Source organism: Blastococcus tunisiensis (genome assembly GCF_900112815.1).
Taxonomy (GTDB): Bacteria; Actinomycetota; Actinomycetes; order Mycobacteriales; family Geodermatophilaceae; genus Blastococcus_B; species Blastococcus_B tunisiensis.
Window position 1 is genome coordinate 1 of the sequence record NZ_FOND01000002.1, and the last position, 57,671, is coordinate 57,671.

47 protein-coding genes, 2 tRNA genes and 1 pseudogene (1 of these 50 running past the window's edge) are annotated in these 57,671 nt (G+C 74.5%); 23 read left to right on the forward strand and 27 right to left on the reverse strand.

The window, feature by feature from the left end:
* Positions 1 to 689 (reverse strand): DUF308 domain-containing protein (locus tag BM142_RS02470; RefSeq protein ID WP_470277493.1); only part of this gene is annotated, 689 nt, incomplete at its 3' end.
* A gap of 299 nt (positions 690 to 988) precedes the next feature.
* On the opposite strand from BM142_RS02470, the gene BM142_RS02475 reads away from it, so the two are divergent.
* Positions 989 to 2,017 carry a glycosyltransferase family 2 protein gene (locus tag BM142_RS02475; protein WP_175527065.1) on the forward strand — a complete coding sequence of 343 codons (1,029 nt, stop codon included), beginning with the start codon at positions 989 to 991 and terminating at the stop codon, positions 2,015 to 2,017.
* Between the two features lie 45 nt (positions 2,018 to 2,062).
* Here BM142_RS02475 and BM142_RS02480 read toward each other — a convergent pair whose 3' ends face one another.
* Both BM142_RS02480 and BM142_RS02485 read right to left on the reverse strand, forming a co-directional pair.
* Positions 2,063 to 2,944 (reverse strand): glycosyltransferase family 2 protein, encoded by an 882-nt coding sequence (locus BM142_RS02480; RefSeq protein WP_092195220.1) that lies wholly within the window; start codon positions 2,942 to 2,944, stop codon positions 2,063 to 2,065.
* Positions 2,941 to 3,864 (reverse strand): glycosyltransferase family 2 protein, encoded by a 924-nt coding sequence (locus BM142_RS02485; RefSeq protein ID WP_092195221.1) that lies wholly within the window; start codon positions 3,862 to 3,864, stop codon positions 2,941 to 2,943. Before BM142_RS02485 ends, BM142_RS02480 begins: the two co-directional genes overlap by 4 nt.
* A 244-nt stretch (positions 3,865 to 4,108) precedes the next feature.
* On the opposite strand from BM142_RS02485, the gene BM142_RS02490 reads away from it, so the two are divergent.
* Positions 4,109 to 5,359 (forward strand): YveK family protein, encoded by a 1,251-nt coding sequence (locus tag BM142_RS02490; protein WP_092195222.1) that lies wholly within the window; start codon positions 4,109 to 4,111, stop codon positions 5,357 to 5,359.
* Positions 5,360 to 5,374: 15 nt separating this feature from the next.
* On the opposite strand, the gene BM142_RS02495 is transcribed toward BM142_RS02490, so the two are convergent.
* Positions 5,375 to 6,229: a hypothetical protein gene (locus BM142_RS02495; protein ID WP_139228742.1), complete on the reverse strand. Its 855-nt coding sequence runs from the start codon at positions 6,227 to 6,229 to the stop codon at positions 5,375 to 5,377.
* A gap of 809 nt (positions 6,230 to 7,038) precedes the next feature.
* Here BM142_RS02495 and BM142_RS02500 point away from each other — a divergent pair.
* The 4 genes from BM142_RS02500 (at position 7,039) to BM142_RS02515 (ending at position 12,739) form a co-directional block, all read left to right on the forward strand.
* Positions 7,039 to 8,520: a hypothetical protein gene (locus BM142_RS02500; RefSeq protein WP_139228743.1), complete on the forward strand. Its 1,482-nt coding sequence runs from the start codon at positions 7,039 to 7,041 to the stop codon at positions 8,518 to 8,520.
* Between the two features lie 39 nt (positions 8,521 to 8,559).
* Positions 8,560 to 9,885: an MATE family efflux transporter gene (locus tag BM142_RS02505; RefSeq protein ID WP_092195225.1), complete on the forward strand. Its 1,326-nt coding sequence runs from the start codon at positions 8,560 to 8,562 to the stop codon at positions 9,883 to 9,885.
* Between the two features lie 193 nt (positions 9,886 to 10,078).
* The gene (locus BM142_RS02510) at positions 10,079 to 11,551 is read left to right on the forward strand and encodes an exopolysaccharide biosynthesis polyprenyl glycosylphosphotransferase (protein ID WP_092195226.1); all 1,473 of its coding nucleotides are present in this window, start codon (positions 10,079 to 10,081) and stop codon (positions 11,549 to 11,551) included.
* Positions 11,552 to 11,677: 126 nt separating this feature from the next.
* The gene (locus tag BM142_RS02515; protein WP_139228744.1) at positions 11,678 to 12,739 is read left to right on the forward strand and encodes a hypothetical protein; all 1,062 of its coding nucleotides are present in this window, start codon (positions 11,678 to 11,680) and stop codon (positions 12,737 to 12,739) included.
* Here the strand turns inward: BM142_RS02515 and BM142_RS02520 are convergent.
* A complete protein-coding gene (locus tag BM142_RS02520) occupies positions 12,698 to 14,119 on the reverse strand; it encodes a hypothetical protein (RefSeq protein ID WP_092195228.1) in 1,422 nt (473 codons plus the stop codon). The two genes, BM142_RS02515 and BM142_RS02520, sit on opposite strands and share 42 nt — an antisense overlap.
* A gap of 104 nt (positions 14,120 to 14,223) precedes the next feature.
* Between BM142_RS02520 and BM142_RS02525 the strand changes: the two genes are divergently transcribed.
* Positions 14,224 to 15,690 carry a YveK family protein gene (locus BM142_RS02525; protein ID WP_092195229.1) on the forward strand — a complete coding sequence of 489 codons (1,467 nt, stop codon included), beginning with the start codon at positions 14,224 to 14,226 and terminating at the stop codon, positions 15,688 to 15,690.
* On the opposite strand, the gene BM142_RS02530 is transcribed toward BM142_RS02525, so the two are convergent.
* The 10 genes and pseudogenes from BM142_RS02530 to BM142_RS02570 all read right to left on the reverse strand — a co-directional run bounded on the left by BM142_RS02530 (position 15,584) and on the right by BM142_RS02570 (position 22,579).
* Complete coding sequence (locus BM142_RS02530; RefSeq protein ID WP_175527066.1) at positions 15,584 to 16,267, reverse strand: serine O-acetyltransferase; 684 nt, start codon at positions 16,265 to 16,267, stop codon at positions 15,584 to 15,586. The genes BM142_RS02525 and BM142_RS02530 overlap by 107 nt on opposite strands.
* A gap of 10 nt (positions 16,268 to 16,277) precedes the next feature.
* Positions 16,278 to 16,988 (reverse strand): SDR family NAD(P)-dependent oxidoreductase, encoded by a 711-nt coding sequence (locus BM142_RS02535; protein ID WP_092195231.1) that lies wholly within the window; start codon positions 16,986 to 16,988, stop codon positions 16,278 to 16,280.
* A complete protein-coding gene (locus BM142_RS02540) occupies positions 16,985 to 18,301 on the reverse strand; it encodes an AMP-binding protein (protein WP_092195232.1) in 1,317 nt (438 codons plus the stop codon). The genes BM142_RS02535 and BM142_RS02540 overlap by 4 nt, the downstream gene beginning before the upstream one ends.
* Positions 18,285 to 18,548 (reverse strand): acyl carrier protein, encoded by a 264-nt coding sequence (locus BM142_RS02545; RefSeq protein WP_092195233.1) that lies wholly within the window; start codon positions 18,546 to 18,548, stop codon positions 18,285 to 18,287. Before BM142_RS02545 ends, BM142_RS02540 begins: the two co-directional genes overlap by 17 nt.
* 200 nt (positions 18,549 to 18,748) lie before the next feature.
* Positions 18,749 to 19,813: a PHP domain-containing protein gene (locus BM142_RS02550; protein WP_092195234.1), complete on the reverse strand. Its 1,065-nt coding sequence runs from the start codon at positions 19,811 to 19,813 to the stop codon at positions 18,749 to 18,751.
* Complete coding sequence (locus BM142_RS02555) at positions 19,810 to 20,358, reverse strand: DoxX family protein (RefSeq protein ID WP_092195235.1); 549 nt, start codon at positions 20,356 to 20,358, stop codon at positions 19,810 to 19,812. Before BM142_RS02555 ends, BM142_RS02550 begins: the two co-directional genes overlap by 4 nt.
* 147 nt (positions 20,359 to 20,505) lie before the next feature.
* Positions 20,506 to 21,117 carry a nuclease-related domain-containing protein gene (locus tag BM142_RS02560; RefSeq protein ID WP_092195236.1) on the reverse strand — a complete coding sequence of 204 codons (612 nt, stop codon included), beginning with the start codon at positions 21,115 to 21,117 and terminating at the stop codon, positions 20,506 to 20,508.
* 88 nt (positions 21,118 to 21,205) lie between these two features.
* Positions 21,206 to 21,442, reverse strand: coding sequence for a hypothetical protein (locus tag BM142_RS25015; protein WP_254790483.1), 237 nt, complete (start codon positions 21,440 to 21,442; stop codon positions 21,206 to 21,208).
* 205 nt (positions 21,443 to 21,647) lie between these two features.
* Positions 21,648 to 21,818 (reverse strand): annotated as a pseudogene (locus BM142_RS25585) (phosphatase PAP2 family protein); the annotation flags it as partial.
* A 230-nt stretch (positions 21,819 to 22,048) separates the two neighbouring features.
* Entirely contained in the window at positions 22,049 to 22,579 is a 531-nt protein-coding gene (locus tag BM142_RS02570) for a CGNR zinc finger domain-containing protein (protein ID WP_092195238.1), read from the reverse strand.
* A 103-nt stretch (positions 22,580 to 22,682) separates the two neighbouring features.
* On the opposite strand from BM142_RS02570, the gene BM142_RS02575 reads away from it, so the two are divergent.
* The 4 genes from BM142_RS02575 to BM142_RS02590 all read left to right on the forward strand — a co-directional run bounded on the left by BM142_RS02575 (position 22,683) and on the right by BM142_RS02590 (position 26,102).
* A complete protein-coding gene (locus tag BM142_RS02575) occupies positions 22,683 to 23,888 on the forward strand; it encodes an MFS transporter (RefSeq protein ID WP_092195239.1) in 1,206 nt (401 codons plus the stop codon).
* 175 nt (positions 23,889 to 24,063) lie between these two features.
* Positions 24,064 to 24,152: transfer RNA gene (locus BM142_RS02580), tRNA-Ser, on the forward strand.
* Between the two features lie 171 nt (positions 24,153 to 24,323).
* Positions 24,324 to 25,949, forward strand: a complete 1,626-nt coding sequence (locus BM142_RS24340) for an AMIN-like domain-containing (lipo)protein (protein ID WP_175527067.1) — start codon at positions 24,324 to 24,326, stop codon at positions 25,947 to 25,949.
* 80 nt (positions 25,950 to 26,029) lie between these two features.
* A tRNA-Arg gene (locus tag BM142_RS02590) sits at positions 26,030 to 26,102 on the forward strand.
* 119 nt (positions 26,103 to 26,221) lie between these two features.
* Here the strand turns inward: BM142_RS02590 and BM142_RS02595 are convergent.
* Positions 26,222 to 27,070, reverse strand: coding sequence for a class I SAM-dependent methyltransferase (locus BM142_RS02595; RefSeq protein WP_175527068.1), 849 nt, complete (start codon positions 27,068 to 27,070; stop codon positions 26,222 to 26,224).
* Positions 27,071 to 27,344: 274 nt separating this feature from the next.
* Here BM142_RS02595 and BM142_RS02600 point away from each other — a divergent pair, with 274 nt between their 5' ends.
* Entirely contained in the window at positions 27,345 to 29,888 is a 2,544-nt protein-coding gene (locus tag BM142_RS02600; RefSeq protein ID WP_092195241.1) for an AMP-binding protein, read from the forward strand.
* A gap of 32 nt (positions 29,889 to 29,920) precedes the next feature.
* Here BM142_RS02600 and BM142_RS02605 read toward each other — a convergent pair whose 3' ends face one another.
* The gene (locus tag BM142_RS02605) at positions 29,921 to 32,170 is read right to left on the reverse strand and encodes an MMPL family transporter (RefSeq protein ID WP_092195242.1); all 2,250 of its coding nucleotides are present in this window, start codon (positions 32,168 to 32,170) and stop codon (positions 29,921 to 29,923) included.
* Between the two features lie 402 nt (positions 32,171 to 32,572).
* Here BM142_RS02605 and BM142_RS02610 point away from each other — a divergent pair, with 402 nt between their 5' ends.
* A complete protein-coding gene (locus BM142_RS02610) occupies positions 32,573 to 35,221 on the forward strand; it encodes a penicillin-binding protein (RefSeq protein ID WP_254790484.1) in 2,649 nt (882 codons plus the stop codon).
* Between the two features lie 280 nt (positions 35,222 to 35,501).
* Here the strand turns inward: BM142_RS02610 and BM142_RS02615 are convergent, their stop codons facing one another.
* The gene (locus BM142_RS02615; RefSeq protein WP_217640538.1) at positions 35,502 to 36,794 is read right to left on the reverse strand and encodes an alpha-hydroxy-acid oxidizing protein; all 1,293 of its coding nucleotides are present in this window, start codon (positions 36,792 to 36,794) and stop codon (positions 35,502 to 35,504) included.
* A 274-nt stretch (positions 36,795 to 37,068) separates the two neighbouring features.
* Here BM142_RS02615 and BM142_RS02620 point away from each other — a divergent pair, with 274 nt between their 5' ends.
* From BM142_RS02620 to BM142_RS02660, 9 genes are read left to right on the forward strand one after another with little or no spacing between them, the layout of a single operon-like run.
* Complete coding sequence (locus BM142_RS02620) at positions 37,069 to 38,004, forward strand: hypothetical protein (protein WP_092195243.1); 936 nt, start codon at positions 37,069 to 37,071, stop codon at positions 38,002 to 38,004.
* A gap of 25 nt (positions 38,005 to 38,029) precedes the next feature.
* Positions 38,030 to 38,530 (forward strand): MarR family winged helix-turn-helix transcriptional regulator, encoded by a 501-nt coding sequence (locus BM142_RS02625; protein ID WP_092195244.1) that lies wholly within the window; start codon positions 38,030 to 38,032, stop codon positions 38,528 to 38,530.
* A gap of 50 nt (positions 38,531 to 38,580) precedes the next feature.
* Entirely contained in the window at positions 38,581 to 40,101 is a 1,521-nt protein-coding gene (locus BM142_RS02630; protein WP_092195245.1) for an HAD-IIIA family hydrolase, read from the forward strand.
* Positions 40,098 to 41,171 carry a glycosyltransferase family 9 protein gene (locus tag BM142_RS02635; RefSeq protein ID WP_092195246.1) on the forward strand — a complete coding sequence of 358 codons (1,074 nt, stop codon included), beginning with the start codon at positions 40,098 to 40,100 and terminating at the stop codon, positions 41,169 to 41,171. Before BM142_RS02630 ends, BM142_RS02635 begins: the two co-directional genes overlap by 4 nt.
* Positions 41,168 to 42,148 (forward strand): glycosyltransferase, encoded by a 981-nt coding sequence (locus BM142_RS02640; RefSeq protein ID WP_092195247.1) that lies wholly within the window; start codon positions 41,168 to 41,170, stop codon positions 42,146 to 42,148. The genes BM142_RS02635 and BM142_RS02640 overlap by 4 nt, the downstream gene beginning before the upstream one ends.
* Positions 42,145 to 43,389 carry a glycosyltransferase gene (locus BM142_RS02645; protein WP_092195248.1) on the forward strand — a complete coding sequence of 415 codons (1,245 nt, stop codon included), beginning with the start codon at positions 42,145 to 42,147 and terminating at the stop codon, positions 43,387 to 43,389. Before BM142_RS02640 ends, BM142_RS02645 begins: the two co-directional genes overlap by 4 nt.
* Complete coding sequence (locus BM142_RS02650) at positions 43,386 to 44,063, forward strand: D-sedoheptulose-7-phosphate isomerase (protein WP_092195249.1); 678 nt, start codon at positions 43,386 to 43,388, stop codon at positions 44,061 to 44,063. Before BM142_RS02645 ends, BM142_RS02650 begins: the two co-directional genes overlap by 4 nt.
* Positions 44,060 to 45,457: a D-glycero-beta-D-manno-heptose 1-phosphate adenylyltransferase gene (gene rfaE2, locus BM142_RS02655; protein WP_092195250.1), complete on the forward strand. Its 1,398-nt coding sequence runs from the start codon at positions 44,060 to 44,062 to the stop codon at positions 45,455 to 45,457. The genes BM142_RS02650 and rfaE2 overlap by 4 nt, the downstream gene beginning before the upstream one ends.
* Entirely contained in the window at positions 45,454 to 46,476 is a 1,023-nt protein-coding gene (locus tag BM142_RS02660; protein ID WP_254790485.1) for a glycosyltransferase family 9 protein, read from the forward strand. Before rfaE2 ends, BM142_RS02660 begins: the two co-directional genes overlap by 4 nt.
* Positions 46,477 to 46,858: 382 nt before the next feature.
* Here BM142_RS02660 and BM142_RS02665 read toward each other — a convergent pair whose 3' ends face one another.
* From BM142_RS02665 to BM142_RS02695, 7 genes are all read right to left on the reverse strand, one after another.
* Entirely contained in the window at positions 46,859 to 48,493 is a 1,635-nt protein-coding gene (locus tag BM142_RS02665) for a vWA domain-containing protein (protein WP_092195251.1), read from the reverse strand.
* A 98-nt stretch (positions 48,494 to 48,591) separates the two neighbouring features.
* Positions 48,592 to 49,617 (reverse strand): UDP-glucuronic acid decarboxylase family protein, encoded by a 1,026-nt coding sequence (locus BM142_RS02670; RefSeq protein WP_092195252.1) that lies wholly within the window; start codon positions 49,615 to 49,617, stop codon positions 48,592 to 48,594.
* A 226-nt stretch (positions 49,618 to 49,843) separates the two neighbouring features.
* Positions 49,844 to 51,193 carry an ABC transporter substrate-binding protein gene (locus tag BM142_RS02675; protein ID WP_254790486.1) on the reverse strand — a complete coding sequence of 450 codons (1,350 nt, stop codon included), beginning with the start codon at positions 51,191 to 51,193 and terminating at the stop codon, positions 49,844 to 49,846.
* Between the two features lie 92 nt (positions 51,194 to 51,285).
* Entirely contained in the window at positions 51,286 to 52,488 is a 1,203-nt protein-coding gene (locus BM142_RS02680) for a branched-chain amino acid ABC transporter permease (RefSeq protein ID WP_092195254.1), read from the reverse strand.
* Positions 52,489 to 52,490: 2 nt separating this feature from the next.
* Positions 52,491 to 53,375, reverse strand: a complete 885-nt coding sequence (locus BM142_RS02685) for a branched-chain amino acid ABC transporter permease (protein ID WP_092195255.1) — start codon at positions 53,373 to 53,375, stop codon at positions 52,491 to 52,493.
* A 78-nt stretch (positions 53,376 to 53,453) separates the two neighbouring features.
* Positions 53,454 to 54,218 (reverse strand): ABC transporter ATP-binding protein, encoded by a 765-nt coding sequence (locus tag BM142_RS02690; protein ID WP_092195256.1) that lies wholly within the window; start codon positions 54,216 to 54,218, stop codon positions 53,454 to 53,456.
* On the reverse strand, positions 54,211 to 55,005 hold the full coding sequence (locus BM142_RS02695; RefSeq protein ID WP_175527069.1) for an ABC transporter ATP-binding protein: 795 nt from the start codon (positions 55,003 to 55,005) through the stop codon (positions 54,211 to 54,213). Before BM142_RS02695 ends, BM142_RS02690 begins: the two co-directional genes overlap by 8 nt.
* A gap of 256 nt (positions 55,006 to 55,261) precedes the next feature.
* Here BM142_RS02695 and BM142_RS02700 point away from each other — a divergent pair, with 256 nt between their 5' ends.
* A complete protein-coding gene (locus tag BM142_RS02700; protein ID WP_092195258.1) occupies positions 55,262 to 56,482 on the forward strand; it encodes a PucR family transcriptional regulator in 1,221 nt (406 codons plus the stop codon).
* 84 nt (positions 56,483 to 56,566) lie between these two features.
* Here BM142_RS02700 and BM142_RS02705 read toward each other — a convergent pair whose 3' ends face one another.
* Both BM142_RS02705 and BM142_RS02710 read right to left on the reverse strand, forming a co-directional pair.
* On the reverse strand, positions 56,567 to 56,800 hold the full coding sequence (locus BM142_RS02705; RefSeq protein WP_092195536.1) for a DUF2630 family protein: 234 nt from the start codon (positions 56,798 to 56,800) through the stop codon (positions 56,567 to 56,569).
* 44 nt (positions 56,801 to 56,844) lie between these two features.
* Positions 56,845 to 57,671, reverse strand: the 3' portion of a protein-coding gene (locus BM142_RS02710; RefSeq protein WP_092195259.1) for a prephenate dehydrogenase/arogenate dehydrogenase family protein. It continues 169 nt past the right edge of the window; the window shows 827 of its 996 coding nt (coding positions 170-996); its start codon lies beyond the right edge, outside the window; its stop codon occupies positions 56,845 to 56,847.

Genomic DNA, 57,671 nt, shown 5'->3' on the forward strand with positions numbered 1-57,671 from the left:
GGCGGCTCGGTCGGCGTCGGGTCGGCGGGCGGCTCGGTCGGCGTCGGGTCGGCGGGCGGCACCGTCGGCGTCGGGTCGACCGGCGGGAGCACCGTCGGCGTCGGGTCGGCGATCGTCGGGACGGGCCCGACGATCGGTCCCGGACCGCCGCTCTGACCGGCGGCGGTGGCGGTCGGGCTCCCCGCTGCGGGCCCGGTGGCGGCGTCCGCGGACCTGGTGGCGGCGTCCGCGGACCTGGTGGACCTCCCGACGCCCTCCTGGTCGCCGAGCCGGTCCTGCGTCGGGTCGGACCCCGCGGGCAGGGGTGCACCCTGGTCGACGGGCTGCGCCGCGTCGTCCACCGGCGCCGCCGGTGCCGGCTGCTGCGAGGTGGACGAGGTGAGCGGGGCGGAGGCGTCGGCGCGCGAGGGCCGCGCCGAGTCGCCGTCCGAGGCCAGCTGCGGGGTCACCCGCTTGCCGTCGTCGACCGCCGCCTGGGTCGTCCAGCCCACACCGGCGAGCACGAGACCGGCGAACGCCAGCTGGGCGATGACCGGCCGGTGGTCGACCGGCCGCCGGGCGGCCACCAGGACGGCCACGATCCCCGCGGCGAGAACGAGCCCGCCGACGCCCAGGACCATCAACGTGGTGGGGATCCCGAGGGTCGCGACCGAGAGGACGATCAGCGCGATGCCGAGCCCGAGCAGCACGTCACGCCATGGACCGGCCGAAGCCGCGTGCCGTCGTCTCGGCCGGGTGGGCGGTCGCTGCGCCACGGACGCTCCTGTCGGACGGGCAGAGCTGGGGTGCCGGGTGGTGCGCGGCACCGCTCGGCGGTGAGCATGGTGGAGCGGGCGGGCCCGCACAAGTCGTCCCGTCCCCGCAGTGGTGCAGGTCAGGAGGCGGAGCCACACGGAGGGGTCACGCCGATTGACCGCCTGCGATCCGGTCATGCACAGTCGGCGGAGCGCGGCGAGGGCCGTGGAGCGACGGAGGAGGACTCGTACAGGTGAACAGCACCCCGGCGGCGGTCGAGGACAGTGCGCAGGGACAGGGGGAGCCGCTGGTCACCGTGGTGATCCCGGCGCGGAACGAGCAGGCCGCGATCGGACCGTGCCTGGACTCTGTCCTCGCCCAGGACTGGACCAACCTGCAGGTGATCGTCGTGGACGGGGACTCCGACGACGACACCGCCGCGATCGTGGCCTCCTACACCGCGCGCGACCCGAGGGTGGAGCTGCTGCCCAACCCGCAGCGGGTCATCCCCGTGGGGCTCAACCTGGCGCTCGCCGAGGCCAAGGGCGAGTGGTTGGTGCGCATCGACGCGCACGCCGCGGTGCCGCCGGACTACGTGCGCCGCGCCGCCGAGCACCTGATGACCGGCCGCTACGGCGGCGTCGGCGGCCGGAAGGACGGCGTGGGCCGCACCCCGGCGGGCAAGGCCATCGCGGCCGTCATGGCCTCGCGGTTCGGCGTCGGCGGCTCCACCTACCACCACGGGACGACGGTCGCGGAGGTGGAGCACGTGCCCTTCGGCGCCTATCCGGTCGCCGTCGCCCGTGCACTCGGCGGGTGGGACGAGCAGCTGCGGGTCAACCAGGACTTCGAGTTCGACCACCGCGTGCGCGAGGCCGGCCACACCATCCTGTTCGACCCGGCCCTGCGCATCGACTGGGAGAGCCGGCAGTCGATCAGCGACTTCGCCAAGCAGTACCACCGCTACGGCGGTGGCAAGGTCAACGTCGCGATCAAGCACCCGGAGTCGCTCAAGCCGCGCCACCTCGCCGCCCCCGCGCTGGTCCTGCAGGTCGCCGTCGCCCTGGCCGCCCTCGTGAGTGGACGTCCGGGCAGGGCCGCCGTCGTCATCTCCCCGTACGCGGTGGCTCTCGCGGCCGGCTACGCCACCACGGCGCCGGGGCTGGAGCCGGGTGCGCGCCGGTTCGTCGTGCCTGCGTTCCTGGCGATGCACCTCGGCTGGGGCATCGGTTTCTGGCGGCAGGCCGGCCGCCGGGCTGCCGCCGCGCTGTCCCGCCGCTGACCCGTCCCGCGGCCGCCGTCCGGGGGACGACGGCCGCGGGCAGGTTTACCAGACCGGCGGGCGCCCGTACCGGGTCATCCGGGCGATGGTCCGCCACCGCAGCCGGCGGCGGGAGGTGGACATCGTCAGCCCCTCCCGCATGCCCTGCAAGTAGGGGAGCAGCGTCGCTGGGTCCCGCACGGAGCGCACCAGTTGCAGCCCTGCCCAGGACAGCACGTAGGCGACCCCGAACGGGAGCGGGAGGTTGCGCCGGGCGAGCAGCACCCGGTTGCGCCCGTTCATCCGGAAGGAGTTGGCGTGACGGGTGACGGCGGTCAGCGGGTGCTGGGCGACCATGTCGCCGGCGTAGTGCACGGTGTGCCCGGTGTCCCAGACCCGCCAGGCCAGCTCGGTGCCCTCGTGCGCGTACCAGAACGGGTCCGCCCAGCCGCCGGCGGCGTCGAAGACGTCCCGGCGCAGGACGAGCGCCCCCTCCATCACGTAGAAGGCCCGGCTGGAGCGGGTGCGGTCCCCGACGCGGGAGCGAGGCACCCACCGACGCGGCGGCTCGCCCTCGCCCAGCACGTCGATGCGGGGCTGGATCATCCCGAGCCGCGGGTCGTCCCGGAACCGACGGGTCGCCTCGGCGACGAAGCCGTCGTCCGGGATCAGCTCGTCGTCGTCCAGGAAGAGCAGCAGCTCGCCCGACACGTGCCCCACCCCGGCATTGCGCCCCGCGGGGATGCCGACGTTCTCGGGCAGCCCCACGCCGGCGACACCGGGCGGGAGGTCGACCGGCTCCCAGCCGTTGCCCACGACGACCACGTCCATGTCGACGTCGCGCTGGCGCAGCAGGGAGTCCAGTGCGGCCTTCAGCTCGACCGGCCGGCCGCCCATCGTGAGGACGACGGCGCCGCAGCGCACCCGGCCCGGGGTGGGCCCGGTCATCGGGTCACCACCCGGCCGGCCACGGTGGCCCGTGCGGTGACCGCGCCGACGGTGTAGGCCCAGTACTGCGCGGCCAGCGAGCGGTTCCGCCGGACCAGCTGCTGAGCCGTGCGGACGGCGTAGCCCAGCGCGACGGCGCCGCTGATGGCGCCCGCCCGCAGGGGGGAGTGGTGCTTGCGCACGTACCGGGTCAGGGACGCCCCGCGCAGGCGGGCCATCTCCAACGACGGGGCGCCCGATCCACCGCTGTCGCCGGTGATGGTCACGTCGGTCCGCAGGCGCACGGACAGACCGTGCTCGCGCGCCGCGCGCCCGTAGGCCACGTCCTCGCAGTAGACGTAGAAGGTCTCGTCGAAGCAGCCCAGGTCTAGGAACGTCTGCCGCCGGACGGCCATGCAGCCACCGCTCACCCAGTCGACGTGGAGGGGCACGCCCACCTGCGGGGTGGCGTACATGCCGGACATCGGGAGCAGCCGCTTGTGCGCGCCGGTCGCGTGCACGAGGGCGCGGCGCACGGAGAACTCCCACCCGCCGTTCATCTGCGGCCGGCCGGCGCCGTCCACGCGGGTGGCGGCGCTGGCGGCCAGCTCCCGGGAACCGGCGACGTCGGCCACCAGCGCGGCGAGAGCGACGTCCGTGGGGCGCACGTCCGGGTTCACGAAGGCGAGGAACTCCGCCTCGGAGGTCCGGGCCCCGAGGTTGGCCGCCCGGGCGAACCCGACCCCTCCGCCGGAGAGGTAGCGGCTGCCGGGCCGGGCGGCGATGAACTCCGCCAGCCCGTCGGAGCCGTCGGAGTTGTCCACGACGACGACCCGCACGTCTGCGGGAAGCCCGGCCAGCAGGCCCTCGACCTGTGGGCGGCTCCGGTACGCCACGATCACGAGTTCCACGTCGAGCGCCGTCAGTGATGCGGTGCCCATCGGTCAGCAGTCCCCTTTCGACGTCGCGCTCGAGCTGCGGCCGGCATCGGCTGCGGCTGTGCAGCCCCGGGCAACGTACCCGGCGGAGCCCCACCGGCCGCCGTCCTGCGGACCGTTCGGCAGGCCCCTCACCCGTTCGTGCGCTTCCGATACCCGCCGGGGGCACCCGGTGCCGCAGCAGGCACGCCCGCATCCCGCTGCGTGCCACGATGGCCCAGGTCGGACGGACACGAGGAGGGCAGCGGTGGGCACGACCTGGGCGGAGGTGCCCCCGGACGCGCGGTGGCCGGCAGCTGCCGCGGCGCTGTGGCGCGGCCGCTGGATCGTCGCGGCCACGACCGTGGCCGGCGCGTTGCTCGGCTCGCAGGCCGGGGCGCTGCTGGGGGAGACCTGGACCGCTCAGGTCCGGATGGTCCTCGCCGTCGACCAGGCCTTCACCCCCCTCGGCGGCTCCCGCCCCGATCCCGAGCGCTTCACCGCCACGCGCAGCGCCCTCGTCGTGTCCGGCCCGGTGTTGGAGCGCGCGGTGGACCTCCTCGACGACGGCACCGGGATCGGCGACCTCGTGCAGGCGGCGACGGCGACCCCGGACGAGGATCGCGACGTCGTCACCATCACCACCACGGGACCGACCGCGGGGACCGCCGCCGCCCGGGCCGACGCGATGGCGCAGGCCTACCGGGAGTTCAGCCTCGAGCAGGTGGAGCGGACCGCCGACGTCACCGCACGGGCCGTGGCGGGGAACACCGCCGCCGTCGCGGACATCCGTGCCCTCGCCGGCGTCTATGGCGACGGCGTGGAGCTGGTGGAGGCCGCCGTCGTGCCCGATGCGCCGACGTCACCCAGGCCGCTCCGGGACGCTGCGGCGCTCGGTTCCGTCGGCCTGCTGGTCGGCGCCGGGGTGGCGGTGGCCCGCGGTCCGCGGCGCCGCGGAACCGATGACGCGGCCGGGGCGCTCGGCGCGCCGATCCTCGCGGACGTCACGCTGCCGGAGCGGCGCGGGCGGTACGCGGCGCCGTCCCCGCAGGACGTCGCGCTGGCTGTGGTCGCCCTGGTGGAGTTCCTGGACGCCCGTCCCGGCCCCGTGATGATCATGGGCCTGGGGAGGCCGGCCGCGTCTGCGGCGGTCGTGGACGGCCTGGCCCGGGGCCTCGCGCCGCGGCGGGTCGCCGTCGTGGACGTTGTGCCCGGCTGCTCCTACCCGGAGCCGGTCGACGCCCCCGACGGCGCCGCATCCGTCGCCCGGATCGCCCTGGAGGCCGGAACCTCCCTGGCCGAGCTCGGCACCGAGCACGACGTGGTGCTCGTCTGCGCCGGTCCGGCCGGTCGCGACGCCGGCGCGCTCCGGCTGCTACCGGAGACCGCCGGCGTCGTGGTGGTGGCGGCTCCGGCCGGCGGGGGAACCACCGAGGTCGACGCGCTCCGCCGCGGACTGGCGCTGGCCGGCCGGCGGTGCGACGGCGTCATCGCCGTCCACCGCCGACCGGCCGGTTGAGCGGACGGACCCGGGTCAGATCCTGGCGCCGTCGACCAAGGGGATCATCCGGCTGGTCCCGGACAGGCGGATCGAGCACGTGATCATCGACGCGGCGGGGTTGCTCAGCTCCCACGTCGACATGATCCCGCGGCCGTAGCCGGGCGCCGTCAGGTTGTCCCGCAGGTCCACGTTGCGCGGAGCGCCCTTGGGGCCGTCGTGCACGTGGAAGGTGAAGGCCCCGCCGATCATCACGGAGCGGTTCACCGATGCCTTCGGGATGGGGGAGGCGTCCGGCTTGATCAGCGTCGCCGACGTGTTCGCGCCTGTCATGTCCACGTAGGAGCGGTCGAACGACGTGGCGCCGCCGATGGTCTGGATGCCGTCCTGGTGGTGGTTGCGCGGGTTGGCCGTCGCCCGCCCGTGGATGTAGACGTACTCGCCCGCGACCGACGAGGCGTAGGCGCGGATCCCGTCGTTGTGCCCGGTGATCTCCACACGCGAGACGGTGACGTCGGCCGAGCCGAGGGCGGTGAACACCCCGACGAGCGAGGTGTTGCCCTTGCCGTCGATCATGGCGTTCCGGACGGTGACCTGCCCGCCAGTGATCCGCAGCTCGGAGTTCTGCAGCACGAAGTCCTGCAGCGTGCAGGTGCAGGCGACGCTCAACCCGCTCGTGACGATCCGGCCGGTGAGCCGGTCGGCGTCCGCCTGGCTGCGGATGGTGCCCCCGGGAACGGTTCCGCTGACCGGGCGCGTGGGCCCGGTGTTGGCCTCGAACCACGACCGGATGTTCGTCGCGTCCGCGGTCGACCACGCCTGCGTCCAGGAGGCGTCCGGGTTGCCGGCGGGCGCGCTGGGAGCCGGTGCCTGCTCCGGGGCAGCGGCCACGGGGGGCTTCGCGGCAGCGGTCTCCTCGGCCTGCGGCGAGCGCGGTGCGGCGCCGGAGGCGCTCGGCGCGGTCGCGGCGGAGCTCGGAGCGGCTGAGGAGGGAACCTCCGGAGCCGGTGCGGGAGCCGGCTCCGGGGTGGTCGGGGTGCCGCCTCGCCAGGACGAATGGCGAGGCTCCGGATCCTCCTCGAGGGGCGCAGCCCGCGTGGCGTCGAGCGGCGTACGACCGCTGTCGCGGCCGGGGGCCGCGAGTCCCTGGTGCGTGGCAGGGGCGACCGATGCATCGGTCCCGGCCGCCGCGTCGGGGGAGGCCAGCATGGCCACGGACGAGGCCATCAAGGTCGTGGCGCAGAAGCCGATGAAGGCCCGGATGCGGGAGGAAGTCACGTGGTGCCTTTGCAGAGAAGTGCGGATCGGCCGCGGAGGAGGCGGCCGACATGGGAAGTCGCGCGATCTGTCAGCTTTGTGTGATCAGACAGTTGCGCGGTGTCGACATGTCGAGAATAAACAGCCATACGGCAACGGGGAAGTCACGGAGAGTCATCAGTAGGCTCATTCGTCACACCGGCCTCATCCGTCACGGGCGGTCGGTCCCGGCCGGTCGGGTGACCGCCTCCCTGTCACCCGGTCGGCTGGACCCGGGGCGGCGCCTCCCGGGGCCACCCGCTCCCGCCCTACCGTGGGACCGGCCTGTCGACGGTCGGTGGCGGGAATCCCAGGTCCGGCGCCGCCGCCGGCGAACGGCTGTTCCCGCCACGGCATCCTGTGAGTACATGGATGGCACGGTGTCCGGCGCCCGAGGAGACAGCATGAGCGGTTCCACCCCACAAGCCGGGCGGACGTCCCGGCGATCCACGGCATGGGCCTCGGTGTGGCGGGCGCGCTGGGTCGTGGTTGCCGCCGCCCTCGCTGCCGGAGCCGGGGGATACGCGGTCAGCCAGGGTCAGCCCGAGGAGTTCGTCGCGACCGGGCAGGTCGTGCTGTCCGCGAACCGGGACTTCGCCCCGGTGGGCGCGTCCAACTTCGTCGACTCGTCCCGCTACGTGGCCACGCAGGTCTCGATCATGACCGCCGAACCCGTTCTCGATGCCGCGGCCGCCGGGCTGGAGGGCACGACGACCGGCGAACTGGCCATGGCCGTCGAGGCCTCCGCGGCCGGCGAGGGCGACGTGATCGTCGTCCGGGTCACCGGCCCCGACCGCCAGGTGGCCGCGGCCCGGGCGAACGCCGTGATCGAGGCGTACCAGGAGCACGTGACCGAACGGGTGGCGGCTGCGGCCGACGCCGCCTTCGCGGCGACCGCCGATCCGCTCGTCCGCGACCAAATCCGCACGTCCCAGGCCGTGTACGGCGACGGGGTGGCGGTCGTGGAGCCTGCGGTCCCGCCGGGCGAGCCCGCCGCACCCCGTCCGTGGCGGGACGCGTTGCTCCTGGCCGCCGCCGCCGCCGTGCTGGGGGCACTGCTCTCCCTGGTGCGACGTCCGGGCCGCGCGCAGGACGGCGCGTCGGTGGCCGAGGTGGTCGGCGCACCGGTGCTCGGCACGGTTCCCGTCCCCCGGCCTGGACGGTCCGACCGAGGTGTTCAGGATCCCGCGGACCACGCACTCGCCCTCGTCGCGCTGGACTTCGTGGTCGGCCGTTCGGGAGGTCCGGTCCTCGTCGCGGGGACCGGACCGGGGGACGGCGCGGCATCGGCCGTCGCCGGGCTCGCCGCCGCAGCCGCGGCGCAGGGGCGCCGCGTGCTCCTTGTGGACGGCGTCCCGGGTGCCCGGCCGCTGTCCCTGCAGCTGGGCATCACCTCGCCTCCGCCGGCGCTGGACTCGGCGGCCGGAGCAGAGGATGGCGACTCCCTCACCGGCCCCCTCGAGGTCCCCGGCGCGAGCGAGCGCATCCAGCTCGCCGTCCTCGGTGGTGCCGTGGACATCGGTCTGGCGGACGAGGACACCGTCCGGCACGCGCTGGGCAAGTTCGTCGCGGCGTTCGACCTCGTCCTGGTCCAGGTCGGTCCGGTCACCGAGAGCCCGACCGCGCTGGCCATGCTGCGCCACGCCGGGGCAGTCGTCGTGGTGGTCGCGGAGAACGGCGACGTCGAGCAGCTGACCGCGGTGCGCGAGCGGGTCGAGGCGACCGGCCGGCACCCGGACGCCGCCCTGCTCACCAGCCCGCAGCGTCGGGGCCGCCGCAGCGCCCCGGGTCCGGCGCAGCCGCTCCGGGAGCCGGTGCGGTCGCCGTCAGCCCCCGCGGTCGCCACCCGCCCCGCTGTCACCCCGGACGGGGTCCGGGGTGGTTGACTGTCCAGCCCCGCCGGCGATCCGAGGCGAGGTGCAGCGGTGAGCTCGGCCCCTCCCGCCGCGGCCACGAGCGTCCCGCCGCCGTCCGATCCCGCCGTACGCCTGCCGCCGAAGCCGCGCAACGGCCGGGTGGCCGCCTGGACGCTGCTGGACCAGGGGCTGGCGAGCCTGGCCACGTTCGGACTCACGATCGCGGTCGCCCGCGCGGTCGATCCGCGGGTGGGCGGGATCTTCACCTACGTCTTCGTGATCTTCCAGCTCAGCCAGGGACTGGCGAAGGCGGTCGGGACCGATCCGCTGCTGATCCGCTTCAGCGCCGTCGACGCCGTGGCCCGAGCCCGGGCCACGGCGCAGGCGGCGGCCACCAGCGCGAACCTGGGCATGCTCGTCGGGGTGGTCTCCCTGGCGGTGGGGCTGGTGCTGGGCGACCAGCTGGGTCTGGCGCTGATCCTGCTGCTCGCCGTACTCCCCGGCCAGCTGCTGCAGGACGCGTGGCGCAGCGCGGCGTTCGCCGCCGCGCAGCCGCACAAGGCGGCCGCCAACGACGCCCTGCGGGTGGTCACGCTGGCCGGCGCCATCGGCGTCTGCATCGCCTCGGGCACCCAGCAGCTGGGCTGGTACCTCGCGGCCTGGGCGACCGGCGCGTGGGTGGGGGCGCTCCTCGGGATGGTCCAGTTCGGGCGTCCGGCCGGGCCGCGAGGCAGTTTCGGCTGGTTGCGCGGCCACCTGGGGCTGAACCTGCGGCTCGGCGCCGGATACGTGATCAACATGGGGGCGGTCGCCCTGACCACCTCCCTCCTCGTGGCGCTGCTGGGCTTCGCGGCGACCGGAGGGCTGCGGTTCGCGCAGACGCTGCTCGGCCCGATGCAGGTGCTGTTCAGCGCCACGACGGCCTTCATGCTCCCGCTGCTGGCCCGCCGCTTGGCGGCGCAGGGGCCCGGAGCCCTCCGCCGGCCGGCCGTCGTCATGAGCGCGCTCGCCACCACGGCGGCGGGCGTCGTCGTCGCCACGCTGCTGCTCCTCCCGGAAGAGGCCGGTCAGGAGCTCCTGGGCCGCTCGTGGGCGGCCGCCCGCGAGGTGCTGCCGGCGGTCGGCGCCGTGACCTGCCTGATGGCGGTCTCGTTGGGCGCCTCGGTCGCCCTCCTCGCCCTCGGGCGTGCCGACTCGCTGCTGCGGGTCACCCTGGTGCAGGCGCCGCTGCTGCTCGGTTGCGGGGTGGTCGGCGCCCTGTGGCTGGGGATCGAGGGTGCCGCCTGGGGGCTGGCGGTCGCACAGGTCGTGGGGGCGTGCGTCGTCTGGGCGTACGCCTGGCGGGGCGCACGCAAGAGTCCTGGCAAGGCGCCGCACGAAGTTGACGCTGAGTGACCAAGCCGGAACGGTTGGCACCCGGCGCCCCGCTGCAGTTCCCCGCCTACCCAGCGCAACCTAGCGCCCGGGCGCGCAACCCCCGCCGGAACGGAAAGGTCCACTATGGTCACCGCCGGTGACGGAATGCGTTCCGTCACCGGTGCATTGCCGCCTAGGTGACAACCACGCACAGGGGAAGGAGGGCGAGTCGATGAGCGACGCCGCTACGACGAACCTCGCGCTCGCCGAAGAGGGCCTCGATCCTGTCCGTCCGCCGCAGATCGACAGTCCACACCTCACCCTGTGGAACCGGATCAGCCAGTTCGGTGTCGCGCCGATGCTCGTCTTCCTGGACGGCCTCGCCGTCGTGCTGGGCATCGTGCTCGTCGACCTCGTCGGACGCGGCATCGGCGCCGACGTCCCGCTCAAGAAGACGGCCGCGTTCGGCGTCGTCCTGCTGGCGCTGTTCTGGCTCGCCGGCCTCTACCGCTCCCGGCTGTCGCTGTCGGTCCTCGACGACCTCCCGGTGATCGCCGGTCGGTGGCTGGCCGCCGTCGCGGTCGCCGTCCTGGGCCAGATCGTGTGGTCGAATGCGATCTGGCAGAACTACATCATCCACTGGCGGTTCATGTGGGGTGCCGTCGCCATCGGTGTCGGCGCGGTGCTGGTGCGCGCCCTCGGGTACGCCGTCGTCCGCCGGCTGCGCTCCGAGCGCTTGGTGACCCACCGGACGCTGATCCTCGGCGCCGGGCAGGTGGGCAACCAGGTCGCGGACATCTTGACCGCGCACCCGGAGTTCGGATTGCACCCGGTCGGCTTCCTGGACGCCGACCCGTGGCTGCGCGAGTCGACGTCGGGCCTGCCCGTGCTCGGCGGTCCGGAGTCGCTGTCCACGCTGTTGCTGCAGGGGAAGATCCGCAACGTCGTCGTGGCCTTCTCCTCGGTGAAGGAAGCCCAGATGGTGGGCCTCATCCGCACCTGTGACCGGCACGAGTGCGAGCTGTTCGTCGTCCCCCGCCTCTACGAGCTGCACCAGGTGGACGGCGACATGGACACCGCCTGGGGTATGCCCCTCGTGCGGTTGCGCCGGGCGCCCTACCGGAGCCCCGCGTGGCGGGTGAAGCGGCTGATCGACGTGCTGTTCTCCGGTGGTGCGCTGCTGTTTCTGGCGCCGCTGATGGCGCTGCTGGCGCTCGCGGTCCGCCTGGACGGTGGCCCAGGGATCATCTTCCGGCAGGAGCGGGTCGGTGTGGACGGGCGCACCTTCCAGGTGCTGAAGTTCCGGTCCCTGCGCCCGGTGGACGAGGGGGAGTCGGCCACCAACTGGAACATCGCCCACGACGATCGGCTGAGCACGTTCGGCCGGCTCCTGCGCAAGTCCTCCCTGGACGAGCTGCCCCAACTGTTCAACATCCTGCGCGGCGACATGAGCCTGGTCGGACCGCGACCGGAGCGGCCACACTTCGTCCACCAGTTCCGCAGCACCTACCCCAGCTACGAGGCGCGGCACCGGGTGCCGTCGGGGCTGACCGGCTGGGCCCAGGTGCACGGACTGCGCGGGGACACCTCCATCGCCGACCGCGCGCGATTCGACAACTACTACATCGAGAACTGGTCGCTCTGGCTGGACCTCAAGATCATTCTGCGGACGGTCAGTTCCGTCATCCGGGGGGCCGGAGGCTGATCATCTCCACGAGTGGCGCGGACCTGGGACCATGGAACGCATGATGCCCCTGTCCGACGTGCGTTGTTGCTGCCCGGCCCCGTGCCCGACCGCCCACGCGACCCCGCGCCGGTCAGGAGACTCCCGGTGACCCACCCGTCAGGTGTCGTGCCCGAGGGCGAGGTCCGGGAGGACGACGCCGTCACCGATCCCTCGCACCAGCCGCCGGCAGGGACGGGTGCCCGGCGCCGGAACGTGATCGTGCTGCTGGTCCTCGTCCTGCTGGGGCTGGTCGCCGTCGTGACGGCCCTGGTCGTCGGTGGGGACGAAGAGACGACGCCGGGGACGGACGCCCGCGAGTCCGCGCCGTCATCTCAGCCGGCCGAGACGCCACCGGGGGCCCTCGATCCGGCTGCCCAGCAGACCTGGCGGACGGCGTTCGACAACGGGGACCTCGCAGCCCTGCGCACCTGGTTCGACGCGAACACCGGCCCGACGGTCCCGATCTCCGGCGAGGTCCCGGGCCGCGAGGTGCGCAGCCAGGCCGACGCCGACAGTCTCGCCGGGCACGTCGTCACCTCGCGCATCACCGTGGACTGCGACTGCGTGCTGCGGGACTTCGTCCTCGTCGGAGCCGACCTGTGGATCGACGGCGGAGAGGTCCGGGTGCAGGACGCCGTCCTCGACGGGCAGAACACCGTCGACCTGACGGGGGCCGTGAACGTGCGCGGGGGCGCCGACGTGACCTTCTCGCGCACCGAGATCGTCCGGCACCACGACGGGATCCGCGCCTACGGCGAGAGCCTGACGGCGGAGTACGTGTACATCCACCAGGTCGCCGGCCCCAATCCCGAGCGGCACCACCAGGACGGGATCCAGACGATCGCGGGCGTCAGCATCGTCGAGCGGTCCTTCATCGACATGGCCGGGGCCAACACGTCGGCGATGCTGGTCAAGCCCGACGGTGGCCCGATCCCGCTCGCGCGGGTGAACGACACCCTGCTCATGGGCGGCCAGCACACGATCAGCGTGCACGACGGCCCGCGGGGGGCCCCGCAGCTCGTGGAGTTCGAGGGGATCCTGGTCGCGCCCGGTTACGGGCGGGCGCTCGCCTCGATCTGGGACTTCTCCGGCGAGATCAGTGCCGAACCGGCCCGCGTGGCCGGCTCAGGTGCGACCGTGGAGCTGGTCGACGGCGCCAGGCTCTGAGCCGCCGGCCAGGCCCGCGGGCGGTCGCCTGCGGACGGCGTCGCGGAGCCCGGCCCCGGACCGGCCGGGCGCGGGGCGCTGTCCGGCCCACACCACGGCCAGGATCCAGACGAGGAAGCTCGTGTTCGGCTGGAGCAGGGCCCCGGACAGCAGGAACGTCATGACGACGAGGCTGCCGGGCACGATCCGCCACGCGCCCCGCTCCAGCACGGCCACGAGGATGAACAGGACGAACACGCCGCCGGCGATGAGCCCGTACTCGAACAGGAGCTTGGGCACGATCGTGTAAACAACGGCCTGGCCCAATTCCTCCCCCCTCCCGCCGGACGCGAGCAACCGCTCCACCGATCCGGTGCCGGCGCCGAGCAGATAGCGCAGCGGAGCGTCCTGCAGCCCCTGGGCGACCTCCTGGTACGGCTGCACGAAGCGCAGGTAGCCGCTGCTGCCGACCTGGCCCGGCTCGTCGACGCGGGAGAGCAGCAGTGGCGCCACCGGGCTGAGGAGGACACCGACGGTCAGCGCGCCGAGGGCCACGATGTGCCGCGGCCGGACCAGGTGGGACGCGCGGAACAGCACGAGCAGCCCGCCGGCGAGCAGCAGCAGGATGCCGGTGCCCGAGACCGCCGAGAAGACCCCGCACAGCAGCAGGACGATCTGCCAGGCCGGTGCGCGGAGGACCACCGCCACGATCGCCGCCAGCGCCGCGAACTGGGACAGGTAGGAGGGCTCGAGGAATACGAACGCGTTGGCCTTGTGGATCGCCGAGCCGAAGACCAGGGGGACGTTCGTGTTGTAGGTGCCCGCGATGAAGTTCGGGGGGACGAACTCGCCGATGTAGTCCTGGTACTGCCACAGGCCGCTGAACTGCAACGTCAGCTGAGCGACACCGATCCCGGCCAGCACCAGCATGGCCCGCACGAAGCACCGGCCGACGTGGACCAGTGCGTCCCCGTGGCCCGGCGCGGCGCGCAGCACCCAGGCGAGGTAGACGGCGCAGAGCATCCCCAGCGACGTGACGGAGAGAGGAGTGGCTCCGCGCATCGCCGCGAGGACGGTCGCGGCGGTGCACAGTCCGAGGGCGATAACGAACAACTCCAGCCGGAGCCGGTCGATCACCAGGCGCCCGGCCACGAGGAGCAGCGCCACACCCACGTAGGCCACGGGCAGGACCAGCGGGATCGGCGTGGAACCGAGCGGCACGACGAACCGCTGGAGCACCAGGAGCAGTACGAGCAGGACCATCAGGCCCTGTCCCCGCCAGCGCGCGTCACCGGACGGGACGTCGGTCGCCACGGGGTCGGTGTGCGTGGCCGCCCCGCGGGCAGCAGGGGCGACGGAGGATCCGCCGGACGGCAGGGGCGCGTCGGACGTGCTGCTCACCAGGTCTCTCCTTGCGCTCGGCGGGTCACACGTACGGGTTCGTAGCCCCGAGTTGCGCCGGTGGGTGTGCCAAGATAGTTCCCCACTCGCCCGAGGGAGACCATGTGCTCGACACCACGGACGACTGGCGCGCGAACGGGCGCCGGTCGGTAGTCGCGTCCGCCCTGTGGCGCAGCCGTTGGCTGATCGCGGCGACCATGGTGCTGGCCGGGCTCGGAGGGTATCTGATCAGCTCCCTGCTGTCACCGGTGTACACCGCACAGGCCCGGCTGGTGCTGGCCACCACGCAGCCGTTCGACCCGCTGGCCCGGCCGCTGAACGGGGCACCCGACCGCTACGTGGCCAACCAGCTGGCAGTTCTCGAGTCCCGTCCCGTGCTGGAGCTGGCCCTGCAGGAGCTGGACGGGGACGACCGCATCTCGGTGGAGCAGCTGGCCGACGCGGTGACGGTGGCCGCTCCGGCGGACACCGACATCATCGAGGTCCGCGTGACCGGACCGGCTCCCGACGTGGCGGCCGCCCGGGCCATGGCCGTGGTCGACGGCTACCGGGCGTTCGTGCTGGAGCAGGTGCAGGACTCGGCCGACGCGGCCGCCGACGCCGTGGCCGCCAACCCGCAGACCGTTGCCGACATCCGCACACGGGCCGCGGTCTTCGGAGACGGCCTGGCCGTCGTGGAGGAGGCGGTCGTGCCGTCGTCGCCGACCTCGCCGCGGCCGGCCCGCGACGCGCTGCTCGCCGTGTGCCTGGCGGGCCTGGTCACGATGGCGATCGCCCTGGTCCGCCGGGACGACGCCGTCGAGCAGGAGGCCGCCGCCGTGGCCGACGGGACGGGCGTGCCGCTGCTGGGCACCGCCCCGCTGGCCTTCTCCCGCCGGCACGGCTTCCGCCCCGGCGCCGCGCCGCTCGACCTGCCGGTGGTCGCCCTGGACTACGTGGTGGCGGGGCGGCCCGGTGCCGTCCTGGTGGCCGGGCTGGACCCTGCGACCGGAGCCGGCGCTCTGGTGCTCGGACTGGCCGAGGAGGCCGCGCGCAACCGTGGGGTCGTCGTCGTGGACGCGGACCCCGAGCGTGCGTTGCTGCGGGTGAGCGGGGCCTCGGAGCCGCGGTCGCTGGACGAGCCGCTCCCTGACGACGACCACCGCCGCCTCGTCGCGCCGGGGCGCCCGCCGCCGGGCGGCGGCGCGCGGGTCGACGTCGCCGTCCTGGGTGAGGGGTTCCTGCACCGGCAGGGTGCCGCCGAGGTCACCCGCCGCAACCTCGGGCTGCTCGTCGAGCACTACGACCTGGTGCTCGTCCACGCGGCCCCGATCACCTCGGACGCACTCGCCTTCGCGCTGGTGCGCGAGGTGGGCGCCGTCGTCCTCGCGATCGGTGGGCGTGCCGGGTTGAGCACCGACGAGCTCGCGGCGGCGCAGGATCAGCTGGCGCTGGCCGGCCGGGAATGCGACGGCCTGCTGCTGGTCACCCGCCTGCGGGGCGGCCGCCGGCCGGCCGCGGCTCGACCGCCGGCGGCTCCGGCGTCGGGCCGGCCGACTGCGGTGCAGCAGCGGGTGCCGTCCCGGCGGTGACCCCTGTCGCCGCGTCCGGATCCGGCGATTCGGCGGGGCGCGGAGGGGCAGCGGGAAGGAGGCGCGCCGGGGGCACCATCGCGGTCGCTCCGGCCGGAACGTCCCGCAGCACCAGCGCGTGCGCGCCGATCCGGGCCCCGTCGCCGATCGTGATCCGTCCCACGATCGTGGCGCCGGGGCCGATGTCCACGCCGTTGCCGAGGGTCGGCTGGTCGAACGTCGACCCGCCCAGCTGTCCCAGAGTGACGTGCTGGCGGATCAGGCAGTCGTCCCCGATGGTGGTGTGCCGCCCGAGGATCACGCCCACGTGGTGGGCGATGAGCACCCGCCGCCCGATCACCGTCGTCGGGTAGGCCTCGATGCCGTAGACGTTGCGTACGACCAGCAGGTTGATCGCGTGCAGCAGCAGAGCGGCGAGACGGGCGGGCACCCCGGAGCGCCCGGAGACGGCGACCTGCAGGCGGTGCACCACCAGGGCATGCAGCCCCGGGGCGGTGAGACGCCGGTTGTGGGTCACCCAGTCCTCGCGGATCAGCGCCCAGGGCGACACGGCCTCGGTGTCGGTCTCGTCGGTCACGGGCTTCTCCTCAGACACTGGATCCGGCATCGACGGTCACGGTGCTCCCGGTGATCCCGGCCGCCTCGGGAGCGAGCAGGTTCGCCACGGCGGCCGCGACCTCATCGGTGGTGGCGAACCGGCCCAGCGGGCTGCGCCGGCGGACGCGCTCCATGTTGTCGGAGCCGAGCACGGAGGTCATGTCGGTCTCCAGGAAGCCGGGCGCCACGGCGTTGACGGTCACCCCGCGGGGCCCCAGGTCGCGGGACAGCGAGCGGGTGAAGCCCTCCAGCCCGGCCTTGGCGGCCGCGTAGACGGACAGGCCGCGGAAGCCCGTCCGGCCGACGATCGAGGAGACGTTGACGATGCGCCCGCGCCCGGCCGACAGCATCGGGCGGCAGAGGTACTTGGTGAGCAGGATCGGGGAGAGCAGATCGAGCTCGATGACGCTGCGGATCTGGCTGTTGTGCATCGTCGGCAGCAGCCCGTCGAGGCCGCTCGCGGCGTTGTTGACCAGCCCGTAGGGCCGTGGCTGCACCGCCAGCACCTGCTTGGCGACCGCCGGGAGGCCGTCGATGTCCTGCAGGTCGGCCCGGACGTGCGTGTAGGACCCGCCGATCTCGGACGGGTCCACCTCGCGCCGGGACAACCCCACGACCGTGTAGCCGTCCTTGACCAGCCGTAGCGCGATCGCGCGCCCCAGACCGCCACTGGTCCCGGTCACCACCACGGCGTCGCTCATCGCCGGCCTGCCTTTCCTGCGGACGTCACGGCCATCCGGTCGACGACACGGACCACGGCGGGGACGTGCGTCGCGGGAAGCCGTGCTGCCAGGTCCTGGCTCAGCCGTTTCGGCAGGTCGGCCCGGTCGACCCCGGGTGCGGCGGTCACCTGCGCGACCAGCAGCCAGCCGCTGAAGGGGTTGCGGCGAGGGGTGACCACCGCGTCGACGACGTCGGGATGGGCGCGCAGCGCAGCCTCCACCTGTTCGGGGGCGACCATCGCGCCGGCCACGTTCACCATGCCCGAGGCCCGGCCGAGGAAACGGACCCGGTCACCGGTCACCTCCACGAGGTCACCGGTGCTGACGAACCCGTCGGGTCCGCCGCCGGAGACGTCGGGGGCGTGCACGTGCAGGACGCCGTCGCGGACCTCCAGGCGGATGCCGCGCGGGGCCTCCTCGAGGTACGACCGGGGGAAGCCTTCCCGGCCGTCGTGCACGGAGAAGGCCGCGCCCGTCTCCGTGGACGCGAAGACGTGGGTGACCCGGGCGCCGGGGAACGCCTGGGCGAGCGCGTCCAGCAGACCCTGGTCGGCGATCTCGCCGCCCAGGGTGACCTGCTGCAGCGGGAGACTGGTCTGCTCGCCGCTCTGCAGGATCTGCCGCCAGATCGTCGGAGTGGCCGACAGCGAGTCCACGGCGTGCGCGCTGAGCCGGCGCAGCCGGGCGGGCAGCGAGTCGAGGGCCAGGGGATCGACCAGCACGTCACCGCCCAGCACCGCCTGCAGGAGGACCTGGAGCCCGGCCATGCGCGTGGGCTCGTACAGCAGGCCCCAGCGTCGGGGAGCGCCGGACCTGCCGGCCATCGGCGCCGGCAGCACCGTGGTCCGCGTCAGGGAGGCCAGGGTGTGCTGGACCGCTTTCGGTTCGCCGGTGGTGCCGGACGTGTGCAGCACCCACCGGGTCGGGAGGCCGCGGGGGCCCCCGTCGCCGGTGGCCGGCGCGTCGGTGGTGGGCGCGTCGGTGGTGGGCGCGTCGGTGGTGGGCGCGGTAGCGGTCACCGAGTCGTCGAGGATGACGGCGTCCGGATCCTCGGCCGGGGCCAGGTCGGCTCCCCGGAGGTCGACGCGGGCGGCCCACCCTTCGAGGGCCAGGACGGCTGCGGCCACCGTCCGCGCCCGCGGCGCCCGGAGCACGACCACCCCTCCGGGGGGCACCGAGCGGCGGAGCCCGAAGACGTCCCCGACGAGGTCCCGGTACCGGACCTGACCGGCCACGTCCCCCGGCTCCTCGTCGAGTACGGCGGGTTCCAGCGGCTCAGCCCCGGGGGTCATGGCGGGCGTAGATGTCCACGAATTCGCCGAGCGTCTGCGGATACACCGGTTCGGTCATCTCGGTGAACGGGTCGTAACCGAGGGAGTCCTCGAGGCGGGTCACCAGCACGGCGAAGCCCAGGCTGTCGAGGCCGCTCTCCAGCAGGACGGTGTCGTCCCTCAGCGTCGGGACGTCCTTGCCCTCCTCGATCAGCAGGTCGGTGACCTGCCCCACTATCGCCTGCCGCACGTGGGTGTCCTCTGCCATGTACTGCCTCTCTGATCGTCGTCCTGGTGTGCTCGCCGTCGACGCGGCAGCCGGCGACATGACATCGAGCCCTGTCGCCGTCGCTGCCAACCTACGTAAGGCAACTCCCGTTGACGCAACCCAGGGTTGCGGCGGTACGAAGTGAGGCTCGTCTCCGGCGTGTGGCGGGGTGTCCCGGTCACGCGGCGGTGGTCTGTCGATCACGACGTGTGGCGCCCGCCGTCTCGCCAGGTCAGCAGCCGGTCGGCCGGCCAGGTGTTGATCACCCGCTCCACCGGTACGCCGCACTCGATCGCGCGCTCGACGCCGTTGACCTGCCAGTCCAGCTGGCCGGGCGCATGCGCGTCGGTGTCGATGGCGAACTCGCAGCCGAGCTCGCTGGCCAGGGTGAGCAGCCGCCGGGGCGGGTCCAGCCGCTCGGGCCGGGAGTTGATCTCGACGGCCGTGCCGAACTCGACGCAGGCGCCGAAGACGGCCTCGGCGTCGAACTGGCTCTCCGGCCGGGGCTTCTGGGTGCCGTCACGCTGCCGGCGGCCGATGACCAGCCGGCCGGTGCAGTGGCCCAGGACGTCGGTGTGTGGGTTGGCGACGGCGGTGAGCATCCGCGCGGTCATCTGGCCGCCGGGCGCGCGCAGCTCGGAGTGCACGCTGGCGACGACCACGTCGAGGCGCCCGAGCAGCTCGTCGGACTGGTCGAGGCTGCCGTCGACGGTGATGTCGCACTCGATGCCGGTCAGGATCCGGAACGGTGCGAGCTCCTCGTTCAGCCCGGCCACCACGTCGAGCTGCCGCTCCAGCCGCTCGGCGGTCAGCCCGTTGACGACGGTGAGCCGGGGGGAGTGGTCGGTGAGCGCCATGTACTCGTGGCCGAGCGCGATCGCGGCCTCGGCCATCTCGCGGATCGGGCTGCCGCCGTCGGACCAGTCGGAGTGCAGGTGCAGGTCGCCGCGCAGGGCGGCCCGGAACGCGGCGACGTCGTCGGCCATCGGGACCAGCTCGGCGTAGGCCTCCTCGAGCGTCGCCAGGTAGTCGGGCACCTCGCCCTTGTGCGCCTGGACGACGACGGCGGCCGTCTTCGGCCCGACACCCTTGAGGTCCTTGAGGGTGTTCGTGCGGATCTTGAGATCGAGTTGGTCGTCGCCGAGCCCGTCCACCACGGCGGCGGCCGTGCGGAAGGCCTGCACCCGGTAGCTGGGCTCGCGGGCGCGCTCCAGGAGGAAGGCGATCCTCCGGAGCGCGGCCGCGGGAGCGAGCGGTGTGCTCAGCGCTTGGCCTTCTTCACGCGCTTCTGGGCCCTCTTCTGCGCCTTGGTAGCGCGCTTCTGCGCCTGCGCGTAGCTCTTCTCCGTGCTGTCCGCCGCCCGCTTCGCCGCGCGGCGGGCCCGGTAGCCCACCGACGGCCGGCCCTCGGTGTCGACGGTGGCCAGCAGCAGGCCGCCGATCAGCCCCAGGTTCTTCACGAAGTGCGCGATCTTCTCGAAGGAGACCTTCGGGTCGTCCTCCTCCCAGAACCGGTGACCGGCCAGCGTGGTCGGCACGGTGGACCCGGCGAGCGCCAGCGACGTCAGCCGCGGGAGCCGGCCGAGCGCGAACAGCGCGCCCGCCCCGACCTGGAGGGCGGCGTTGGCCTTGACGTACTGCTCCACGTCCCGGGGCAGCTCGACGGGCAACTGCTTGTCGGCGGTCTCGGCGACCTTCTCGACGATGGGACGGGCACCCGGCACGCGGTCCTGCGGCTTGCGCAGGGTGCTGATGCCGCCGTAGATGAAGGGGGCGGCGAGCAAGGGCCGGGCGATCCGGCGAACCAGCATGATGTCCTCATTTCCTCGGTACGACGGGTGCGTCGAGGCCTGCACTGCCCACAAGATCGCGCGGTCAATCCCTGCGGCCGACCGTAGCGAGCGGCACCAGGGCACCCGGCGGCACGCCGCGGCCGGGCGCCTCCCGCGGACGTGACGTCAGGCGGAGGCGGGAGCCGGGAGCGGATCGGCGTCCAGCAGCCGGCGGGGGACCCGCTGGTCGGGAGGAGCCGTCCGGCCGGACAGCCACCCGGCGAGGAGTTCCCCGGCCACGTAGGATATCCCGCCGCTGAGCGCGAGGCGGTCCGGAAACCTGGCCCACACCACGACGACCGCGCGGGGCGGCGGCAGCATGCCGCCGCCCCGCGCGGCGACGGAGCGGCCGAGGGCGGCCGCGGCGGGGGCGAACGAGCGGTGCTGACCCCGTGCGGTCCAGGCGGCACCGGGGTGGCCGTCCGGGGTGATCGTTGCGCCCTTGTGGTCGACGGTCACCACTCCCGGCCACGCCCTGCTGGCCAGCAGGTAGCAGCCGGTCGGGCCGACGGCGAGGTGGTCGGCGTGGGTGCCGTCGGGCAGCCGGACGTGCTGGGTCACGCGCCACACCCGGTGGTCCATCGACCGCAGCACCTCCGCGGTGCGGCGGCGCCCTTCCGCCGTCGCCGCCCAGTGCTGGATGCGCGAGGCGGCGGCGGCCACGGTGTGGAGCGAGTCGGTGCCTCTCGTCCTGCGGGCCAGGCGGACGGTCGTGCTCGTGGCGGCTCTCAGCGTCATGGCGCCATCCCCATCGGGCGGTTGCTGGGACGTCGGAAGCTAGCCACTCCGCCCTGGCGTCACCATCGGTTCGTGCGGCTACGTTCCGTCACCGTTGGCCGACGTCAGGCGCGTCCGCCGTCCGGGGGCCTGCGGTGAGCGCCGCGAGCGCCGCCATGGCGCAGAGCCACCCGCCGATCACGAACAGGTCGCCGGCGTGCAGTCCGTGAGCGCCGGTCAGCTTGACCAGCACCGGCCCGTCGTTGGTGTAGTTGCCGGTGATGAGCAGGAACGTGAAGCCGGTGAGCACGACGCCCACGACTCCGGCGAACAACCATCGCGTCACGGCACCACGCTAGGCGAACGGGATGCGAGGCCGGTGCGGCAGTGGTCGCGGTCGTCCTCCTGCGCCCCGGTGCGGCGTCCGTCGGTCCCCGCTCCGACGGTCCTCGGCCGGCCGGCCGGTGCCGTGGGCCACCAGTGCCGGCCGGCGACCGCGACGACGCTGCCGACGGGGGAGCCAGCGCGGCGCCGGCGGGCGGGCACTCCACGGCGAGCGCGGTGACGAAGGCGGCGGCCGAGGAGGAGTGGCCGCTGGGGAAGGACAGGCTGCCGGGCTCGCGGCGCAGCCGGCGCTCGGCCTGCAGGTTCTCCAGGTCCGGGCGGACCCGGCCGAACAGGCGCTTGAGCGCGAGGTTGACCAGCAGGCTGGAGAGGGCCATCGAGCCCAGGCCGCGGACCGCCCCGCGCCGCAGCGGCCCCGGTCGGGCACTCAGGAGCAGGGCGAGAGCCGCCCACAGCCGGCCGTGATCGGCGGCCGTGGAGAGCCGGCGCAGCCAGCGGTCGGCCGGCGTGAGGGGGAGGCGACCGACGAACGCGTGCAGCCGTCGGTCGAACTGCCAGGAGGAGGCGCCCACCCCCCCGGACGCTAGCCCGTGGCGCGTGGGGGCGGTCAGGCCTTCTGGCGGGCGCGGTAGGCGGCGACGGTCGAGCGGCTCGCGCAGGTGTTGGAGCAGTACCGGCGGCTGGCGTTGCGCGAGGTGTCCACGTAGACGTCGTCGCAGCCCTCGGCCGAGCAGACGCCGAGCCTTTGCCACCCCTGCTGGGCGACGACCTGCGACAGCCCCATCGCGACCGTGGTCGTCAGCTGCTCGAGCACCGGGGCGTCGGGGCGGGCGTAGTGCAGGTGCAGCTCGCCGTCGTGGTCGGTGGCGTAGGGGCGCGGCCGGGCCAGCGTCAGCAGCTCGTTGAGCCGATTGAGGACGTCGTCCTGCGTCTGCGCCAGCGCGACGGCGCGGACCAGCTCGGCGGTGGCCCCGGCCTTGTGCGTCTCACCGGGCGAGAGCTCCAGCGGCGTCCCGGGGGTGAACCAGTCGTCGTGGGAGGCCAGGAAGGTGCGCGCCCACTCCGGGTCGGTGCGGTCGGTGTTGGCCAGTTCGATGGCCAGCTCGACCGCCGTCGACCCGTAGGTGTCGTAATCCATGTGACTCCCTACTCCTGGGTGATAGCGTCAGGCCTCTGTAGGTGGTCAACTGCGTTAGACCACCTACGGATTCCCTTCCCTGCGGTCTGAAACGAGTCCTGTCGTGCGTGCGTACCTGTCCGTGTGGCGGCTTCCCTCCGCCCCGGTCCTGCTCCTTGCCGGCTTCGCCGGACGCCTGCCGTCCGCCATGGTGCCGCTCGCGCTGCTGCTGATGGTGCAGCAGCAGACCGGTTCCTACGCCATCGCCGGGCTCGCGGCCGCCACCTTGGGGGTCGCGTCGGCCGTCATGGCCCCGGTCCTCGGGCGCCTGGCCGACCGTCGCGGGCCGCGCCCCATCCTCTTCGCGCAGGCGGTCGCCTACCCGCTGCTGCTGGCGCTGCTGGTCGCGGTCGCCCTCGGCGGCGCGCCCGACGCCGCCGTGATCGCCGCCTCCGGACTGGCCGGCACGGCGACGCCGCTGGTCTCGGGCACGGTGCGGGCGCTGTGGTCGCGGGTCGACGTCCGGGTGCGCCCGACGGCGTACGCGCTGGACGCGACCGTCACCGAGCTGGTCTTCGTCGCCGGCCCGTCGCTGGTGGCGGCGCTGGCCGTGTTCGTGTCGCCGGCCGCTGCCGTGGCCCTCGCCGGGGTGCTCGGCGTCGTCGGCGCCCTCGGCATCGCCATGTCGGCGGCGACCCGCGCCTACGAGCCGGTCGTCGGCGCCCGTGCGGGCCTGTTCTCCACGGTGCTCACCCCGGGGATGCCGCGGCTGCTGCTCAGCGGCGCCGCGCTGATGCTGGGCTTCGGCGCGCTCGAGGTGGCCATCCCGGCGTTCGCCGACTCCACCGGCTCGCCCGGGCTCTCGGGCCTGCTCCTGGCGGTGTGGTCGCTGGGCTCGGTGATCGGCGGGTTGTGGTTCGGCGCGCGCGTGCTGAGCGCCTCGCTTCCGCGGCAGTACCGCCTGCTGCTGCTCGGCGTCACGATCGGCCTGGCACCGCTGGCCTGGATCTCCAGCCCCTGGGCGCTGGGCGTGCTGCTGTTCCTGGGCGGGACGGCGATCGCGCCGACGCTCACCGTGCAGAACACGCTGGTCGGCTCCATGGCGCCGGTGCACGCCACGACCGAGGCCTTCACCTGGCTGTCGACGATCACGGTCGGCGCCTCCGCGATCGGCGCGGCCCTGGGCGGCGCGCTCATCGAGAGGCCGGCCGGGGTGCCCGGGTCGCTGATGCTGGCCTGCGCGGGGGCGGCGGTCGCCGTCCTGGTGACGCTGCTGCCCGGCCGTCGTGCGTCGCTGGCGGCGGCCGCCCGGCAGCCCGTCGCGGCCTGACGCAGGGCGGCGCTGGCAGGTGTCGTCAGGGGCGGTCGGCCCTTGCCCACCCCGGTGGGCAAGGGCCGACCGTGCGGGGACCGGTGGTCGGCGCAGGCCGTCGGCCCCTCGCGAACCGCCGTCCGGCCGCTGGTACTGTCACTCCTCGGTGGTTTCGAGGCGACTCGGACCCTTGGGAGGCTTCGCCTAGTCCGGTCTATGGCGCCGCACTGCTAATGCGGTTTGGGTTAATCCCCATCCCGGGTTCAAATCCCGGAGCCTCCGCGCCTTTCTCCCGGCGCGCGTCGGTGCGCGCCGTCCGGCCGCGGCCGGTTCCTCCGATGCCCTGGCCGGTGACCGCCTGGCTCTCCGGGCGGCGGCGTGCGGCACGTGACGATCGTGTTGAGCCGGGCCCGGCGTCGTTTGGCTCCCGCGGGTCCCTGGCACCGCATCCCCATGGATGCGACACCGACGACCAGGAACGGCCTCCGGCCGATGCGCTTCCTCGTCGCGTGCGGCGCCGTCATGACGCTCACCGCATGCGCCGGAGGGATCGACGGAACCGGGGCGCAGACCGACACCCGCTCTGCGGGCACCACCACCACGATGACGGACACGGCAGCCGGCGGGCGGAGCCTGTCAGCGCCGGACGCGCTCTCCCCGCTCGGCGAGCCGACGACCGATCCCGTCGAGTCCGACGGCTACCCGGGCACCGGTGAGCCGGCACTGCTCACCGACGTCCGCGTGGCCGGCCAGGAGACCTTCGACCGGGTGGTCCTGGAGTTCGCCGACCAGGTGCCCGGGTACCGGGTGCAGTACGTCGAGCCGCCGATCACCGCCGACGGATCCGGCCGGACCGTCGAGATCCCCGGCGAGGCGTACCTGCAGATCACCGCGCAGCCGGCGAGCGGGGTCGACCTCTCCGGCGACCAGCCCCGGCCGACGTACGACGGCCCGGCGCGCATCGATCCGCCCTACGGCGAGGTCATCACCGAGGCGGTGCGCACCGGGGACTTCGAGGGCGTGCTGACCTGGACGGTCGGGCTCGAGGAGCAGCTGCCGTACGGCGTGGTGACGCTGCAGGACCCACCGCGGCTCGTCGTCGACGTCCGGCACCAGGCCGACGGCGGGGACGGCGGCTCCGGCGAGGGCATCGAGCCCGTGGGGCCGGGAGCTACCGATGACGTGTCCGCGGACGGCTCGGGCGAGCCCGTCCTCGTCACCGACGTCCGGCTCGGGGCGCACGACGGCTTCGACCGCATCGTCTTCGAGGTCGCCGGCGAGGGCGAAGCCGGCTGGCAGGCCGGCTACGTGCAGGACCCGACGGCCCAGGGCTCCGGCGAGCCGATCGACGTGGCCGGTGACGCCACGCTCGAGATCACGCTGACCAACGTCGCGCTGCCCGGCGACGCCCCTGAGGGCGTGCAGCCCTGGGACCAGCAGGAGCGGCTGGCCATCCGCGACGGCCAGGTCATCGAGGAGCTGATCGTCGACGGCCTCTTCGAGGGCCGGTACGCCTTCTACGCCGGGCTGACCGGGCAGCTGCCGTTCGCGGTCGAGCGGTTCGAGGATCCGCAGCGGATCGTCGTCGACGTGCAGACCGAGCGCCCCGAGGACGTCGTCCTGAGCGAGACCTGCACCAGCCCGGCCGGCTTCAGCGTCGGCTACCCGTCGGACTGGGCGGTCAACTCCGGCGAGACCGTGCCGTCGTGCAGCCGGTTCGCGCCGGCCAACTTCAACGTGCCGGAGGCCACCGGTGCCCGGATAGCCGCGACCGCCTTCTCGATCGAACCGGTCGCCTTCGACCGGGTCACCCAGGAGCGCCCCGGTGAGATGTCGCGCGAGCAGCTGACCGTGGACGGGCGGGACGCCGTCCGCATCGAGCGCGAGACGCAGGACGGCCTGTACCCGGCCGGGACGCCGATCACCAGCTACGCCATCCCGCTGGAGGACGGCGAGAGCGGCCCGCGCACCCTGGTCGCCGACACGGTGGGCCTGCCCGCCTTCGACTACCAGCGCAACGTGGCGGTGCTCGACGCGCAGGTCGAGTCGCTCGACCTCGACGCCGAACCGGAGGGCTGACGCCGGCAGCCATGGCGGACCCCCGTCCAGGACCCGATCCGTGCCCGCTACACTGGTGCCAGCGCCGATTTCCGGCTGCTGCACCCGTAGCTCAACGGATAGAGCATCTGACTACGGATCAGAAGGTTAGGGGTTCGAATCCCTTCGGGTGCACGTCTGGTTGAGACACCGCTCTGCCGCGCCGCCCCGACGGGGGAGGCGCGGCAGAGTCGTCTCCGAGGCAGCAGAGTCGTCTCCGAGACGCCGGGGCCGTCCGACTGCGGCCGCGCCGCTCACCCGGGCACCTTCTCCAGCCACAGCGATCCGCCGCGCACTCCCTGGTTCTCCGGAGCCACCAGGTCCGGGTGCTCGGTCGCCAGCCAGTCCCCGAAGAGCACGATCCGGAAGCGGGAGTTGTAGGCGAGGAAGGCGTGCACGAAGTACACCTCCGTCCAGTCCCGGCCTTCGCGCAGCCACTCGTCGGGATACTCGAACGGCCACAGGACGTCGTGGATGTGCACGATCACGCCGTCCGGCAGGGCGGGGAGGATGCGCAGGAGCAGCCAGAGCACGTCCGACCCGGCCTTGACGACGTGCGTCGAGTCGATGAAGAAGACGTCGCCCGGACGGAGCTGCGCGACCAGGGACGCCATGTCGACGTCCTGCAGCGGCTGCTCCAGCAACGTCAGCCGGTCGGTGTCCCCCGGCCGGAGCCGGGAGCGCAGCCGGTCGGCGTAGGGCTCGACGCAGGTGATCCGGAGATCCGGCAGGTCCTGCTCGGCCACATCGAGCGCCAGCGCCGTCGAGTAGCCCGACCCGATCTCGACCAGTCGCTCCGGCCGGTGGTGCAGCAGCATTCCGCGTAGCATCGACGCGTCGGCCGCTCCGAACATGGAGTTGTCCGGGGTCCACCGGCCCGTACTCGGCCGGCTCAGGTCCAGCTCCTGCGCGAGCCGCATCTGCTCGGCCTCCCGCAGGTCCACCGCGGACGTCGGCGCCTGCCTGGTCGCGATGGCCCGCTCGCGATCCGCCGGCGACGTGACCGAGCTGAAGAAGTGCCCTGGCGCGTAGCGGGGCGGCCGGACCAGGTCCCGGGTGACGGCCCGGACGGCGCGGACGACGTGGCGGCCGAGGGAGGGCATCGCCGCACAGTAGGGGCGCGCTCGATCGCCGGAAAGGGCCGGCGGCGCTCCCCGCAGCGGTGCCTGGCGGCACGATCGCGGTCTCGTCGTGCTCGCGGCCGGCGCGGTCCGACGACGGAGCGGGGGGTTCCACGGCACGTTCACGCGCCTGACGTGGGGTGTCACCCCACCGGGTGCCCGAGCGGGAAAGGTTCCGCCGGATCGTCGGCTGCGCCTACCCTCGCCCCGGGACTGCGGAAGAGGACCGATCTTCCGGGATTGTGGGGTTGCTGCCATGCCGACGCTGCTTCCGCTCGAGGAGGATCCGGCCGTCGCCGACCTTGTGGACCGGCTGATCACCGTGGCGGCCGCACAGCCCGAGGCGATCGCCCTGGGGGATGACGGTCGGCAGCTCACCTTCGGAGAGCTCCTCGTCGAGGCGGCGGCCATCACAGCGGAGCTCACGGAGCGGAACCCCAACCGCCGTCCCGTCGCGGTGCTCCTCAGCCACGGGGTCGATGCGGTGGTGGCCGCGGTGGCCGTCGTCGGCTCGGGAGCTCCGCTCGTCGTCCTGGACTCGACGACACCCGCCCCCCGGCTGCGCCACTACGTCGAGGCCGCCGGGACGACGATCTGCCTCACCGACCCGGAGCACCGCACCGTGGCGGAGGAGCTCTGCAACACCGTGCTCACGGGGAGACGGGGTGCAACGGGCGGTGACCCGGTCGACGCCGCCGGCGTGCTCCGCGCGGTGCGGACGGACCCCCATCGGCCGCTGGTCGTCGTCTTCACCTCCGGTTCCACCGGCCGGCCGAAGGGTGTGGCCAACGGCGCCCGCGCCGTGCTGCACGACGCCTACACCAACGCTGTGGCCACAGGCTGCTACGGGCCGGGGGACGTCGTCGCCAACCTGCTGCCCATGGCGTTCGCCGCGGGGATCGGGCTGACGCTCACCGGGCTGGCCGCCGGGGCGACACAGCAGCTCTTCGACCCGCGCGCCCGGCCGGTCGGGGAGCTGCCGCAGTGGTTGCGGCAGGTCGGCGCCACCATCCTCGTGGCCAGCCCGGGCATTCTGCGCGGGCTGGTCGCCTCGCAGCCGCCGGGCGCGACCCTCGACGGGCTGACCCGCGTCACCGTGGCCGGGGAGACCGTGCACGCCGCCGAGCTGGCCGCCATCCGTGGCCTGCTGGGGCCTTCGGTCGAGATCTGGAACCGGTACGGCTCCACCGAGACAGGGTTGATCTCCGAGTACATCCTGCGGGCCGGCGACCCGCTCCCGGTGGGCCCGACGCCCGTCGGCCGGCCCGTGAGCGGGATGCAGGTGCGGGTCCGGGACGAGCACGGGACGGACCACGAGGTCGGCACGGGGCGGCTGGTCGTGACCTCGCGCTGGCTGACGCAGGGGTACCTGGGCAACCCGGAGGCCACGTCCGCGGTCTTCACCGACCTCGAGGACGGTCGCAGGACGTTCCTCACCAACGACTCCGCGACCATCGACGACGCCGGCCAGATCACCCTGCTGGGAAGGACCGACCACAGCGTCAAGGTGCGTGGCCACCTGGTCGAGCCGGGGGAGATCGACGCCGTCCTGTTCGCCCAGCCGGAGATCCGGGAGGCGGTGACGGTGGGTGTCACGTCGGAGGGGACCGGCCGCGTGCGGCTGATCTCCTACGTCGTCCCGGCCGACGCCCGCATCGAGGCCGCGTCGGTGCGCCGCGTGGTCCGTGAGCAGCTCCCGGTCTTCATGGTGCCCGAGCAGGTCGTCTTCCTCACCGCGCTGCCGCGCACCGAGCGGGGCAAGCTCGACCGCGCCGCCCTGCCCGCGGCGCCGCCGCCCTCCCGAGGTGACCAGCCGCCCCGGTCGGACTGGGAGCGCGTCGTGGCCGCGATGTTCGCGCGGGTCCTGGGGCTGGACTCGGTGGGGGTCGACGGCGACTTCTTCGAGCTCGGCGGTGACTCGCTGGCGGCCGAGGAGCTCCTCGCCGCCGTCGTCCAGGAGCTGGATGTCCCGACGGAGGTTGCCACGACGAAGCTGCTCGCGGAGGCGTCGACGCCGCAGGCCTTCGCCGAGGCCGTCCGCCGCCAGCGGCGACCCGCCCACCCCACCCTCGTCCGGCTGCGGGGCGCTGGTAGCCGCACGCCGCTGTTCTGCGTCGGTGGCGCGGGCGCGGTCGCGGTGGGTTTCCGGCCGCTGGCCCTCCGGCTCGGCCCGGACCAGCCCGTGTACGCCGTCCAGGCCAGTGGCCTCGAGACCCGCGGCCCGGTGGACTGGACGGTCGAGGCGATGGCGGCCCGCCACCTGGAGACGCTGCGCGCGGTCCAGCCGCACGGCCCCTACCGGCTCGCCGGGCACTCACTGGGTGCCCTGATCGCCCTCGACATGGCGCACTCCCTCACCGCCGCCGGCGAGGAGGTGGAGCTGGTCGCCGTGCTGGACTCCTATCCGCCCGACCCGGCGATGTCGCCATCGGCCTTCGACGGGAGCGTCGTGCGGAAGCTGAAGCGCCTGCTCGCGGTGCTGCTGGTCGGTGTGCTGCCGAGCGGCCGCAGCGACTACTCCCGGTTCCACGTGCACGGGGTCTTCGTCGGCCACCGGCACCGGGGGCGGCCGTGGGCGGGGCGCACGCTCGTCGTCGTGGCCCAGGACGACGGGCACGCCGCACCGCGGGCCCGGTGGGAGGGGCATCTCACCGGCTCCTGGGACGTGGTGCACGTCCCGGGCGACCACGTCAGCGTGCTGCACGAGCCCTACGTCGGGGCGCTTGCGGACGCGCTGTCGGCGGAGTTGCAGTCCCTCGACGTCCGGCCCGCGGCAGAGGCCGCCCACCCCGGGGCCTGAGCCCCCGAGGCAGATCCGGGACGCCGGTGCGGTCACTCGGTCGCGACCATCTCCGGCACCCCGCCCGGGGTCCGGGGCCCGGTCGCCTGGACCGGGATCGAGGGCGCAGCGGCGGGTTCGACGTCGTGCGCCATGGTCGGTAGCCAGCCCAACCAGCGCGGCAGGTACCAGTTCGCCTCGCCGAGCAGCCGCATGACCGCCGGCAGCAGCACCGCCCGGACCAGGGTGGCGTCGAGCAGCACCGCGAGCGCCAGCCCCAGGCCGATCTGCTTCATCGACGTCATGGACAGCGCGACGAAGCACAGGAAGACGAACACCATGATCATCGCGGCGCTCGTCACCGTCCCGGCCGAGCGGGTGATCCCGGAGGCGATCGCCTGCGAGGTGCTCTCGCCCCGGTCCCGGGCCTCGCGGATCCGGCTGAGGATGAACACGTGGTAGTCCATCGACAGCCCGAACAGGATCACGAACAGGAACAGCGGGATCCAGTTCACGATGGCGCCGGTGGCCTCCAGCCCGATCAGGTCGCCCCCCCACCCGTGCTGGAAGACCAGCACCAGGGCGCCGTAGGCGGCCGCCACCGACAGCAGGTTGAGGGTGAGCGCCGTGAGCGCCACCACCACCGAGCGGAACGACACCAGCAGCAGCAGGAACGCGAGCACCAGCACGAAGCCGAACACCCACGGCGTCCGCTCGGCCACGAGATCCTCGAAGGCGATGGACAGCGCGGTGTTGCCCGCCGTCACGGCCGTGACGCCGTCGACCGCACCGATCGTCGTGGGGACGACGTCCTCGGCTAGCGTGCCCAGCGCATCGCGGGAGGCCTGCTCCTCGCCGTCCCCGGCCAGGGGCACCGAGACGACGGCGACGGTGCCGCCCTCGTTGGTCTCGACGGTGATCGGCTCGAACATCACGCCGGTGGCCAGGGCCTCGGTGCGCAGGTCCGCGATCGCGTCCTGCACGTCCGGGGCGGTGACGTCGTCGGCCGCCACGACGACCTCGGCCGGGTCGGAGCCGCCGGGGAAGGCCTCGGCGATCCGCTCGTAGGTGGCGATCACCGGCAGGTCCTGGGGCAGGTCGGCGATGCCCTCGTTGCGCAGGGTGAGCCCGAACGCCGGGACGGCGAGCCCGATCAGCAGCCCGCCGGACACGACGGCCGCGACCAGCGGGCGGCGCAGCACGACGCCGAGCACGGCGGGCCAGAACCGGCCCTGCCCCGGTGCGCGACGACGGCGGCCGGTGAACGGGACCCGCCCCTTCTCGATCCGGTCGCCGAGCCAGGACATCAGCGCGGGCAGCACGGTGAGCGAGCCGACGACGGACGTGGCGACGACGAGGATCGTGCCGACCGCGACGCCGGTGAACACGGAGAACCCGGTGAGGAACATGCCGGCCATCGCGACGATCACGGTGATGCCGGAGATCAGCACCGACCGGCCGGACGTGGCGGCGGCGACGTCGAGGGCGTCGGCGGCCGACCGGCCGCGAGCCCGTTCCTCGCGCTCCCGCTTGAGGTAGAAGAGCGAGTAGTCGACGCCGACGGCCAGGCCGATGAGCAGCATGACGGTCTGGGTGGTGCCGTCGACGTGCCAGATCTGGCTGGCGAAGCTGAGCAGGCCCAGCGCCCCGACGAACGCGGTCAGCGCGAACACCAGGGGCAGGACGGCGGCGACGAGCGCGCCGAAGGTGAGCATCAGCACCGCGAGGATGATCGGGATCGACAGGTACTCGGCGCGCTGGAAGTCCGCGTCCAGGGCTGCGTCGAGGGCCACCTCCGCGCTGGTGCCGCCGAACTGCTCGACCCGGACGTCGTCGTGCCGGTCGGCGACGGTGGCCACGGCGACCTGGATCGGCCCGATCCTGTCCCCGGCGGTGTCGGGGGACCCGCGGATGTCGAAGGTCACCAGCGCCGAGCGCCCGTCCGCCGAGACCAGCGGGGCGCCGTCCAGCGGGCTGGCGACGTTCGCGACCTCCGGGGTGTCCTCCAGGACGGCGACCAGGTCGGTGAGCGCGGCGGTGGCGGTGGCGTCGCCGACGTCGTCCGTGCGCTGGACGAGCACCATCTCCGACGCCGGTTCCTCCCACCCGTTCTCGTCGAGGATCCGCTGGGCCTGGGCCGGTGCGCCGAGCAGCTGCTCCGAGCCGGTCAGCTCCCCCTGCGGGACGAGCTGACCGGCGAGGACGGCGAGCGCGACGAAGGCCAGCCAGCCGAACACCGCCGTCTTCCGGTGTCGCGCGCTCCCACTCCCCGTGCGGGCCGCGAGATTGCTGGGTCTGGTCATGGTCGGGTCCTCTGCATCGGGCGGTCGGGTGCCGCACTCGAGACTGGCGGGGCGGCGGCGCCCGGCCGATCCCGCCAGCTGGCGGATCGGGGGTCGGGCCGGCCCGAACATCGCTGTCCGGGCGGCCGCCGCCGTCCCGTTGGGAACCCTGCCGATCAGCGGCCGGACGCGACATCGGGGAACGCCCCCATCCGGCCCGGGTTCGTCCCGGTGCCGGGTCAGGGGATCCCCGGCCCACCGGTCCTTTGCGACCGTGTGACGGTCCCTGCGTGGACGCGGGTTCCGGACTTTGCTGTTCCATGACAGCTCGGCGGATCGTGCACGACGCCGAAGCGTGCGGGGAACGGCAGGAGGAGCCCGCCGGCCGGCGGGCGAGCCCTGTCGTGCCGCCGAAGGAGTCGTGTGCCACCCCCTGCCGCTGAAGGTCTGCTGCTGCCGGGGGTCGAACGTGATCCGGCGCCGGGGCGCCGCCGGATCGGTGCCGTCCTGCGGCTCGGCCTGGCCGTGGTCGCCGCCGGGGCACTGGTGGCCGGCGTCGCGATGCCCGTCCTGGGCGGCGTGGCCAAGGGGACCGACTACGCGGCGGATCTGCTCAGCCCGGTCGAGGTCGACCTGATCGACCGCACCCCGCCGGGCAACACCCGCATCCTGGCCGCCGACGGCTCGCTGATCGCCGAGCTGTACCGCCGGAACCGGACCGTCGTGCCCAGCGAGGCGATCGCACCGGTGATGAAGGACGCGCTGGTCGCCATCGAGGACGCCCGCTTCTACGAGCACGAGGGTGTCGACGGCCAGGGTCTCGGGCGCGCCCTGGTGCGCAACGTGGTGGCCGGCGAGGTCGTCGAGGGCGGCTCGACGCTGACCCAGCAGCTGGTCAAGCAGATCCGGCTGCAGACGGCGGACGCGACGGCCGAACGCGAGGCGGCGACCGAGCAGACCGTGGGCCGCAAGCTGCGCGAGGCGCAGATCGCCCTCGGCCTGGAGCAGGCGTACAGCAAGGACGAGATCCTCACCCGCTACCTCAACCGGGTGTACTTCGGCGCCGGTGCCTACGGGGTGCACGCCGCCGCCGAGACCTACTTCGACGTGACGCCGGACGCGCTCACCGTCGCCCAGGCGGCCACGCTCGCCGGCCTGGTGCAGAGCCCGACCAGCTACGACCCCTTCGTCGCCCCCGACCGGGCGACCGAGCGCCGCGACGTCGTGATCGGCCGGATGCTCGACCTCGGCATGATCGACCAGGCGGCCGCGGACGAGGCCCGCAGCGCACCCGTGGTGCTGACGCCGGGGCAGGGGCCGCCGCACGGCTGCGTCGAGGCCGTCATCGGTGCGTTCTTCTGCGACTACCTGCTCAGTTACCTGACCGGCACTCTCGGGCTGACCACGGGGCAGCTCGAGAGTTCCGGTCTGACCATCGAGACGACGTTGGACCCCGCGATGCAGCGGGCCGGCGACGCCGCGGTGCTCAACACGCTGGCCCTGGGCGACCCTCGGGCCGGCATCTACACCGCCGTCGAGCCGGGGACCGGCCGGGTGCTGGCCATGTCGGTCAACCGGGTCTACGGCCTCGACGAGGCCGATCCCGCGCAGACGACGGTCAACCTCAACACGGCCGCGGGGCAGGGCGCCGGGTCCACCTACAAGGTGTTCACCGCCGCCGCGGCGCTGGAGGCCGGGTTCGGACTGCAGCACCGCATCACCACCTCCGACCCCTACGAGTCCGAGGTCTACCGCGACGGCGACGGCGCCTACGACGTCGGGAACGCCGGCCGGTACCCGCGGACCCTGGACATGGAGCGCGCGCTCTACATGTCCTCCAACACCTACTTCCTGGCGCTGGAGGACCAGCTGGGCAGCGTCGAGGGGCCGGTGCGCATGGCCCAGCGCCTCGGGCTGACCTCGCTGGACCCCATCGCGGACCAGATCGTGGCCGAGAACCGCGGGTCGTTCACCTTCGGGGCCGAGGCCACCAGCCCGCTCGCGCTGGCCAACGCCTACGCCACCCTGGCGGCCAGCGGCACCCGCTGCACGCCGACCCCGGTGGCGCGGATCCTCGACCGGGACGGCCAGCCGCTGCTCGACGAGAACGGCGCGCCGCTCGGCCAGGCCGCCGCCCCGTGCACCCCGGCGGTCGTCGACCCGGGTCTGGCGAACACGCTCAACCAGGCGCTGCGCAAGGACGTCGAGCCGGGCCACTCCGGCCAGACCGGGCGTCGCGCCTACGTCCCCGGCCACCAGATCGCCGGCAAGACCGGGACGACGCAGGACAACTTCTCCATCGCCTTCGTCGGCTACACCCCGCAGATCGCGGCCAGCGTGATGGTCTACGACCCGGTCGCCAACCGGGACGTGGGCGGCTTCGGTGGCGGCAAGGCCGCGCAGATCTGGCACGACGCGCTGGCCCCCGTGCTCGGCGCCCGCCCGGCCGTGCCGTTCCCCCCGGCCGACCCGCGGTACGTCGCCGGGAGCCTGCGCACCGTGCCCGCGGGCTGCGCCGGCTCGGGCGACGACCGATGCCTCGGCCTGCTGGCCGGCGCCGGCCTGACCGGGACCGTCGTCCCGGTCGACAGCGGACGCCGGCCGGGGATCGTCCTCGGTGTCGAGCCGGGGGCCGGGACGCCGATCCGCACCGACACCGCCGTCCGGGTGCTCGTCAGCAACGGGGCGAACTGGGCGCCTCCTCCGCCGCCGCCGCCGGCGCCCGAGCCGGCGCCCGAGCCCGAGCCCGAGCCCGAGCCCGAGCCGACGCCCGAGCCGACGCCCGAGCCGACGCCCGAGCCGACGCCCGAGCCGACGCCCGAGCCGACGCCCGAACTCGCGCCGGAGCCCACGCCCCCGGAGCCGACGCCCGAACCGACCCCGGAGCCCACGCCGGAGCCGACGCCCGAACCGACCCCGGAGCCCACGCCCGAACCGACCCCGGAGCCCACGCCCGAACCGACCCCGGAGTCCACGCCCGAGTCGGCGCCGGAGCCCGCACCGGCGCCCGAACCGGCACCGGTGCCCGCACCCGGGCCCGCTACCCGAGAGCCGGCACCCGGGCCGGCGTGAGGTCGAGCCGCGCCGCGGGACGTTGGGCCGCGTCCTGCCGCGGCTGAACGTCTGCTCGACCGGCTCGACGCCGTCAGCGGGGGATGTGGGGGCGGGAGGCCGGGCCTGACGGTCTGGCCGCGTTGGTCGGTCTGTCCAGCAGTGGACAGCCACTCGATTGCCGGCTCTCCCGCCCGGGACCCACTGTGAGCCGCGTCACAAGGATCCGTCAAGAGGGTCCCGGAGTGTCGGCCCCGGCGTGTCCGGACCCGCCGGGGACCGCGAGGGTCGGAGGGTGCCCCTACCCGACGCGGCGGAGGACGTCGGGGGAGAGCTGGTCGACCGCGGTGTGCCCGGTCAGTCCGAGCGTCAGGTCGAACTCGCCGATGACGTCGCTGATCACCTGCCGCACGCCCTCCTCGCCGGCCAGTGCCAGCCCCCACGCGAACGGCCGGCCGAGCAGTACCGCCGTCGCCCCGAGGGCCACGGCCGTGAAGACGTCGGCGCCGCTGCGGACCCCGCTGTCCAGCAGCACCGGCGCGCGCCCGGCGACCGCCCCCAGCACCTCGGGCAGCGCGTCCAGCGCGGAGATCGACCGGTCGACCTGCCGGCCGCCGTGGGTGCTGACGACCAGCCCGTCGACGCCCTCGTCCAGGGCGCGGCGGGCGTCGTCGGGGTGCAGCACGCCCTTGAGCAGGATCGGCAGCCGCGTCCTCGACCGCAGCCAGGCCAGGTCGTCCCAGGTGATGGAGGGCCGGGAGTAGATGCCGAGGAACGTCTCGACGGCGGCCCGGGGGAGCGGCGACTGCAGGTTGTCGCGGAACGAGCCGGGCCAGGCCTTCGCCATGCCGACGAGGGCCTTCACCGCGGCCGGCGTGGGCCGGGGCTGTGGCTGCTTCGGCCCGCCGGCCGCCACCTTCTCCTCGACCAGCCGGCGGAACACCGGGTCGGAGGTGTACTGCGCGATGCCCTTGCCCAGCGCGAACGGCAGGTGCCCGAGGTCGAGGTCGCGCGGCCGCCAGCCCAGCATCGTCGTGTCCAGCGTGACGACGACGGCGTCGCAGCCGGCCCGCTCGGCCCGGCCGACCAGGCTCTCGACCAGCTCGTCGGACGTCGACCAGTACAGCTGGAACCAGCGCGGCGCAGCATCGGGGCCGGAGCCCATCGCCGCGGCGCACTCCTCCATCGACACCGACGCCTGGTTGGAGAAGACCATCGGCACCCCGGTGGCGGCCGCGGCCCGGGCCACGGCGAGGTCGGCGTCGGCGTGCACCAGCTCCAGCGCACCGACCGGCCCGAGCAGCAGGGGCGCCGGGAGGCGGCGGCCGAAGATCTCGACGGAGGTGTCCCGGCTGCTCACGTCCCGCAGCAACCGCGGCACCACGGCCCAGCGGTCGAAGGCCGCCCGGTTGGCCCGCTGGGTGACCTCATCGCCGGCGCCACCGGCGACGTAGGCGTAGGCCCGCGCGTTCAGCGCCTTCTTCGCCGCCGCCTGCAGCTTCCGCGCCGCGACCGGCACCCGGGGGAGGTGGCCGTAGACCCCGGCCCGGTAGACCTCGTTCTGCCGGCGACGGCCGGCTCCTGCCTCATCCACGGCCTGCACGCTAGTGACCCCGCTCTCACCCGCCACGGCGAGGGCGGCGCGCCCTCCGGGCAAGAGCTGCCAGTAATCGCCGACACGCCGCACCGACACGCCCAACTGGCCGGTAACGGGCTGACAACGACGTGTCACATCGGACATCATTCGGGTGAATTCGCACCACGCAGGGGGAGCACGTATCAGGACCGCCCACGGGCCCGTCGCCGAACAGCGCGCGAGGGGTACGCACCACCACTCGGCCGCGTCGGCCGGACTGCTCACGGGTCTCGTGTTCCTCGTCCTGGGCGCCGCTCTCGCCGCCGCCGCGCCGGCCGCCGCCATCGACGACGCGTCCCGCCCCGACGTCCGCGTGACCCACGGCCCGAGCTGCCAGCCCGGCGGGCTGGTCGTCGAGGTCGTGGCCGGGACGGCTCCGTACCGGGTCCGCCTCGCGACCACCCGCACCCCTTCCGGCGAGGACGAGGCGCACCTGCGCCCCGGCGACACGGCGACCCTGCGCACCGGCGACGTCGAGTGGGGCGAGACCATCGACGGCCGGCTCGAGTTCACCGCCGCCGACGGCGCCGGCTACGTCGACGAGCTGGTCGAGTACAGCTTCACCCGGCCCACCCGCGAGGACTGCGCCGCCGTCGCCCGGCCGACGACGCCGGAGCCGGTGCCGCCGGCGACCGGTTCGCCGTCCGCGGTGCCGACCGCCACGCCGACCAGCGGCCGCGCCCCGTCGACGAGCCCCTCGACCGGCCCGTCGTCCACCTCGCCGTCGCGCCCGTCGTCGTCCGCCGTCCCGGTCCCGGACGACGACGCCGGGCCCCCCGCGCGGGTCAGCCCCGGCGGGACGGTGACGGTCGAGGCGGGCGGCTTCCTGCCCGGCGAGCGGGTCACCATCCGGCTGCGCGTGGCCGGGAACGTCCTGGGCACCGCCACCGCCGGCGCCGACGGCGCGGTGCAGGTCGAGATCCGCATCCCCGACGGCGCGGCGGCCGGGCGCACCACCGTGGACCTGGTGGGGGTGCGCTCCGCCGCGGTCGCCGACGTCGAGCTGCAGGTGGCCGGGGCGCGCAGCGTGCTCGTCACCGAGGGCTGGGCCGACGTCCTCCCGCTGACGGCCGCCGCGATCGCCCTGGTGGGCAGCGTCTCCGGGCTGGTCAACGTGGCCGGCGGGCGGCGTGCCCTGCAGCGACACGCCGGGTTCGGGAGCGCCTGAGCCCGCCGTCGGCGACGATGGGTGCGTGCACCGTCCGGACGACGCGCTCGCCCGCGGGATCCCGCGCGACGTCGGCGCCGTCCCCGGCGCCTCCCCGCGGGCGGCCGAGACCTGGCTGCGGATCGTCCAGGTGCACGACCGGATCACCCATCGCGTGGATTCCGCGCTGCACCGCCAGCACGGCCTCTCGCTCACCGCGTTCGAGGCGCTGCGCCGCCTGGCCGAGTCCCCGGGGGAGCGCGCCAGCATGGGGGAGCTCGCCGAGGCGCTGGGGCTGTCCCGCGCCGGCGTCACCAGCACGGTGAACCGGCTGGTCACCGAGGGGCTGGTCCTGCGCGAGCGCGCGGCCGGTGACCGCCGGCTGCTGCACGCCCGGCTCACCGCGGCCGGGCGGCAGCGGGTCGACCAGGCGGCCGGCACGCACGACGACCTGGTCGCCCACCTGCTGGCCATGCTGGGCGACGACGCCGCGCTGGTCACCGACGCCCTCGCCCGGGTGTCGTCGGCGGCGCGCACCCGCCGCTGAGCTGGGGGCCGTTGGCCGACACTTCAAGCCCGTAGTGTTTCTCGTGGAACATGATCGGGAACGGGCCGGTCGTGCCACCGTTCCTCCAGCGGAGCAGCGTCGTCGTCCCGACCATCGGTCGGCCCTCGCTCGACGTGCTCCTCGACGCCCTGGCCGCCGCCCCCGGGCCGCGGCCGGCCGAGCTGATCCTCGTCGACGACCGGCCGACCGGGGAGCCGCTGCGGCCCGAGCGCCCCGGCCTCCCGCCGGTCCGCGTGGTGCGCACCGGAGGGGGCGGTCCGGCGCGGGCCCGCAACCTGGGCTGGCGCACCGCCCGCACCGAGTGGATCGCCTTCCTGGACGACGACGTGGTGCCCGACGCCGACTGGTACCAGCGGCTCGAGGCGGATCTGGCCGACCTGCCGGCCGACGTCGCCGGCAGCCAGGGCCGGGTCCGGGTGCCGCTGCCCGAGGACCGGCGCCCCACCGACTGGGAGCGCGGGACCGCGGGGCTGGCCACGAGCAGCTGGATCACCGCCGACGTGGCCTACCGGCGGGCCGCGCTGGCCGCGGTCGGCGGGTTCGACGAGCGGTTCCCCCGCGCGTTCCGCGAGGACTCCGACCTCGCGCTGCGGATCATGGACACCGGCGCGCGGCTGGTCCGCGGGCAGCGCTGGATCACCCACCCGGTGCGGCCGGCCGACCGCTGGATCAGCGTCCGCGTGCAGGCCGGCAACGCCGACGACGTGCTGATGCGCCGGCTGCACGGCCGGCACTGGCGGGACCGGGCCGACGCCGCGCTCGGCCGCCGGCCCCGGCACACCGCCGTCACCGCGGCCGCCCTGGCCGCGCTCGGGTTCGCCGCTGCCCGCCGGCCCCGGGCCGCGGCACTGGCCGCCGCCGGGTGGCTGGCCGGGACGGCGGAGTTCGCCTGGGCCCGCATCGCCCCCGGCCCGCGCGACCGCGCCGAGGTGACGACGATGCTGGCGACGAGCGCGCTCATCCCCCCGCTGGCCACCTGGCACTGGCTGCGCGGTGTCGTGCAGCACGGAGGGGTCCGCCGCTGGCGGGGCCTGCCCGACCTGGTGCTGTTCGACCGCGACGGCACGCTGGTGCACGACTTCCCCTACAACGGCGACCCCGACTGGGTGCGCCCGGTGGACGGGGCCAGGGAGGCGCTCGACCGGCTGCGGGCGCGGGGCGTGCGGGTCGGCGTGGTGAGCAACCAGTCCGGCGTGGCCCGGGGCCTGATCACCGGCGAGCAGGTGGAGGCCTGCATGGCCCGGCTCGAGGAGCTGCTCGGACCGTTCGACACGGTCCGGGTCTGCCCGCACGGCCCGGACGACGGCTGCGACTGCCGCAAGCCCGCCCCCGGCATGGTCAAGGCGGCCTGCGCCGAGCTGGACGTCGACCCGGCCCGCTGCGTCGTCATCGGGGACATCGGCGCCGACGTCGAGGCCGCCGCCGCGGCCGGGGCGGCCGGGATCCTGGTGCCGACGCCGGTGACCCGGAAGGCCGAGGTCGACGCCGCCGCGCACGTCGCGGGCAGCCTGACCGCCGCGGTGGACGACGTCCTGGACGGTGCCTGGTGACCCGCACCGTGCTGGTCGCCCGCCTCGACAACGCCGGCGACGTCCTCCTGCAGGGCCCGATGGTGCGCGCGGTCGCCGCCGGCGCGGACCGGGTGGTGTTCCTCGCCGGCCCGGCCGGTGCCGACGCCGCCGCCCTGCTGCCGGGGGTCGACGAGGTCTGGACCTGGCGCTGTCCCTGGATCCTCGGCGACCCGCCCCCGGTCGACGCCGGCGACCTCGCCGAGCTCACCGCCCGGGTCCGCGCGCTCGCGCCGGACGAGGCGGTCCTCTCGACCTCCTTCCACCAGTCCCCGCTCCCGCTGGCGCTGGTGCTGCGCAGCGCCGGGGTGCCGCGGATCTCGGCGATCAGCGTCGACTACCCCGGCTCGCTGCTCGACGTCCGGCACCGGGTGGACGACGACGTCCCCGAGCCGGAGCGGGCGCTGTCCCTGGCCCGGGCCGCCGGCTTCCCGCTGCCCGCGGGCGACGACGGCCGGCTGGCGGTGCGCCGCCCGCTGCCCGCCTCGGAGCACGAGCCGGGCTACGTCGTCCTGCACCCGGGGGTGTCGGTGCCGGCCCGCGCCTGGCCCGCCGACCGCTGCGCCGAGGCCGTCGAGGCCCTGGCCGACGCCGGGCACCGGGTGCTGGTGACCGGCGGCCCGGGGGAGACGGCGCTGACCGCCGCCGTCGCCGGGACCGCGGGCGTCGACCTCGGCGGGGCGACGACGCTGGCCGAGATGGCGGCGATCCTCGACGGCGCCGCGGCGGTCGTCGTCGCCAACACCGGGCCCGCGCACCTGGCCGCCGCCGTCGGCACGCCGGTCGTCTCGCTGTTCGCCCCCGTCGTCCCCGCCGCCCGGTGGGCGCCCTACGGCGTGCCCACCGTGCTGCTCGGCGACCAGAGCGCGCCCTGCCGGGACACCCGGGCCCGCGAGTGCCCCGTGCCCGGCCACCCCTGCCTGACCTCGGTGACGGCGCAGGACGTCGTCGCCGCGGTCGAGAAGCTCACGACCACGGTCCAACAGCCGGCCGTTCACCGAATCCCTGCCGCAGAGCGAGAGGCGGCGACGATCTTCCAGGGGAGAACGTGAAGATCCTCATCTGGCACGTGCACGGATCGTGGACGACGTCCTTCGTCCACGGCGACCACGAGTACCTGCTGCCGGTGACCCCCGGCCGGGACGCGGACGGGCTCGGCCGCGCCCGCACCTGGGACTGGCCTGCCTCGGCCCGCGAGGTGACGCCGGAGCAGCTGCGCGAGGAACAGGTGGACGTCGTCGTCCTCCAGCGCACCCGCGACCTGGAGCTGGTCCGCGCGTGGCTGGGGCGCGAGCCCGGGCGGGGCCTCCCGGCCGTCTTCCTGGAGCACAACGCCCCGGGTCTGGAGCCCGGCGACGGCGCGGTGCCGCACACCCGCCACCCGCTCGCCGACCGCGACGACATCCCGATCGCGCACGTGACCCACTTCAACCGGCTCTTCTACGACAACGGCCGCGCCCCGACGACGGTGATCGAGCACGGCATCGTCGACCCGGGGGAGCGCTGGACCGGCGAGCTGGCGCGGGCCGCCGTCGTCGTCAACGAGCCCGTCCGCCGCGGCCGCACGGTCGGGGCCGACCTGCTCCCCGGGCTGGCGCAGGCCGCGCCGCTCGACGTGTTCGGCATGGGGCTGAGCGGGCTGCACGAGGCCTACGGGCTGGACCCCGGCCGGGTCGCCCTGCACGACGACCCGCCGCAGGCCGCCATGCACGCCGAGCTGGCCCGCCGCCGGGTGTACGTGCACCCGGTGCGCTGGACCTCGCTCGGCCTCTCGCTGCTGGAGGCCATGCACCTCGGGATGCCGGTCGTCGGGCTGGCCACCACGGAGGCGGTCGAGGCGGTGCCGGCCGAGGCGGGGGTGCTGTCCACCCGGCCGGAGCGCCTGGCCGAGGCGGTCCGGCACTTCCTGCACGACGAGGACGCCGCCCGGCTGGCCGGCAAGGCGGCCCGCGCCGCCGCGCTGGAGCGGTACGGGCTGGACCGCTTCCTGCGCGACTGGGACGCGCTGCTCGAGGAGGTGACCCGATGAGGGCCGACCAGCCGGGCTCGTACCGGCTCAGGATCGACCTGGTCAGCGAGCACGCCAGCCCGCTCGCGGCCATCGGCGGGGTGGACGCCGGCGGGCAGAACGTGCACGTGGCGGCCCTGGCCGCGGGGCTCGCCGCACGCGGCCACGAGGTCACCGTGCACACCCGCCGGGACGACGCGACGCTGCCCGAGCGGGTGGTCGTGCAGGACGGCTACGACGTGGTGCACGTCCCCGCCGGGCCGGCCGAGCCGCTGCCGAAGGACGACCTGCTGCCGCACATGCCCGAGTTCGCCCGGGTGCTGCGGCACCGCTGGGCGGCCGCGCGGCCGGACGTGGTGCACGCGCACTTCTGGATGAGCGGCCTGGCGTCGGTCGAGGCCTCGGCCGGCCTGGTCGCACCGGTGCCGGTGCTGCAGACCTTCCACGCGCTCGGCTCGGTCAAGCGCCGCCACCAGGGGGCCGCCGATCCCTCCCCGGCGGAGCGGATCGAGCTCGAGCGGGGGCTGTGCCGCGAAGTGAGCCACGTGGTGGCCACCTGCACCGACGAGGTCTTCGAGCTGCGCCGCCTCGGCCTGCCCACGGACCGGGTCTCGATCGTTCCGTGCGGGGTCGACACCGCGGTGTTCACCCCGGACGGCCCGGTGGCCCCGCGCGGGCAGCGGAAGCGGCTGCTCGTCCTCGGCCGGCTGGTCGAGCGCAAGGGCCAGGACGACGCCGTGCGCGCCCTCCGCGCGGTGCCCGACGCCGAGCTGGTCGTCGTCGGCGGGCCGCCGGCCGATGCGGTGGACGGCGACCCGGAGGTCCGCCGGCTGCGCGCGATCGCCGCCGAGGAGGGGGTTGCCGACCGGCTGGTGTTCGCCGGCTCCGTCGCGCGCGACGACGTCCCGGCGTGGGTGCGCTCGGCCGACGTCGTCCTCGCCGTGCCCTGGTACGAGCCGTTCGGGATCACCCCGCTGGAGGCCATGGCCTGCGGCCGCCCGGTCGTGGCCACCGCCGTGGGCGGGCTGCAGGACAGCGTCGTCGACGGGGTCACCGGCGTCCTGGTGCCACCGCGCGACCCGGCCGCCCTCGGGCAGGCGCTCGCCGCGCTGCTCGCCGACGACCGGCGGCGGGCCGCCTTCGGCGCGGCCGGCGTGCGCCGGGCCCGGGACCGCTACCGCTGGAGCCGCGTCGTCGCGGACACCGACACCGTCTACCGGCAGGTGCTCGCCCGCCGCCGTCCCGTGGAGATCGCCCGATGAGCGCCACCCCGCACTCCTTCTTCGAGAACGTCGCCGTCGAGTCGCCGGACACGTGCACGCACCTGACCGGCGCCGCCCACGTGGCGTCGCTGAGCGCCGCGCTCGGCTCGCTGGGCGACCAGCTGGACGTCCTGGACCGCTGGGGCCGGCAGCTGGCCGGGGTGCTGTGCGGGGAGACCCGCGGGCGGTTGCTGGCCGCCGGCAACGGGGGCAGCGCCGCCCAGGCGCAGCACCTGACGGCGGAGCTGGTGGGCCGCTACCGCGCTGACCGGCCGCCGTTCTCGGCGATCTGCCTCACCGCCGAGACGTCGTCGCTGACCGCGATCGCCAACGACTACCCGGCCGACGAGCTGTTCGCCCGGCAGGTCGAGGCGCACGGCCGGGCCGGCGACGTGCTGGTGCTGCTGTCCACGTCGGGCCGCTCGCCGAACGCCGTGGCCGCCGCCCGGCGGGCCCGCGACTGCGGGATCACCGTGCTCGCGCTCACCGGCCCGGCGCCGAACCCGCTGGCGGCCGCCGCCGACGACGCGGTGTGCATCGACTCCCCGTGGACGGCGACGGTGCAGGAGTGCCACCTGGTCGCGCTGCACCTGGTCTGCGCCGCCTTCGACGCCGCCGTGCTGAGCGAGCCCTCGCGGGTCCGGGCGGCGCCGGAGTTCGGGAGCGCGTCGTGAGCGAGCTCGCCAGCTCGGCCGACGCGCGCAACAGCGCGCCGCTCGTCGTCGTCGGGGACGCGCTGCTCGACGTCGACCTGGTGGGGACGGCGTCCCGGCTGACCCCGGACGCGCCGGTGCCCGTGGTGGAGGACGTCGAGACCCGCGAGCGACCCGGCGGCGCCGCGCTGGCCGCGGTGATCGCCGCGGCCGCCACGTCCCGCGAGGTGGTGCTCGTCGCGCCGATCGACTCCGACGAGGGGGCGGCCCGGCTGCGCGCGCTGCTGTCCGGGCGGGTGCGGCTGCTGGCGATCCCCTCCTCCGGCGGGACCGCGGTCAAGCAGCGGGTGCGGGTGGGGGACCACTCCGTCGTCCGGCTCGACAGCGGCTCGCCGGCCGCGACCCTCGGTGCGCTGCCCGCCGAGGCGGCCGCGGCGATCCGCGACGCGGCCGCGGTGCTCGTCGCCGACTACGGCCGGGGGACGACGGCGGCGGCCGACGTCCGCACCGCGCTGGCCGGGGCCCGCGGGCCGGTGGTCTGGGACCCGCACCCGCGCGGCGCCGACCCGGTGCAGAACGCGCGGCTGGTCACCCCCAACGGTGCCGAGGCCGCCCGGGTGGTGGCGGACGTGACCGGGTCGGGGCTGGCCGCCGTGGGCGCCCGGGCGGAGGGGCTGATCCGGCGGTGGGGCGTGGGCGCGGTGGCGATCACCCTGGGCGCCCGCGGGGCGCTGCTGTCCTACGGGGAGGGCGCGCCGATGGTGGTGCCGGCCGTCCCGGTGAGCGGCGGCGATCCGTGCGGCGCCGGTGACTCCTTCGCGGCGGCTGCGGCGCTCGCCCTCGCCGACGGCGCGGTGACCGGCGAGGCGGTGGCCGCCGCGGTGGCGGCGGCGTCGGCCTTCGTCGCGGCCGGGGGCGCGTCGTCCTGGGACGCCGAGACGCACCCGCCGGCGGACGTGGCCGCGGAGACGTCCGTGGAGGCGGTGCTGGCCCGCGTCCGGGCGTCCGGTGGCACGGTCGTGGCCACCGGCGGCTGCTTCGACCTGCTGCACCCCGGCCACGTCGCGACCCTGCGGGCCGCCCGCGGGCTGGGCGACTGCCTGGTCGTCTGCATCAACTCCGACGACTCGGTGCGCCGGCTGAAGGGACCCACCCGGCCGCTGGTCACCGCTGCCGACCGCGCCCGCGTGCTGGAGGCGCTGGAGTTCGTGGACGCCGTCGTGGTGTTCGACGAGGACACCCCCGCCGAGGTGCTGGACCGGCTGCGGCCCGACGTCTGGGCCAAGGGGGGCGACTACGCCGGCGCCGACCTGCCGGAGGCCGCCGTGCTGCGGACGTGGGGTGGGCAGGCGGTCGTCCTGCCGTACCTGGACGGGCACTCGACGACGGCGCTGGTCGCCCGCTCCCGGACGTGAGGGAGGACCCCCTCACCCCCCACCACCCGCACGCTCGCGGCGGGCCGCTGCGAGGGGGCAGTTCCGGCGCGGGGGACGGCGTCCCGGTCGCGCTGGTGCTGCGGCCGCTGGGGCTCGGTGACCTGCTGACCGGCGTCCCGGCCCTGCGCGCGATCCGGGCGGCCGTGCCCGGCCACCACCTGGTGCTGGCCACGACGACGGCGCTGCGCCCCCTCGCCGAGCTGATCGACGCCGTCGACGAGGTGCTGCCCGCGCGCGAGCTGGAGCCGCTGGACTGGACCGGTCCGCCACCCGAGCTGGCCGTCGACCTGCACGGCAAGGGGCCGGCGTCGCACGTCGTCGTCGCGGACCTGCAGCCGGCCCGGCTGCTCACCTTTGCCAGCCCCGGCTACCCGGGGCCGACCTGGTACGCCGACGAGCACGAGGTGCGCCGCTGGTGCCGGCTGGTCGCCGAGGGGCTGGACGTCGATGCCGACCCCGACGCCCTCGACCTCGCCGTCCCGGCCGTCCCGCCGCCGGTCGCGGGCGCCGCCGTGGTGCACCCGGGGGCCGCCTACCCGGGACGGCGGTGGCCCCCCGAGCGGTTCGCCGCCGTGGCCCGGCACCTGGCTGCGCGGGGGTACGACGTGCGGGTCACCGGAGGGCCGGGGGAGGTGCCGCTCGCCACGGAGGTCGCCCGGCTGGCCGGGCTGGACGAGGACGCCGTGCTGGCCGGCCGGACGTCGTCCGTGGAGCTGGCCGCCGTCGTGGCCGCCGCCCGGGTGGTGGTCTGCGGGGACACCGGCGTCGCCCACCTCGCCACCGCCTACCGCCGTCCGTCGGTGGTGCTGTTCGGGCCCGTCCCACCCGCGCTGTGGGGCCCGCCGGCCCGGCCCGGGACGGACGGCCGCCCCCTGCACGTCGCCCTCTGGCACGGGGACGGCACCGGCGACCCCTGGGGCACCGAACTCGATCCTGCGCTGGAGAAGGTCACCGTCGAGGAGGTGCTGGCGGCCCTCGACGGTCTGCCGACCAGGTGACCCCGCGGAGGCTTGTGCTCTGCCTACGTGGTGCAGGCAGAGCACAAGCGTCGGGGTAGGTGGTCCCGCGGAGGCTTGTGCTGTGCTTACGTGGTGCAGGCAGAGCACAAGCGTCGGGGCAGGTGGTCGCGCGGAGGCTTGTGCTGTGCTTACGTGGTGCAGGCAGAGCACAAGCGTCGGGGTAGGTGGTCCCGCGGAGGCTTGTGCTGTGCTTACGTGGTGCAGGCAGAGCACAAGCGTCGGGGTAGGTGGTCCCGCGGAGGCTTGTGCTGTGCTTACGTGGTGCAGGCAGAGCACAAGCGTCGGGGCAGGTGGTCCCGCGGAGGCTTGTGCTCTGCTTACGTGGTGCAGGCAGAGCACAAGCGTCGGCGGAGGTCCTCCGTCAGCCGCGCTGGCGGAGAGCGTCGAAGAGCACGGTCTGCAGGTCGGCGGGGTCCACGGCCGAGTAGGCCTCGCCGCCGGTCGCCTCCGCGATCTGCTCCAGGGCGGCCAGGTCGGCGTCCGGCCCGAGCGCCACGCCGATGACCTTGACCGGCCGCTCGGGGTTGGCCTCCGCCGCCAGCGTGATCAGCAGGTTCTCCAGGCTGATGCCACCCTCGTCGTCCTCGTTCGTGCCGTCGGTGAGCACCAGCACGCTGTTGACCGCGGTCGGGTCGTAGTCCGAGCGCGCGGCCCGCACCGCGGCCAGGGTGGTGTCGTAGAGGCCGGTGCCGCCGGGGGTCAGCCGGTCGGGGATGGTGTCGAGCTGGCTGTCGAGGATCTCGCGCTGCGACCGGCCGTCGACGGCGGCGTCCAGCTCCCGGGTGGGGACCAGCGACGTCCAGTCCTGGCCGTTCTCCAGCTGGTAGGCGAACGCCCACAGGCCGAGGGCGTAGTCGCCGGGCACCAGCGAGAGCGTCGCCTTCGCGGCGTCGCGGGCCAGGGTGGCACGGGTGCCGTCGCCCACCGGGGCCTCCATCGACGTCGAGACGTCGAAGGCGGCCAGGATGCGCGACGGCGAGGCGAGGCTGGACAGCCGCGCGAGCAGGGCCTGCACCGCGGCCGGGTCCAGCTCGACCTCGGCCGGGGCCTCCTGCTGGATGCCTGCCTCGTCGGCATCGGCGGGGGCCGACCCGTCGGGGTCGCGGAAGCCGGCGTCCAGGGCGGCTGCGCGGGCGGCGTCCGACGTCAGGCGTTCCACGATCGCCTCGACCGCCGCGGCGGCGTCCCCCGACGGGGAGCCGACCCGCAGGACCGGGTAGTCCAGCCACGGGCTGCCCTCGGCCGGGTAGACGGCGGTCAGGGCGGAGCCCTCGGCCTCCTGGTTGGTCTCGTAGACCTCCTGCTCGCTCACCGGCACGAGCGGTGCGTCGGCGCCACCGTCCCGGCCGGAGGCCAGGCCGTCGGCCGCCGAGACGGCCGGCCCGCGCTGGGCGGCCAGGACCGCCTGCACGACGGCGTTGTCGGCGTCCTCGCCGCCACCCAGGGCGCCCCGGACGGCGGCCAGGGCGGCCAGCCCCTCGGCGCTGGTCGCCAGGTCCGGCACCGCGAGGGCCTGCTCGCCGGCCAGCGCGGCCGCCCAGCCCGGCGCCTCCTCGGCCCAGCCCAGGGCTTCGACCGCGTCCCGGCTGGTGGCCAGCACCACGGGGGAGGAGGCCAACGAGCCCACCGGCTCCAGGGCTGCCGAGCCGGCGCGGGCCGCCCACAGCGAGGAGTCGGGCACCCACACGTCGGGCAGCGCCTCGCCCTCGAGCGCGGCCAGGTCACCGACGGTCTGCAGCGGCTGCTGCGCCGTGACCTCCGCCGACGCGCAGAGCCCGCCGTCGAGCTCCACCGGTTCGGCGAGGAGGTCCTCGGCGAGCGGCCCGAGCTCCGGGGCGACGGTGACGTCGACGGTCTCGCGCACCTCGCAGGTCTCGGACCCCGTCAGCCACCAGACCAGCCCGCCGGCGACCAGGAGGACGACGACACCGGCGGCGATGAGGAGGGGGAGGGGCGCGTTGCGGCGCGGGGCAGTGGGATCGGCGTGGCGGCCCATGCTCGCTCTCTGTGGTCGACTGGAGGACGCGCGGCTCCCCCCGAGCCCGCTACCGACAGCCTAGATGCCCCAGAGCCGAACTCCGAGTGGTCTTTCGCTCACCCAACGCGAAGTTCGGTGCGGTCCCGCTGGGCGGCGAACCAATCGACGGTGCGCCGCAGCCCTTCCTCGGACGGGACGGTCGGCCGCCAGCCCAACAGGGCCTCGGCGCGCGTGGTGTCCGGCCGGCGCACCTTCGGGTCGTCCACCGGCAGGTCGATGAACTCCACCGGGGACTGCGAGCCGGTGAGCTCGGCGATCCACCGCGCCAGCCGGAGCATGGACAGCTCGTCGGGGTTGCCGATGTTGACCGGGCCGGTGTGCGGGGAGAACGCCAGCGCCAGGATCCCGCGCACGGTGTCGTCCACGTAGCAGATCGACCGGGTCTGGGAGCCGTCCCCGGCGACGGTCAGCGGCCGCCCGTCCAGCGCCTGGCCGACGAAGGCGGGGATGGCGCGCCCGTCGTCGGGGCGCATCCGCGGCCCGTAGGTGTTGAAGATCCGCACGATCCCGGTGTCGGTGCCCTTCGACGTCCGGTACGCCGTGGTCATCGCCTCGCTGAATCGCTTGGCCTCGTCGTAGACGCCGCGCGGGCCGATCGGGTTGACGTTGCCCCAGTACTCCTCGCGCTGGGGGTGCTCCAGCGGGTCGCCGTAGACCTCCGAGGTGGAGGCCAGCACGTAGCGCGCGCCCTTGTCGTGCGCCAGGCCGAGGGTGTGCAGGGTGCCGAGGCTGCCGACCTTCAACGTCTCGATCGGCATCTTCAGGTAGTCGATCGGGCTGGCCGGGGACGCGAAGTGCAGGACCAGGTCGACCGGGCCCGGCACGTGCACGTAGTCGGTGACGTCGCAGCGGACCAGCCGGAAGCCGGGGTGCTCCATCAGGTGCAGCACGTTCTCGGGGGACCCGGTCAGGAAGTTGTCCAGGCAGACGACCTCGACGCCGCGGTCGAGCAGGTGCTCGCAGAGGTGCGAGCCAAGGAAGCCGGCGCCTCCGGTCACCACCGCCCGGCGGATGGTCCGGGTGTCGCGCACGACGTTGGCTTCCACGACGTCGGCTTCCACGGCGTCGGCTGCATGCCCCATGACGGCGTCCCTCCGTGTCCCTCGTGCGGCCTCCGCCGCCCGGCTGCGCGGCGCTCCTACCCGGGCCGATCGGCGGGAACACTTCGGAGGTGAAGTGGTTCCGCCCCCGGACAGCGGCAGGGCCGCCGGCCTCCCGAAGGAGACCGGCGGCCCGGTGCAGTGGCGCAAGGCCTCGTCCAGAGGCTCACCCCGAGCGTGCGAGGGGTGAGGAGGACGGGGTCCTCTTCTAATCGACGACCGACTCCTCGTCGGGGATCGCGTTCTCCGGCGGGGTGGAGGCCTCGCCGTCGAACTCCTCGATGCCCTCACCGAGGTCGGTCACCCGGACCGGCTGGACCTCCTCGGAGCCGTTGCCGACGATGCGCTCGATCGTCATGCCGCTGGTGCCCATGTGGCTGTCCTCGGAGTAGCGGTACGGCGCGAACACCGGACCCTCCCACTCGCTACCGGCGGTCTCGATGGCCTCGATCAGGCCCTCGCGGGTCGGGTTCTGCCCGGCGGCCTGCAGGGCCTGCACCGTGGTGAAGGCCTGCGACATGCCGTAGACCCGGTAGTTGGTCAGCTCGCCCTCGCCACCGCACTCGTCCCAGATCCGCTGGAACTCCTGGATCCACGGGTTGTCCGTCATGTCGACGGTCGGCAGGTAGCCGGTGGTCAGCGCGCCGTCGAGCAGGCTGGCGTCGCTCACCGCACCCTGCGAGAAGTTGGCCAGCAGCGAGCCGACCAGCGTCGGGTCGGAACCCACGTTGGAGTAGAACCACTGCGGGTCGTAGCCGAGCTGCAGCGCGGTCAGCTGCGACAGTGCGGTGTAGCTGGGCACGTTGAAGCCGACGACGAAGTCCGCCCCGGCGGCCTGCAGCGCGGCGATCTGCGGGCCGACGTTGGTGTTGCCCGGGGTGTACCGCTCCGCGGCGACGATCTGGTCGTCGATGTACTCGCGGATGCCGGCCTCGCCGTCCTCGCCGAAGTCGTCGTCCTGGAGGAAGAGACCGACCTTGGCGTCCGGGAACTCGTTGGCGATGTACTCGCCGATGATCTTCCCCTCGCTCTCGTAGTCGGTCTGCCAGCCGAAGGTGTAGGGGTTGGTCTCCGGGTCCTCGCCCCAGAGCAGCGAGCCCGAGGAGACGAACAGGTCGGGCACGCCCTCGCTGTTGAGGAAGTCGAGGACGGCGCTGTGCGTGGGCGTGCCGAGGCCGCCGACGATCGCGAACACCTCGTCCTCCAGCACCAGCTGGTTGACGACCTGGCTGGTGTTGGTCGGGTTGTAGGCGTCGTCGCGGTAGATGTACTCGATCTCGCGGCCGTTGACGCCGCCCGCCTCGTTCAGGCAGTCGAAGTACGCCTGCGCCCCGGTTGGGATCTCGCTGTAGCCGGGGGCGGCCACACCGGTCAGCGGGAAGTGCGCGCCGAGCTTGATCGAGTCCTCGGTGATGCCGATGTCGGAGGCCTCGTTCTCGCCACCGCCACCACCACCGCCCCCGCCGCCGCCGTCATCGCCGCCGCCACAGGCGGCGACGGTGGAGACGACGGTGGCTGCGGCCACGAAGGACACGAGACGTCGGGAGGATCTGGACAACGGTTCTCCTCTGGTGCGGGCCCGGGCGTCGATGCCCGGGAGTCTGGTTATCGGCAGGTGCGTGGAGCGGGGCGGAACGGATCGGGTCGTCCTCACCCCCCGCTCGCGGCGCGGGACGCCGCTGTGCGCTGCTTCGCCCGGTAGGTGAGCCAGCGCATGCGGACGGTGCCGACGAAGCCGGCCGGGGCGAAGATCATCGCCACGACCAGGACGACGCCGTAGACGAAGGGCGCCAGCTGGGCAGCCTCGGTGTTGTTCAGGCCGAAGTCCGCGCCGAGGTCGGTGACGAACGGCGGCAGGAACACCAGCAGCGCCGAGCCCAGCAGCGCGCCGAGCAGGCTGCCCAGGCCACCGAGGACGATCGCCGTCAGCAGCGACAGGGACAGCACGATGGTGAAGCCGCTGGGGGCGGCCAGCCGGACGACCAGCGCCAGGACCCCGCCGGCGAGCCCGGCCGCGGCCGCGCTGACCACGAACGCCAGCACCCGCCAGGCGCCCAGGTTGATGCCGGCCAGCTCGGCGGCGACCTCCTGGTCGCGCACCGCGCGCCAGGTCCGGCCGATCCGGCTGCGCACCAGGTTGGCCAGCAGGAAGTAGGTGATCAGCAGGCAGATGGTGCCCAGGTAGGCCAGCCACTTGGTGCCGGTCGCGGAGTTGCCCGACACGAAGCCGATGAAGCTGTCGAACACCTCCGGCGGCCGGGGGGCGCGCACCCGCATGCCCTGCTCGCCGCCGAAGATGTCGTGGAAGTAGATCGCGATGCCGGGGAGGCCGACGGCCAGGGCCAGGGTGGCGCCGGCGAGGTACGGGCCGTGCAGCCGCGCGGCGGCGACGCCGACCAGCGCACCGACGATGGTCGCGGTGACCACCCCGGCCAGCAGGATCAGCGGCAGGGCGATCGGCTCGTCGGCCGAGAGGAACAGCGCCACCGTGTACGCGCCGACCGCCATGAGCGCGCCGTGGCCGAGCGAGATCTGGCCGTTGAGCCCGGTGAGCACCGTGAGGCCACCCGCGGCGATCGCGTAGTAGGTCAGCGAGGCCAGCTGCGAGTTGGTGAACGGGTCGGTGATCTCGAGCAGGATCATCGCGCCGACCGCGCAGACCAGGAGGACCAGCAGGTGGCGGAGCAGCGTGGACTGCGGCAGGAAGGTGCGTCCGCCGCCCGCGGCGGGGGGCGGGTTCGCGGCGGCCGTGGCCCGCGCGGGCGCCTCCTCGGTGGCCTTGCCGGACGAGGGGCCGGCCGCGGTGCCGGCCGGGGCGGGAGTGCTGGCGCTGGTGTTCTGCGGCTCGCTCATGGTCATGCCCTTCGTGCCGTCGCGCTGCTGAACAGACCGCCGGGCCGCACGAGCAGCACCACGATCAGGATCGCCAGCGCGGTGATGTTCACCAGCGCGCTGCCCCGCGGGACGTAGCCGCTGACGTAGTTGAGCGCCAGGCCGAGGATCAGCCCGCCGACGACGGCGCCGATCGGCGAGTCCAGCCCCCCGAGCACCGCGGCCACGAAGCCGAAGACGATCAGGCTGTCCATGTAGGCCGGGAAGACGAACCCGCCCCCGGCGATCAGCAGGCCGGACAGCGAGCCCACGACGGCGGCCAGCCCCCAGCCGAGGGTGAGCATCCGGCCCACCTTGACGCCGAGCAGCCGGGCCACCTCCTGGCCGAAGGCCGAGGCGCGCATGGCCAGGCCGACCCGGGTGAACCGGAACAGCGCGACGAGCAGGCCCATCGTGATCAGCACCGAGCCGATCACGTACAGGCTGGTGGGGGTCACCGGGATCGTCGTGTCGCCGACGGTGAAGCCGCGGACCCCGAACGGCGTCGGGAAGGACTGGAACGACGAACCGAAGACGATCGCGATGAGGGCCTGGATGGCCACGAAGAGCCCCAGGGTGACGATGACCGCGTTGAGCTCGGGCCCGCCCTCGACCGGGCGGATGATGACCCGCTCGATGACGGCGCCGAGCAGGAAACCGGAGGCGAGGGCGACGACCAGCGCCACCCAGTAGGACCAGCCGGCCTGGATGAGCGCGAGGGCGATGAAGGCGGTCGCGGCGGCCATCGAGCCCTGGGCGAAGTTGACGATCCGGGTGGACCGCCAGATCAGCACCAGGGCGAGGGCGAACGCCGCATAGATCATGCCCTGCGTCAGCCCCGTGAGGGTGACGTTCAGAAACTGCTGCACGACGAGCTGCCTTCCTGGCTGTGCGGGAGCGGGCGGGACGGCGGGACGGGAACGGCAGGCCGCGCGGCAGGCACGGCGTCAGAAGCCGAGGTAGGCGTGCCGGAGGCCCTCGTCGGCCATCAACGTCCGGGCGTCGTCGGTGACGACGACCTTCCCGAGGTTGAGGACGACGCCGACGTCGGCCACCGACAGGGCGCTGCGGGCGTTCTGCTCGACGAGCAGGACCGACAGGCCCTCGGCGTCGACCAGCTGCCGCAGGAGACCGAAGATCTGCGCGACGATCCGCGGAGCGAGGCCCAGGGAGGGCTCGTCGAGCAGCAGGATCCGCGGCTGGGCCAGCAGCGCGCGGCCGATCACCAGCATCTGCCGCTCACCGCCGGACAGCGTGTGCGCGTGGTTGTCCCGGCGCTCGGCGATGCGGGGGAACAGGTCGTAGACGCGGTCGAACTCGCTCTGCGGCACCTTGCCGCGGAACAGCGACCCGACCCGCAGGTTCTCGTCCACCGTCAGCTCGGCGATGACGCCCCGGCCCTCGGGGACGTGCGCCATGCCCTTGCCGACCATGGCCTCGACCGGGGCCTTGGTGATGTCCTCGCCGTCGAGCACCACCTTCCCGGCGTCCGGGCGCACCAGGCCGCTGATGGTGCGCAGCAGCGTGGTCTTGCCGGCCCCGTTGGCGCCGAGGACGGCGGTGATCCGGCCGGCCTGCGCGCTGAGCGTGACGCCGTCCAGCGCGCGGACGGGGCCGTAGGAGGAGGTCAGGCCCTGGACGTCGAGCAGGGACGTCCCCGCGACGGTGGCGGTGCCCGCGGACGCCGCGGTGCTGCCGTGTGCCTCAGGCATTGCGGCCTCCTTCGGTGCGCGCGAGCTCGGCGGCGTCGGTCTCGACGACCTCGTCCCCGAGGTAGGCCTCGGTCACCTTGGGGTCGGCCTGGACCTCGGCCGGGGTGCCCGCAGCGATCTGCTCACCGGAGTCGAGGACGGTGATCTGGTCGCAGACCCGCATGACCAGGTCCATGTGGTGCTCGACCAGCAGCACGCTCATCCGGGCGGACAGCGTGCGGATCAGCTCCCCGAGCTCGTGCATCTCGTCCTCGGCCAGGCCGGACGCCGGCTCGTCGAGGAGCAGCAGGTCGGGGTCGGCGACGAGGGCGCGGGCCAGGGCGACGCGCTTCTGCACCGGGTAGGGGAGGCTGCCCGGGTAGCGGCCGGCGTAGCTCTCCGCGCCCAGCTCCGCCAGCGCCCGCTGCGCGCGCTCGCGCAGCAGCCGGTCGTCCTTGTCCGCGGTGGGCAGCGCCAGCAGGGCGGAGAAGAAGCCCGCCCGTGCGTGCCGGTGGGCGCCGACCATCACGTTCTCCAGCACCGTCATGCCGGCGAACAGCCCCACCCCCTGCAGCGTGCGGGAGATCCCCAGCGTGCTCAGCTGGCTGGGCCTGAGCCGGCGGAGCTCGTCGCCGCGCCAGGTGATCCGGCCGGCCGAGGGGCGGACCAGCCCGCAGGCGACGTTGAACAGCGTCGTCTTGCCGGCGCCGTTCGGTCCGATGAGGCCGTGCACCTGGCCGGGCTCCACGGTGAGCGAGACGTCGCTGAGCGCGGAGACGCCGCCGAAGGCCACGCTGATCCCGCTCATCTCGAGCCGTGCGGTGGGCGTTCTGTCCTGAGAAGGCTGGCTGCCGGAGTGCGGGGGCGGCTGCGCCAAGGGGCCCACTGCTCCTCTTCGTCGGGGAGGGGTCGTCGACCGACCGGAGGACCGGACGGCGACGATTGGGTCACGAGTACGTCCCGCTGAGCCTGCCGGGTCGTGTCGGTCGTCACAATGGGCTGACCGCACAGTGATCGCCGGTACGTGTTGTGCTGGGTGCGGCGCGTTCCGAGGAGGTGGTCGAGTGCAGCCGTTCCGGCCCGAGGTGGCGGCCCGGCTGGCCGAGCTGGCCCCGCTGCTCCTCGATCAGCTCGACCCCATGACCGACCGGATGCTCGACGTCCTGCACCGCACGGAGCCGGTCTACCGGGACCTGCGCGGCCGCGACGAGGAGGAGATGCGGGCCAGCACCCGCGCCAACCTCGAGCGCGGCCTGCACGCGCTGATCGGCGCGGCCTCCGGCGACGCGCGCACCTCGCTGCGCGACGCCCGCGAGGTGGGGCGCCGGCGGGCCGCGCTCGGCATCCCGTTGGAGGCGGTGCTGCGCGCCTACCGGCTGGGCGGCCAGGTCATCTGGGAGGCGCTGCTCGACGTCTCGCGGCGCAGCACCCGCGAGCACGACACGCTGCTGCTCGAGGTCGCCGGCTCGGTGTGGCGGACGAACGACGCCGAGTGTGCCGCGGTCGCCGAGGGCTACCGCGAGGAGCAGCGGCGGATCGCGGGGGTGGACGACGGCGCCCGCCAGCAGGTCCTCGACGGGCTGCTGGAGGGCCGGGGTGGCGACCCGGCGTTCGTGCGGACGGCGTCGGAGCTGCTGTCCATGCCGTTGGACGGCCGGCTCGTGGTGGTCGTGGCGCTGCCCGAGCCGGACGGCACCGCGTCCCTGGACTCGCCGACGGCGGCGCTGCTCAAGCGCGGCATCCGCTCCGTGTGGGGGCAGCGCAACGGCAGCCAGGTCGGCGTCGTGGCGCTGGGGACCCTGCCCGGGGGTGAGGTGCTGAGCTGGCTGCGGTCGAGGGCCGGCGGGCCGGTCGGCGTCTCGGCCGTCGTCGAGGGGGCTGCGGCGGCCGGCTCGGCCTACCGGCTGGCCGAGACCGCGGCCCGGACCCTGCCGGCCGGCAGCGCCCGCGTGGTCACGATCGACGAGCGGCTGCCCGAGGCGCTGCTGAGCAACTCGCCGGAGATCAGCTCACGGCTGGTCGGGCAGTCCCTCGGCGGGCTGCTGGAGCTGCCGGCGGACGAGCGGGAGGTCCTGCTGGACACCCTCGCGGCGTTCCTGTCGTCCGACGGGTCGCCCACGAAGGCCGCCGACGAGCTGTACTGCCACCGCAACACGGTGATGCACCGGCTGCGGCGGATCGAGTCGGTGACCGGCCGCAAGGTCACCGACCCCCGGTCCCGGCTGCTCTGGCAGCTCGCCCTGCTGGGCACCGAGCACCGCCGGCTCGCCCGCCGCTCCGCCTGAAGAGGGCCTTGTTCCGGTCTGCCCTCGGCGCCTCTGCAGGGGCCCGCGGCGAGCGTGCGAGGCGTGGGGGGCAGAGGTGTCCTCTTACTGGAGATAGCTCTCCACGGTGGACTCGGGGCGCACCTCGGCCTCGTCGGGGTCCTCGTCGTACTGCCGCTTGGCCCGCCGCTGACGCAGCAGGTCCCAGGCCTGGTCCAGGTGCGCCTCGAGCTCCTGCATGCGGGCGCGCTGCTCGTCGGTGTGCTCGGTGCCCTCGCGGAGCTTGTGCTCCTCCTCGACCAGCTCGTGGATGCGGCTCATGATGTCCTTCTCGTCCATGCCGACACCCTGCCCGTCGCGGCACGCCCGAAACAGGGGGCGGCTCACGCCGGGCCGGGGACCCCGCCGTCCGGCACCGCGTCGTCCGGCAGCCCGTCGTCCGGCAGCCGGCCCTCCACGAACGCCGCGAGCCGCCGGGTGACCGCGCCGCCGGCCCGGCCCAGTGCCAGCAGGGCGGCCCGGTCCAGGGGCACGCGCACGGCCCGCCGTCCCCGCGGCCGGGTGGCGACGGCGTGGCCGTCGGCGACGAGTTCTGCCCACGGGCGGGCCAGCTGCTCCTGCACGCGGGCCAGCGCCGCCGCGGTGGGCCCGGCGTTGCCGTCCACCATCGCGCGGACGAAGGCCGGGTCGCTGCCGATGACGCGGGTGCCGTCGCGGAAGCTGCCGGCGGCCAGGGCGAGGGCGAGCGGACCGGCCCGCCCGGCGGCGGCGGCGAGCGCGGCGGCCAGCAGGTGGGGCACGTGGCTGACCGCCGCGACGGCGTCGTCGTGCTCGGCGGCCGTCACCGGCACGACCTCGGCGCCGGCGGCCAGAGCCACCTCGGCCACGCGCAGCCAGCGCGGCAGCTCGGTGCCGGGCTCCAGGCACAGCGCCCAGCGGGCGCCGGTGAACAGCCCGGCGTCGACGGCGGCGTGGCCGGAGCGCTCGGTGCCGCACATCGGGTGGCCGCCGACGTAGCGGCTACCGAGGGCGCGTCCCAGCTGCTCGAGCACCGGGCGCTTGACCGAGCCCAGGTCGGTGACGGTGGCGTCGGGATCGACGTCCAGGCCGTCCAGGGCGGTGGCCATCAGCGGCAGCGGCACGGCGAGGACGACGACGCCCGACAGCTCCCGGGTGATCCGCACGCCCCGGGCCGCGGCGGCGTCGCGGG

Bases quoted from the DNA above. Each gene is read 5' to 3' on its own strand.
- BM142_RS02695 (WP_175527069.1), bottom strand. From the start codon at position 55,005: ATGAGCGGGATCAGCGTGGCCTTCGGCGGCGTCTCCGCGCTCAGCGAC.
- BM142_RS02595 (WP_175527068.1), bottom strand. From the start codon at position 27,070: ATGCCCTCCCTCGGCCGCCACGTCGTCCGCGCCGTCCGGGCCGTCACC.
- BM142_RS02600 (WP_092195241.1), top strand. From the start codon at position 27,345: ATGCCGACGCTGCTTCCGCTCGAGGAGGATCCGGCCGTCGCCGACCTT.
- BM142_RS02665 (WP_092195251.1), bottom strand. From the start codon at position 48,493: ATGGGCCGCCACGCCGATCCCACTGCCCCGCGCCGCAACGCGCCCCTC.
- BM142_RS02545 (WP_092195233.1), bottom strand. From the start codon at position 18,548: ATGGCAGAGGACACCCACGTGCGGCAGGCGATAGTGGGGCAGGTCACC.
- BM142_RS02645 (WP_092195248.1), top strand. From the start codon at position 42,145: ATGAGGGCCGACCAGCCGGGCTCGTACCGGCTCAGGATCGACCTGGTC.
- BM142_RS02670 (WP_092195252.1), bottom strand. From the start codon at position 49,617: ATGGGGCATGCAGCCGACGCCGTGGAAGCCGACGTCGTGGAAGCCAAC.
- BM142_RS02555 (WP_092195235.1), bottom strand. From the start codon at position 20,358: ATGCTGGTTCGCCGGATCGCCCGGCCCTTGCTCGCCGCCCCCTTCATC.
- BM142_RS02485 (WP_092195221.1), bottom strand. From the start codon at position 3,864: ATGGGCACCGCATCACTGACGGCGCTCGACGTGGAACTCGTGATCGTG.
- BM142_RS24340 (WP_175527067.1), top strand. From the start codon at position 24,324: ATGGATGCGACACCGACGACCAGGAACGGCCTCCGGCCGATGCGCTTC.
- BM142_RS02540 (WP_092195232.1), bottom strand. From the start codon at position 18,301: ATGACCCCCGGGGCTGAGCCGCTGGAACCCGCCGTACTCGACGAGGAG.
- BM142_RS02560 (WP_092195236.1), bottom strand. From the start codon at position 21,117: ATGACGCTGAGAGCCGCCACGAGCACGACCGTCCGCCTGGCCCGCAGG.
- BM142_RS02680 (WP_092195254.1), bottom strand. From the start codon at position 52,488: ATGAGCGAGCCGCAGAACACCAGCGCCAGCACTCCCGCCCCGGCCGGC.
- BM142_RS02705 (WP_092195536.1), bottom strand. From the start codon at position 56,800: ATGGACGAGAAGGACATCATGAGCCGCATCCACGAGCTGGTCGAGGAG.
- BM142_RS02690 (WP_092195256.1), bottom strand. From the start codon at position 54,218: ATGCCTGAGGCACACGGCAGCACCGCGGCGTCCGCGGGCACCGCCACC.
- BM142_RS02500 (WP_139228743.1), top strand. From the start codon at position 7,039: ATGAGCGGTTCCACCCCACAAGCCGGGCGGACGTCCCGGCGATCCACG.
- BM142_RS02570 (WP_092195238.1), bottom strand. From the start codon at position 22,579: ATGGATTACGACACCTACGGGTCGACGGCGGTCGAGCTGGCCATCGAA.
- BM142_RS02510 (WP_092195226.1), top strand. From the start codon at position 10,079: ATGAGCGACGCCGCTACGACGAACCTCGCGCTCGCCGAAGAGGGCCTC.
- BM142_RS02605 (WP_092195242.1), bottom strand. From the start codon at position 32,170: ATGACCAGACCCAGCAATCTCGCGGCCCGCACGGGGAGTGGGAGCGCG.
- BM142_RS02630 (WP_092195245.1), top strand. From the start codon at position 38,581: ATGATCGGGAACGGGCCGGTCGTGCCACCGTTCCTCCAGCGGAGCAGC.
- BM142_RS02650 (WP_092195249.1), top strand. From the start codon at position 43,386: ATGAGCGCCACCCCGCACTCCTTCTTCGAGAACGTCGCCGTCGAGTCG.
- BM142_RS02535 (WP_092195231.1), bottom strand. From the start codon at position 16,988: ATGAGCGACGCCGTGGTGGTGACCGGGACCAGTGGCGGTCTGGGGCGC.
- BM142_RS02480 (WP_092195220.1), bottom strand. From the start codon at position 2,944: ATGACCGGGCCCACCCCGGGCCGGGTGCGCTGCGGCGCCGTCGTCCTC.